55 protein-coding genes, 1 tRNA gene and 1 pseudogene (2 of these 57 cut by a window edge) are annotated in these 57,671 nt (G+C 51.0%); 15 read left to right on the top strand and 42 right to left on the bottom strand.

Annotated elements, in window-relative coordinates:
• The 3 genes in view from H6750_12850 to H6750_12840 are tightly spaced (at most 5 nt apart) and all read left to right on the top strand, a layout consistent with a single transcriptional unit that may run on beyond the window.
• Positions 1-482: the 3' portion of an ABC transporter permease subunit gene (locus H6750_12850; GenBank protein MCB9775192.1), read on the top strand. The gene continues 289 nt to the left of window position 1, outside the view; the window shows 482 of its 771 coding nt (coding positions 290-771); its start codon lies beyond the left edge, outside the window; its stop codon occupies positions 480-482.
• A 5-nt stretch (positions 483-487) separates the two neighbouring features.
• Positions 488-1,996, top strand: a complete 1,509-nt coding sequence (locus tag H6750_12845; GenBank protein MCB9775191.1) for a GldG family protein — start codon at positions 488-490, stop codon at positions 1,994-1,996.
• 1 nt (position 1,997) lies between these two features.
• The gene (locus H6750_12840; GenBank protein ID MCB9775190.1) at positions 1,998-3,371 is read left to right on the top strand and encodes a DUF4340 domain-containing protein; all 1,374 of its coding nucleotides are present in this window, start codon (positions 1,998-2,000) and stop codon (positions 3,369-3,371) included.
• A gap of 125 nt (positions 3,372-3,496) precedes the next feature.
• On the opposite strand, the gene H6750_12835 is transcribed toward H6750_12840, so the two are convergent.
• A complete protein-coding gene (locus H6750_12835) occupies positions 3,497-3,691 on the bottom strand; it encodes a hypothetical protein (protein MCB9775189.1) in 195 nt (64 codons plus the stop codon).
• A gap of 181 nt (positions 3,692-3,872) precedes the next feature.
• Between H6750_12835 and H6750_12830 the strand changes: the two genes are divergently transcribed.
• Positions 3,873-4,646, top strand: coding sequence for a transketolase (locus H6750_12830; GenBank protein MCB9775188.1), 774 nt, complete (start codon positions 3,873-3,875; stop codon positions 4,644-4,646).
• A 132-nt stretch (positions 4,647-4,778) separates the two neighbouring features.
• On the opposite strand, the pseudogene H6750_12825 reads toward H6750_12830, so the two are convergent.
• A pseudogene (locus H6750_12825) lies at positions 4,779-5,684 on the bottom strand (IS30 family transposase).
• Positions 5,685-5,927: 243 nt separating this feature from the next.
• Here H6750_12825 and nirK point away from each other — a divergent pair.
• Positions 5,928-6,920 (top strand): nitrite reductase, copper-containing, encoded by a 993-nt coding sequence (nirK, locus tag H6750_12820; protein ID MCB9775187.1) that lies wholly within the window; start codon positions 5,928-5,930, stop codon positions 6,918-6,920.
• A gap of 107 nt (positions 6,921-7,027) precedes the next feature.
• Here nirK and H6750_12815 read toward each other — a convergent pair whose 3' ends face one another.
• On the bottom strand, positions 7,028-7,348 hold the full coding sequence (locus H6750_12815) for a cupin domain-containing protein (protein MCB9775186.1): 321 nt from the start codon (positions 7,346-7,348) through the stop codon (positions 7,028-7,030).
• Between the two features lie 272 nt (positions 7,349-7,620).
• Between H6750_12815 and H6750_12810 the strand changes: the two genes are divergently transcribed.
• From H6750_12810 to H6750_12800, 3 genes are all read left to right on the top strand, one after another.
• Positions 7,621-8,256 carry a thioredoxin domain-containing protein gene (locus H6750_12810; protein ID MCB9775185.1) on the top strand — a complete coding sequence of 212 codons (636 nt, stop codon included), beginning with the start codon at positions 7,621-7,623 and terminating at the stop codon, positions 8,254-8,256.
• A gap of 54 nt (positions 8,257-8,310) precedes the next feature.
• A complete protein-coding gene (locus H6750_12805; protein MCB9775184.1) occupies positions 8,311-8,526 on the top strand; it encodes a hypothetical protein in 216 nt (71 codons plus the stop codon).
• Between the two features lie 137 nt (positions 8,527-8,663).
• Entirely contained in the window at positions 8,664-8,993 is a 330-nt protein-coding gene (locus H6750_12800; protein ID MCB9775183.1) for a hypothetical protein, read from the top strand.
• On the opposite strand, the gene H6750_12795 is transcribed toward H6750_12800, so the two are convergent.
• The 4 genes from H6750_12795 to H6750_12780 all read right to left on the bottom strand — a co-directional run bounded on the left by H6750_12795 (position 8,956) and on the right by H6750_12780 (position 11,494).
• Complete coding sequence (locus H6750_12795; GenBank protein ID MCB9775182.1) at positions 8,956-9,504, bottom strand: hypothetical protein; 549 nt, start codon at positions 9,502-9,504, stop codon at positions 8,956-8,958. The genes H6750_12800 and H6750_12795 overlap by 38 nt on opposite strands.
• A 111-nt stretch (positions 9,505-9,615) precedes the next feature.
• Positions 9,616-10,080 carry a hypothetical protein gene (locus H6750_12790; GenBank protein ID MCB9775181.1) on the bottom strand — a complete coding sequence of 155 codons (465 nt, stop codon included), beginning with the start codon at positions 10,078-10,080 and terminating at the stop codon, positions 9,616-9,618.
• Between the two features lie 20 nt (positions 10,081-10,100).
• The gene (locus H6750_12785; protein ID MCB9775180.1) at positions 10,101-11,186 is read right to left on the bottom strand and encodes an RHS domain-containing protein; all 1,086 of its coding nucleotides are present in this window, start codon (positions 11,184-11,186) and stop codon (positions 10,101-10,103) included.
• Complete coding sequence (locus H6750_12780; protein MCB9775179.1) at positions 11,147-11,494, bottom strand: hypothetical protein; 348 nt, start codon at positions 11,492-11,494, stop codon at positions 11,147-11,149. Before H6750_12780 ends, H6750_12785 begins: the two co-directional genes overlap by 40 nt.
• A gap of 52 nt (positions 11,495-11,546) precedes the next feature.
• Here H6750_12780 and H6750_12775 point away from each other — a divergent pair, with 52 nt between their 5' ends.
• The 3 genes from H6750_12775 to H6750_12765 all read left to right on the top strand — a co-directional run bounded on the left by H6750_12775 (position 11,547) and on the right by H6750_12765 (position 13,088).
• Positions 11,547-11,777 (top strand): hypothetical protein, encoded by a 231-nt coding sequence (locus tag H6750_12775; GenBank protein MCB9775178.1) that lies wholly within the window; start codon positions 11,547-11,549, stop codon positions 11,775-11,777.
• Between the two features lie 27 nt (positions 11,778-11,804).
• Positions 11,805-11,895 (top strand) — tRNA-Ser (locus tag H6750_12770).
• Positions 11,896-12,026: 131 nt separating this feature from the next.
• Complete coding sequence (locus H6750_12765; protein ID MCB9775177.1) at positions 12,027-13,088, top strand: hypothetical protein; 1,062 nt, start codon at positions 12,027-12,029, stop codon at positions 13,086-13,088.
• A gap of 263 nt (positions 13,089-13,351) precedes the next feature.
• Here the strand turns inward: H6750_12765 and waaF (H6750_12760) are convergent, their stop codons facing one another.
• The 22 genes from waaF (H6750_12760) to bamA form a co-directional block, all read right to left on the bottom strand.
• On the bottom strand, positions 13,352-14,362 hold the full coding sequence (gene waaF, locus H6750_12760) for a lipopolysaccharide heptosyltransferase II (GenBank protein ID MCB9775176.1): 1,011 nt from the start codon (positions 14,360-14,362) through the stop codon (positions 13,352-13,354).
• Positions 14,363-14,388: 26 nt separating this feature from the next.
• Positions 14,389-15,048, bottom strand: coding sequence for a hypothetical protein (locus tag H6750_12755; GenBank protein ID MCB9775175.1), 660 nt, complete (start codon positions 15,046-15,048; stop codon positions 14,389-14,391).
• Between the two features lie 110 nt (positions 15,049-15,158).
• Positions 15,159-15,491, bottom strand: a complete 333-nt coding sequence (locus tag H6750_12750; GenBank protein ID MCB9775174.1) for a hypothetical protein — start codon at positions 15,489-15,491, stop codon at positions 15,159-15,161.
• Between the two features lie 13 nt (positions 15,492-15,504).
• The gene (locus tag H6750_12745) at positions 15,505-16,608 is read right to left on the bottom strand and encodes a glycosyltransferase family 4 protein (GenBank protein ID MCB9775173.1); all 1,104 of its coding nucleotides are present in this window, start codon (positions 16,606-16,608) and stop codon (positions 15,505-15,507) included.
• A gap of 78 nt (positions 16,609-16,686) precedes the next feature.
• Positions 16,687-17,517 carry a glycosyltransferase family 2 protein gene (locus H6750_12740; GenBank protein MCB9775172.1) on the bottom strand — a complete coding sequence of 277 codons (831 nt, stop codon included), beginning with the start codon at positions 17,515-17,517 and terminating at the stop codon, positions 16,687-16,689.
• Between the two features lie 165 nt (positions 17,518-17,682).
• On the bottom strand, positions 17,683-18,453 hold the full coding sequence (locus tag H6750_12735) for a polysaccharide deacetylase family protein (protein ID MCB9775171.1): 771 nt from the start codon (positions 18,451-18,453) through the stop codon (positions 17,683-17,685).
• A 56-nt stretch (positions 18,454-18,509) separates the two neighbouring features.
• Positions 18,510-19,634 (bottom strand): glycosyltransferase family 4 protein, encoded by a 1,125-nt coding sequence (locus tag H6750_12730; GenBank protein ID MCB9775170.1) that lies wholly within the window; start codon positions 19,632-19,634, stop codon positions 18,510-18,512.
• Positions 19,635-19,719: 85 nt separating this feature from the next.
• Entirely contained in the window at positions 19,720-20,487 is a 768-nt protein-coding gene (locus tag H6750_12725) for a glycosyltransferase family 2 protein (protein MCB9775169.1), read from the bottom strand.
• A gap of 30 nt (positions 20,488-20,517) precedes the next feature.
• Positions 20,518-21,618: a glycosyltransferase family 9 protein gene (locus H6750_12720; GenBank protein ID MCB9775168.1), complete on the bottom strand. Its 1,101-nt coding sequence runs from the start codon at positions 21,616-21,618 to the stop codon at positions 20,518-20,520.
• 75 nt (positions 21,619-21,693) lie between these two features.
• Entirely contained in the window at positions 21,694-22,296 is a 603-nt protein-coding gene (locus H6750_12715) for an HAD family hydrolase (protein ID MCB9775167.1), read from the bottom strand.
• Positions 22,293-23,381 (bottom strand): lipopolysaccharide heptosyltransferase II, encoded by a 1,089-nt coding sequence (waaF, locus tag H6750_12710; protein MCB9775166.1) that lies wholly within the window; start codon positions 23,379-23,381, stop codon positions 22,293-22,295. The genes H6750_12715 and waaF (H6750_12710) overlap by 4 nt, the downstream gene beginning before the upstream one ends.
• Before the next feature lie 67 nt (positions 23,382-23,448).
• Entirely contained in the window at positions 23,449-24,549 is a 1,101-nt protein-coding gene (gene lpxK / locus H6750_12705; protein ID MCB9775165.1) for a tetraacyldisaccharide 4'-kinase, read from the bottom strand.
• A gap of 55 nt (positions 24,550-24,604) precedes the next feature.
• Positions 24,605-25,966: a 3-deoxy-D-manno-octulosonic acid transferase gene (locus H6750_12700; GenBank protein MCB9775164.1), complete on the bottom strand. Its 1,362-nt coding sequence runs from the start codon at positions 25,964-25,966 to the stop codon at positions 24,605-24,607.
• A 183-nt stretch (positions 25,967-26,149) separates the two neighbouring features.
• Positions 26,150-26,698: a lysophospholipid acyltransferase family protein gene (locus H6750_12695; protein ID MCB9775163.1), complete on the bottom strand. Its 549-nt coding sequence runs from the start codon at positions 26,696-26,698 to the stop codon at positions 26,150-26,152.
• A gap of 19 nt (positions 26,699-26,717) precedes the next feature.
• Positions 26,718-28,472, bottom strand: coding sequence for a lipid A export permease/ATP-binding protein MsbA (msbA, locus tag H6750_12690; GenBank protein ID MCB9775162.1), 1,755 nt, complete (start codon positions 28,470-28,472; stop codon positions 26,718-26,720).
• Complete coding sequence (gene lpxB / locus H6750_12685; GenBank protein ID MCB9775161.1) at positions 28,469-29,599, bottom strand: lipid-A-disaccharide synthase; 1,131 nt, start codon at positions 29,597-29,599, stop codon at positions 28,469-28,471. The genes msbA and lpxB overlap by 4 nt, the downstream gene beginning before the upstream one ends.
• A gap of 48 nt (positions 29,600-29,647) precedes the next feature.
• Complete coding sequence (locus tag H6750_12680; GenBank protein ID MCB9775160.1) at positions 29,648-30,673, bottom strand: Gfo/Idh/MocA family oxidoreductase; 1,026 nt, start codon at positions 30,671-30,673, stop codon at positions 29,648-29,650.
• Between the two features lie 18 nt (positions 30,674-30,691).
• Positions 30,692-31,561, bottom strand: a complete 870-nt coding sequence (gene lpxI / locus H6750_12675; protein MCB9775159.1) for a UDP-2,3-diacylglucosamine diphosphatase LpxI — start codon at positions 31,559-31,561, stop codon at positions 30,692-30,694.
• Between the two features lie 27 nt (positions 31,562-31,588).
• The gene (gene lpxA, locus H6750_12670; protein ID MCB9775158.1) at positions 31,589-32,398 is read right to left on the bottom strand and encodes an acyl-ACP--UDP-N-acetylglucosamine O-acyltransferase; all 810 of its coding nucleotides are present in this window, start codon (positions 32,396-32,398) and stop codon (positions 31,589-31,591) included.
• Between the two features lie 72 nt (positions 32,399-32,470).
• Complete coding sequence (gene fabZ, locus H6750_12665) at positions 32,471-32,926, bottom strand: 3-hydroxyacyl-ACP dehydratase FabZ (GenBank protein MCB9775157.1); 456 nt, start codon at positions 32,924-32,926, stop codon at positions 32,471-32,473.
• A gap of 41 nt (positions 32,927-32,967) precedes the next feature.
• A complete protein-coding gene (locus H6750_12660) occupies positions 32,968-33,540 on the bottom strand; it encodes an OmpH family outer membrane protein (GenBank protein MCB9775156.1) in 573 nt (190 codons plus the stop codon).
• Between the two features lie 53 nt (positions 33,541-33,593).
• On the bottom strand, positions 33,594-35,888 hold the full coding sequence (gene bamA / locus H6750_12655) for an outer membrane protein assembly factor BamA (GenBank protein ID MCB9775155.1): 2,295 nt from the start codon (positions 35,886-35,888) through the stop codon (positions 33,594-33,596).
• Positions 35,889-36,493: 605 nt separating this feature from the next.
• On the opposite strand from bamA, the gene lon reads away from it, so the two are divergent.
• The 4 genes from lon to H6750_12635 all read left to right on the top strand — a co-directional run bounded on the left by lon (position 36,494) and on the right by H6750_12635 (position 42,032).
• Positions 36,494-38,968, top strand: a complete 2,475-nt coding sequence (lon, locus tag H6750_12650) for an endopeptidase La (protein ID MCB9775154.1) — start codon at positions 36,494-36,496, stop codon at positions 38,966-38,968.
• Between the two features lie 9 nt (positions 38,969-38,977).
• Positions 38,978-40,021, top strand: a complete 1,044-nt coding sequence (thiL, locus tag H6750_12645; GenBank protein ID MCB9775153.1) for a thiamine-phosphate kinase — start codon at positions 38,978-38,980, stop codon at positions 40,019-40,021.
• A gap of 21 nt (positions 40,022-40,042) precedes the next feature.
• Positions 40,043-40,492 (top strand): DUF2062 domain-containing protein, encoded by a 450-nt coding sequence (locus tag H6750_12640; GenBank protein ID MCB9775152.1) that lies wholly within the window; start codon positions 40,043-40,045, stop codon positions 40,490-40,492.
• 124 nt (positions 40,493-40,616) lie between these two features.
• Positions 40,617-42,032: an HD domain-containing protein gene (locus H6750_12635; GenBank protein ID MCB9775151.1), complete on the top strand. Its 1,416-nt coding sequence runs from the start codon at positions 40,617-40,619 to the stop codon at positions 42,030-42,032.
• A 71-nt stretch (positions 42,033-42,103) separates the two neighbouring features.
• On the opposite strand, the gene H6750_12630 is transcribed toward H6750_12635, so the two are convergent.
• The 13 genes from H6750_12630 to H6750_12570 form a co-directional block, all read right to left on the bottom strand.
• The gene (locus tag H6750_12630; GenBank protein ID MCB9775150.1) at positions 42,104-43,609 is read right to left on the bottom strand and encodes a hypothetical protein; all 1,506 of its coding nucleotides are present in this window, start codon (positions 43,607-43,609) and stop codon (positions 42,104-42,106) included.
• A gap of 166 nt (positions 43,610-43,775) precedes the next feature.
• On the bottom strand, positions 43,776-44,381 hold the full coding sequence (locus H6750_12625; GenBank protein MCB9775149.1) for a PilZ domain-containing protein: 606 nt from the start codon (positions 44,379-44,381) through the stop codon (positions 43,776-43,778).
• Positions 44,382-44,466: 85 nt separating this feature from the next.
• Positions 44,467-44,715, bottom strand: a complete 249-nt coding sequence (locus H6750_12620) for a hypothetical protein (protein ID MCB9775148.1) — start codon at positions 44,713-44,715, stop codon at positions 44,467-44,469.
• A gap of 320 nt (positions 44,716-45,035) precedes the next feature.
• Positions 45,036-45,350 (bottom strand): hypothetical protein, encoded by a 315-nt coding sequence (locus H6750_12615; GenBank protein MCB9775147.1) that lies wholly within the window; start codon positions 45,348-45,350, stop codon positions 45,036-45,038.
• A gap of 13 nt (positions 45,351-45,363) precedes the next feature.
• Positions 45,364-45,756: a flagellar export chaperone FliS gene (fliS, locus tag H6750_12610; GenBank protein ID MCB9775146.1), complete on the bottom strand. Its 393-nt coding sequence runs from the start codon at positions 45,754-45,756 to the stop codon at positions 45,364-45,366.
• A gap of 14 nt (positions 45,757-45,770) precedes the next feature.
• Complete coding sequence (gene fliD / locus H6750_12605; GenBank protein MCB9775145.1) at positions 45,771-47,183, bottom strand: flagellar filament capping protein FliD; 1,413 nt, start codon at positions 47,181-47,183, stop codon at positions 45,771-45,773.
• A gap of 129 nt (positions 47,184-47,312) precedes the next feature.
• The gene (locus H6750_12600) at positions 47,313-47,648 is read right to left on the bottom strand and encodes a flagellar protein FlaG (protein MCB9775144.1); all 336 of its coding nucleotides are present in this window, start codon (positions 47,646-47,648) and stop codon (positions 47,313-47,315) included.
• A gap of 130 nt (positions 47,649-47,778) precedes the next feature.
• Positions 47,779-48,606, bottom strand: a complete 828-nt coding sequence (locus tag H6750_12595; GenBank protein MCB9775143.1) for a flagellin FliC — start codon at positions 48,604-48,606, stop codon at positions 47,779-47,781.
• A 304-nt stretch (positions 48,607-48,910) separates the two neighbouring features.
• Positions 48,911-49,459 carry a hypothetical protein gene (locus H6750_12590; GenBank protein MCB9775142.1) on the bottom strand — a complete coding sequence of 183 codons (549 nt, stop codon included), beginning with the start codon at positions 49,457-49,459 and terminating at the stop codon, positions 48,911-48,913.
• Positions 49,440-51,095: a glycosyltransferase family 9 protein gene (locus H6750_12585; GenBank protein ID MCB9775141.1), complete on the bottom strand. Its 1,656-nt coding sequence runs from the start codon at positions 51,093-51,095 to the stop codon at positions 49,440-49,442. The genes H6750_12590 and H6750_12585 overlap by 20 nt, the downstream gene beginning before the upstream one ends.
• A gap of 39 nt (positions 51,096-51,134) precedes the next feature.
• Positions 51,135-52,952 carry a glycosyltransferase gene (locus H6750_12580; GenBank protein MCB9775140.1) on the bottom strand — a complete coding sequence of 606 codons (1,818 nt, stop codon included), beginning with the start codon at positions 52,950-52,952 and terminating at the stop codon, positions 51,135-51,137.
• A 49-nt stretch (positions 52,953-53,001) separates the two neighbouring features.
• Entirely contained in the window at positions 53,002-54,255 is a 1,254-nt protein-coding gene (locus H6750_12575) for a glycosyltransferase family 9 protein (protein MCB9775139.1), read from the bottom strand.
• A gap of 33 nt (positions 54,256-54,288) precedes the next feature.
• On the bottom strand, positions 54,289-57,671 hold the 3' portion of the coding sequence (locus H6750_12570; GenBank protein MCB9775138.1) for a glycosyltransferase. Its footprint extends 1,819 nt past the window's final position; the window shows 3,383 of its 5,202 coding nt (coding positions 1,820-5,202); its start codon lies off the right edge, out of view — the gene reads right to left on this strand; the stop codon is at positions 54,289-54,291.

Here is a 57,671-nt window from a genome sequence, read left to right as displayed (position 1 = left end):
GAACCTTCGAACTCCTTCTGACGTCTCCCATTGGCGTGAATGAAATCGTGTCTGGAAAATTCATGAGCGTAATTATCGTCTATAGCGGCCTGTTATCAATGACAAGTCTCATCCCGATCACCCTTTCCGCCTATGCAACCTTTGATTGGCGACCAATATATCTTGGGTATGTCGCCCTGTTCCTGCAAGGAGCCCTTCTGATATCTATTGGTCTGTTTGCCTCGGCATTGACGGAAAATCAAATTATTGCGGCTTTTTTGAGCTTTGGTTGCATCTTAGGTCTCTGGATGCTCGGGGCGTTAGGAGGCATCATTGGGGACACAACAATCGGACACATTCTGTCCTATCTCTCTTTTAGCGAACATTATGAACGATTGATTCGTGGGCTATTCAACCTCAAAGATATTCTTTATTACGTCTCCGGCATAGCTTTTATGTGGTTTGCCGCCCACCAAGCCGTTGACGCCTACCGATGGAAGTAATGCGTGTGCCTTCAATTCTCGGCATAGCCGGAACAATAATAGCCCTGGTAGGACTGGGGCTTCCATTGGTCTATCCTGCTGGAGGGAGCCTCTCCTCCATCCTGCTCGGCCTGGGAACACTCTGCCTTCTGGGCTATTTTGCCTTCCATTTTCGGAGCCTCACCGCACTAGCTCGGACCCGGTCTACCCGACTCGGCGCACACAGCCTCTTTTCGATCCTGCTTGCCGGCGTCGTCGTGGGCTTACTCAATTTCCTCGCAGCCAAGCATGCGCCGGAATGGGACTTCTCGGAGACGCAAAATTTCACCTTAAGCCGACAGACCTATCAAGTCCTTCGAACTCTTCCAAGAGAAGTGAAAATGACGGTTTTCACCCATGAAGGGAGTCCGGGCTATGGCGGCTACCAGGATTTATTGACGACCTACGCAAAGGAGAGTCCTCTCATCACGCTGGCATTCATTGATCCCGAACGACAACCCGACAAGGCAAAAGAGTATCAAGTGACTCGAATCGATACCGTCGTCGTGGAAAGTGGTCCCCAAAAGGTCTATCTCCAACGGTCTTCTGAAGCCGACATGACCAATGCGCTGCTCCGTGTCACACAAGACAAGAAAAAGCGCATTGCCTTTGTCACGGGCCATGGTGAAAAAAGTCTATCCGATACCGAATCGTCAGGATTATCTCGTGCCGGCGATGCCCTGACCAAGCAAGGCTATGAGGTCGGGACAGTGGATTGGGAAGACACAGCTTCTCACGAAGCGGCAGTCCTTATCGTGGCCTCCTCCACAGAAGCCGTAACCTCTGATGACCAAAAACGGATAAGTCAATTTCTGGAAAAAGGAGGACGGGTACTGGTCATGGATGATCCAGCCAGCGGCACGTCATTGGATCCCCTCTTCACGCCGTGGGGCATTCATGTGGGAACCGGCATCCTGGCTGATGAACAAGACCGCTTGGGACGTGGCAGCCCCACCGCCTTGCTCGTTCGGACCTTTACCACACATGACATCACTGAAGACTTCACCACTCCAATCCTGTTTCCCGTATCCCGCTCAGTGACCTTCGACACGGCACAAGGAAAAACCTGGGATTACATCGCCTTAGCGCAAACCTCTCCGGAAAGTTGGGAAGAAACGGACCTGAACAGTCTTCAACCGGAATTCACTGCGGGGCAAGACCCCAAGGGTCCCTTTACCGTCGCAGGCCTCTTGATCCGCAAAACGCTCGACCAGTCTCCAACAGCTCAATCTGCCGTCCTCATTGTGGGCAATGCCGCATTTGCGACCAATGGGTATCTGACCTATCCGGGAAACACGGATTTTTTCTTAAAAGCGATTGCCTGGCTTGCTCAGGAGGATGCATTAGTTTCCCTGACACCAAAAGACCCGGCCTTTCATCCATTCATACCTAATCCCTCACAGGAACAAGCACTCGTATTTTTTCAGGTCCTGTTCATTCCACTCCTTACCTTATTTATCGGTCTATCTGTTTGGAAAAGGCGGCGAAGTCTGTAACATGATCAATCCCGTTCGAGTAACGCTCATCCTGGCTCTGGTCGTTCTGGGTTTGGGAGGCTATATCCTCCTCGTTGATATTCCACAATCCCGGCAACTGGAAAAACAGGAGACCCAGGAACGACAGATCCTGCCGTTTGATGACCGGGCTATCACGCAGATCACCTGGGCCACCCCCACGTATACTATCCATCTCGAACGGGATGACCAATGGCGGTGGATGATGACCGAACCCATGCGATCCCCCGCGGATTCGCGTGAAATTCGGCGGATACTACGAGCCTTGACGATAGGAAAAATCAAACGACATATCGAGGATGGGCCAAGCAATTTGTCCGCATACGGATTAGAGCCCCCGTATTTGACCCTCACCCTAACCACTCCCACCGAGACGCAGGAAATGGCTCTAGGGGATGCCGGTCCCTTTGCTCCGTCCTTGTACGTCCAGACGAAACCTGACAATCAGGTCGTGCTGACGACCTTGGATGTGATGACCTTCGCCCAAAAGTCCCTCACGAACTTCCGGCTCAAAGACCTCTTGTTTTTCGAGCGGGATCGAGTCCTGGAGCTTCACATTCGGCTCGGATCAACCACCATGGTCATGACACGAGTGGCAGGAGCCCATAGCTTGACGCCGAATTGGATGTTCCAAAGTCCCGTGAAAGGCCCCGCAGATAAAACCGCCGTGGGCACTCTCCTCATGGATTTAGGAGGCCTGGCCGCCACTGGATTCATTGACACCGAGGAAGAAAAGAAACGGATTCTGGGCCAACCGGCGCGTATTCATGCGACGATACAAGTGGTAGAAGGCGCACGCACGCATCATCTGGAACTCTATCAATTTGATGATCCGGAAAAGGCCTATGCCATCACGTCCGGCTCCGGTCCACTCTATGAGGTCCCACCGGGTATCCTAAAACCCATCACCCAAGGGATGTTTTATTTTCGAGACAAACGTCTCTTTGGTATGGAAGTCGCTGATATCGCAATGCTGACCGTCCACACGCCAGAGGATCATTATGTTCTCATTAATCAACACGATGAGTGGGTCTTAGAGGACAACCCTTCAGCAGAGGTGAACCAGGAAGTGGTGAAACTTTTTGTCAGCCGGATCGTGGACGTACCCGCGGAAATATTCCACCCCGATTCCACTTCCCCCTCAACAGACGATGGGATGGCTTCACCCAACGCCACGATTTCTGGCATGAATCGCAAGGGACAGGACATCGGACAATTAATTTTGGGAAAGAGAGAACGAGGCCTAGTCTTCGCAAAGGGATCAAGCTTGCCAGGTTTATACCAGGTCCGATCGACGATCCTGGATCAAATACCCTCCAAAGCCCAGTTGATACGACAGGCGGGCTCAATCGAATAGACTTCCTGCTCACTCCTGCATCGCTGCTTCATGCCTTCAATGGCATACTTGCTTCTTTTACGCAAGCAGAAGAGCAACAGATAGTCACAATCATACAGAAACCCCATGCTTCCCCAAGCTCTCTCTTAACGTGCGGGAGCTTGTTGGCCTTCTTCCTGTCCCATCTTTTTGAAGAACCGATCGGAATCCTGCTGAATGTCTTTTTTTGACGGGTCCGATTGAGGTTCTGGTGTGGAAGAACACCCCACCATCATCGCTCCCATCAAAAAAACAGAACACAAGACGGTAGTCACCTGAGTTGTGGCATTACTCCAATTCATAATCGTTCGCCTCCAGCATCACATGTGATAGGTTTTCTTAGGAACAGTAAAGCCATCATACCCTACATCGGAGTGGGAGGATCGATCAACATACAGGCCGGAATTGACTGAATTATAGGTGTCGGATACCGTCCTGGCATCTTCAAATCTCACGATCACACCCTTGAGTGAGGAGCCACCTGTGACCACCCATGCTTCATCACAGCTTTCCGAAGTCCTGCGTCAAAAGGCAGATCAACTTCGCATCCATAGCATTCGGGCCACCACCAAAGCAGGAAGCGGACATCCGACCAGTTGCTGTTCCGCTGCGGATATTATGGCGACCTTGTTTTTCTCGGTCATGCGATTTGATCCAAAAAGTCCTCGCAACCCGGACAACGATTGTTTTATCTTATCCAAGGGTCATGCCGCCCCGTTGCTCTATGCGGCCTGGGCGGAAGCCGGGTTACTCGATCCCCAACAAGTACTCAAACTCCGCACACTCGAATCGGACCTTGAAGGCCATCCCACTCCTCGCCTATCGTTTGTGGACATGGCCACCGGATCTCTTGGGCAGGGACTGTCAGTGGGTGTCGGTATTGCCTTAAATAATAAATACCTGGACAAGTCTTCAGCTCGAATCTTTGTGCTATTAGGCGATGGGGAATCGGTCGAAGGGTCAGTGTGGGAGGCCGCTGATATTGACCGAAATTCTCAACTAGATAATATGTGCGGCATCGTGGACATTAATTGGCTGGGACAATCGGATCCCACCATGCTGGAATATAATCTGACCAAGTACCAGGCCAGATGGGAGGGATTTGGCTGGCATACCATCTGCGTCGATGGGCACAACCACTCAGAACTCCTCAAAGCCTTTGAAGAAGCCGCTCGGACCCGCACGAAGCCAACCATGATTCTGGCCAAAACTTTAAAAGGAAAAGGCATTTCTTTCGCCGAGGATCATCCTAACTGACACGGAAAGCCTCTCAATGCGCAACAAGTAGAGAAGCGATGACCGCATTGAATCAGACGTTACCGTCTTCCTCTCCCCAACTTTCCATAGCACCGCCCGTCACGGTTCAACGGGCCAAAAGCACCCTTGGATTCAACTCGTAAGTGCAACAGTTAATGATCTGGTGGCGTCAATGAATACCTCATGGGGAGTGCGAAAGCCGAGGGTGGTCTTTTTTGGTCGATGATTCAGGCTGTTCATGACGGTGTTTTCGTTCACTCCCCGTTACCAGGAAGCATACGGATGAGCAAAGTAGATCGTGGCGTCAAGAGCCCGAGCCATCTCGGCGTGCTCACTAAATTCTCGGCCATTGTCATACGTGATCGTATGCACAGAAGCCTTGTGTGGCCTAAGACCTTGGGTCACCGCCGCCCGGACCGCGGCAGCGGTCTTGTGCGGAACGCTTTGGAGCACCGTATACTTCGAGCGGCGTTCGACCAAGGTCACGAGAGCTCCTCGATGGCCATGCCCGATCACGGTATCACCCTCCCAGTCACCAATTCGCTGGCGATTGGCCACTACCGCCGAACGCTCGTCAATGGAGACTTGGTTCGCCATCTGCCCGCGGCGACTGTACATGCCATAGCGCTTCCGCCGCGCTTTCTGACAGCGCAGCCAGCAGTAAAGCGTTCCCCCAGCTTGTTTATCCCTAGAGATGTACTGATAAATCCACTCATGACTAATGGTCCGACCGTGTTCGCTCTTCAAGCGACCGCGGATCTGTTCAGGGCTCCAGGCTTGCTGCACTAACGTTTCCACCTACTGCCAGGCGGCCTGGCAGAGGCGAGCACGTCGTTGAGTCGCCTGCCGGGCTTGCCCAAACTGATGGGCCTGGTGGGGCCGATACCCGCGGAGGCCTTGGTTCCGCCGGAGTTCCCGACTGATCGTGGTTTTATGCACGCCCAGTACTGAAGCCATCTGGGTTTGGTTTTGTCCGGTTTTCATCAGGGCCTGAATTTGATACCGTTGTTCCCGGGTTAGCTATGTGTAGCCTCTCATGTGTGCTCCTCTTACTTTGGCCGGTGAGGTGAAGCCATGATGCTACCGCAGCTGCCCCACTTAACCAAGAATGCGAGTTGCACTTATAAGTTGAATTCAAGTTCTAAGATAAAAACGAATACACAGGAAAAGTACCGAGCGTGTTTATCGTTTGCCCATTACTTTTAGAAGGAGGAGGCATCTGTGACTCACTTAGCGTTCATACACTCAAGTCGTCCGGCACGGCTCATCTCTCTGGCCACCATGGTTGGTGCTCTGGTCATGGGAACCGTTTCATCTATACACGCCAAAGACATCCCAATCGTCCAGGCTCAATTGACGACGTTGCCACACGTGCCCGCCCCCATTACCCGAAAGGAGCCTGCACGAGTTCTGGTCAATGTCGAAGCGAAAGAGTACGTAGGAAATTTGACAGATGAAATTCAATACAAATTTTGGAGTTTTAATGGCACCGTCCCAGGACCCATGATCCGGGTCCAAGCCGGCGATACCGTGGAGATCCACCTTAAAAACCATGCGGATAGCCAATTTCCACATAACATGGATTTTCATGCCGTCAATGGACCCGGCGGGGGAGCGGGATCGACTTTGGCCGCACCTGGCAATGAGGGTGTATTTTCCTTTAAAGCCCTGGCTCCCGGTTTATATATCTACCATTGTGCATCCCCGGTCCCGAATATTCCGGCTCACATTGCCAACGGCATGTACGGGTTGATTCTCGTGGATCCGATCGGCGGCCTCACGCCTGTCAATCATGAATATGCCGTGTTTCAAAGCGAGTTTTTCACCATGCCGAGTGGGGAACCTGGCGTCATGGAATTATCGATGGAAAAAGGGTTAGCGGAACACCCTGACCATGTGGTGTTTAACGGAAAAGCCGGGGCCTTAATGGATCTCATGGGGGATGGGCAACTGAAAGCCAAGGTCGGGGAGACGATTCGGCTATTTGTCGGAAACATCGGACCCAATAGCGCTTCGTCGTTCCACATCATTGGCGAAATTTTTGACAAGGTCTATGTGGAAGGGGCCATTGGCGGAACCATCAATGAGCACGTGCAAACCACCCTGATTCCTTCAGCCGGTTCGGTCATTGTGGAATTCAAAGTAGATGTCCCCGGGGCTTACCTGTTAGTAGATCACAGCATCTTCCGGGTCGCCAAAGGAGCAATAGGTATTTTATCCGTAGAAGGGAAGGAGAATCTCACGATCTTTAATCCCATGAATCCAGTCTACTAGCAGCCACCTGGGACTCTATCTTTCTAGCAAACGGGCCTGGGTGCATACCGTACCAGGCCCGCTCTCTTCTCAAAACACCTCACACAGACTCTTCAATCTCTCAGTCACTAGCCGGGATTGGGAGCCATAAAGACCAGCACTCGAAGCCGGTTGGTCGTATGATTCATCACGCCATGCTCCTCACCAGCGGGAGCCATCGTCCCCTGCCCTTCGCCGAGGATCCGGCTTTCACTTCCGACCCGAAACGTGCCCTCCCCTTCTAAGACCAGATAGACTTTGTCCTGGTCGGCGTGCACATGGCCTTTTTGCTCCTGACCAGGCTCAAATCCATACACATCACAAAAAAATCTGGATGATTGAAATACATTCTGCTTCTTCATCTTTTCCTTCGAAAACTGGCCGTAGTCTTTAACATTCACCACATTCACTTCAGTGCCCTCCTTTATTGAACAATGCCGATACCGTCTCCACCATTCTCCCAATTATCTTCAAAAAATCTCCTACTCCGAATAAGCCCTCACATTCCGTTCCTCCCCCGGGCGAATTCATTTTTTAGAAACCTTGAAGGACCATAGGTTCAGTCTGATATGATGGGCTAACGTGAGAGTGTCTCTCAAGGCTTACCATGTTACCCGAACAGACTTCGGCGATTCGAGAGAAAAAGGCCAGAAATACGATCGAAATCAAGAAAGGATCACGCATGAAATCAGGACAGACGCAAATTTCCCGCATTATTGGAGGAATACTCCTGATCAGCCTGCTCGGATGGGCCAATGTGGCCTTGAGCAAAATACAGGGCGAATACGAGCTGATGGAGGGGGAGCCTTCTCAACATGAAGCCGGCAAGGTCATTCTGTTCGAATTCGCTGACTTTTACTGCTCACATTGCCACATGTTCGAACGGGTGGTCGGAACGAAACTGAAAAAGGAATTCGGCGACAAGTTAGAGATTAGAATGGTGGGATTTCCCGTCATACCCGGCAAACTTCCGACCGCCTTTGAAATGTACAATCAGGCCGTCACCATGGGCAAAGGGCCGGAAATGAAGCAACTCCTCTTTCAGTCCATTCACGAAAAAGATATTCAAGTCTTCGATAAGACCATGCGTGCCCTCCTTCTGAAAGAGATCGGGCTCGATCCGACGGAATTTGAAGCAGGGCTCGCCAGTGGAAAGCCTTTCAAAACGTTAGCGAAAGGCCGGACGTGGGGGGAACGAATCAAAGTCACTCATACGCCAACCGTGCTCTTGGATGGAAACATTCGCGTGGCAAACTTAACGGCGGAAAACCTCAAAACGGTGATCGAAAGCATTCTCAACCAGGACAGCAAATCTTAATGTAAACCATGAACTTATCAATCCGTTTCGAATCGACAGCAAAGGAAAGACACCATGGGACGAAAAAAATCGGATGACGAGCTTTTCCCTGAAATGGCCGCAATGCTCGAAGGGATGCAGGAACTGATGTGCGATGAAAATGGCAAACCGCTCTCTCCCGATCACCCGCAATATCAAAAACTGACGGGGCTTATGGAAAACATTGCCACCCGGGCCCGGAAACGAAACCAGCAAGATCCTTCGACCTCCGGCCAACACGGAACCGCGTAATGCCGAATATTGGCTCATAAGACCTACGCCTTGGAACGACACCTTCGATTCATTCCTTGCAGGCCTGCCGTCGAATCGGTAAATCTAACACTGGAGGTGGAACAGTTGAACCTTCATTCGAGAGGGGAAAGATAGTAATGGGGACAGACCCTGCCAGCCTACAACGATTAAAAACATTCATGGACCTTATTCGACGAGCGAAGCAAGTAGGTGCCGAACCGACCTTTATCAGTACCCCGACTGAGCATGGCGATAATATTAACGTGGTCGCCACCATCGACGGGAAACAGGCCACTGCAGGGATATTATTTTGGGATGTCAGCTTATTACAAAATAACGGGTTGGCCGATACCTTAGACGAAGAAGATCTCGCTCTCGGACTCAACATCACGGACGGCCTGATCGAGGATGCCGAAAAAATCCTCACATTCATCGACACCGAACTGGCGAAATTGGCTTCCACATAATTTCTCGACCTCTATGTAGCTTGTCAGCACCACACTCGCAAAGAACCATAAGACTCCAAGGTTCACTGCCTGCAGTTGCCGGGAAATAAAAAGGGGAGAATACTCGGTGGGGCAGGTGCTTTCGATTCAACCACGAAAAGCCTGGTTGAGATTTCGGACCACCCGCATGCTGAACGATGTGGGTCTCGCCCTGCGCGCGCGTCGCACTTTCCGTCCATTTGGCATAGATGTCCACCGTTCCTGACGTGGTCAACGTCGGGGTATAGGTGACATGGTCGGTGCTCACGCCACTGGCCACCACCATCACAGCATCGGCTACCACCCGGCCATTGGGCTGATCGGACAATTCCACTTTTTGGGCTAAGGCAGGGTTCAGGGTAAAGGTGCCGAGGAGATTCCATTGCCCGCCGTTCTGCGTTTGATTTATTGGCACAATGGTCGCGCCGCCCGCAGAGTGCACCGTATAGGTGGCCAGAGGAAACCCAGTCCGAGAAAAGGTTTCAGATGCCATTTTCTGTGCGAGGCAGTTTTTCTCGGAATCGAAACCCAGGGGTGACACCCGATACGCCAAGTTAAGGAAATGATTCTTAATTCTCGGATTTTTCCAACCAACCGCGCCAGGTCAGTCAGATGGCCTTTTCTCAAAATTGCTGTGAGAGGCAGCTCCAGATAGAACTGCTCGAGTGGCTTCCTGACGTAATGCGGAATCTGTCATTTTGGCTAATTCTTGTTGTAACAGAGGCACATATTTGGGGTCATTCTTCCATTCATAGTGCCGGAGGTCTATTTCCAATAAACAATATAAGATGGCACCAAGTTGATGCTCATCCTCTACAATAGGAAGACGGTGAAGGAGAGTGGGTAATACAACTTCGCCATTTTTGGCCACTTCAGCAACTAAGCCATTTTGTGGAGGTTCCTGCTGCATACCAAGAATCATCAAACTTATTTGCTCATCAAGAGGATAATGATGAATTTCGGACGCTTGAACATCCGGAGGCTTTTCAAAAAATTGTTGGTGGGGAGATGTATAGGAATCACATCCCCCAAAAAATATTCCCACTACAATAAAAAATACACTCCTCATAACATTTCCTTTTTATTCCTCTATTTTTTCTTAGAACAAGGATCTTTTTCGCAAGGTGGATGACCTCCTGACGCATTCAATAGACCTTCAATCACTACTTCATAGCCCCAGGCCTCCTGTTCATATGGATTATCCTTATACCCGTATGAAAATAAATCACGCAGATAATCATAAGCGAAATTTGAATCACTTTGCCATTGAGCAGTGTGAGCTACTTCATGAGCGATGTCTCCCGTTCCACCAACCGAATAGGGACTATAATATCCAGGATCAAAATAAATATCATTACCAAGAGATACACCATGAATGCCTGGGATTAAGTTAAAGGGAAATGGTACTCCTTCATCATAAACTTCGATTTGATCCAGATCGAGATTGGGGAAAAACGGTTGCAGAAAGTCCTTCGTACACTCAAGAAGTGGGCGAAGACCATAGAAATCAAACCGCGAGATCGGATTGCCAAAGGCATAGGCATACCGATTATAGCCACCAACCAACCCAATCGGATCACTCTGCACATACCGTCCCGTCGTGGGGTCATAGTCACGGAAGTAATTGTACGAATAACCTGTCTCGGCATCGGCGTATTGGCCGGGAAACCGCTGATTATTTGTCGCCGTGCCGGTGATCGAGTGCACTTGCCCAAACGGCGTGTACACCGCATCCCAAACGATTGCCTTGGTCGCATCGGTCATCTTCTGCGGTGATCCTAAATGATCGGCATGCACATACTGAATGCCTGGTGCTGAGGTCCCTGCCGACACAAACCGGATCGCATCCGCGACCGTCACACCCTCCAAGGCCCCTGACACTTCCACATGATGATTTTGTCCAGGCGCCATGGAGAAAGCCCCTAACCGAAACCACCCCGCACTGGGTTGTTGCTGATTCACCATTATCTCAGTTGCTCCACCGGCATGCTGAACGGTGTAGGTCACCGCTTGCGCTCGCGTGGCATTTTCCGTCCATTTCGCATAGATGTCTACCGTTCCTGAGGTGGTCAACGTCGGCGTATAGGTCACATGATCGGTGATGACCCCGCTGGGCACCACCAGCACCGCATTGGCTACCACCCGCCCATTGGCTTGATCGGACAATTCCACCATGGGTTTGACGCGGGATTCAACGTAAAGGTGCCCAGCAGATTCCACTGCCCGCCGTTCTGCGTCTGATTCATCGGCACCGCCGTCGTGCCCCCCGAATAGTGCACGGTATAGGAGGCGTTGGTGGCGTTGGCGGCATCGGCCGCCCACCGGGCATAGACGTCATACGTCCCGGTCGTCGGCACCGACAGACCCCACATGGCCCTACGCGGCGTGCCCGACCCCGCGGCAGTAAACTTGATGACATCGGCCACGATCGTGCCCCCCACTTGATTGGCTAAGACCACGCGATGCTGCTGTCCCGGCATCATGACGTAGGTCCCCAGCACATGCCATTACCCGATGGTTTATAGGAGGATAACCGTGACCCGACGGCATATCCCTGCGCCTCATATCATCCTACAAAAAGCTTGTGGAAAATATATCCAAAAACGGTTTGGGCATGGTAGGATCACAATTCCAGTGAATCGGGATATGTATGTGAGGGGAATCATTGGCTCATGCTTTGGTGATTGGATTTTCCAACAAGCGGTTCACCTGCAATCCGGATGCAATCTGCTCTTGAAGTTACCCATGCTGTTACTCTATAAGTAGTCACAATCAATTGACATACACTTGCGCGGAGAGGTGGCCGAGTGGCCGAAGGCAACGGTTTGCTAAACCGTCGTAGGTCAAAAGCCTACCGCGGGTTCAAATCCCGCCCTCTCCGCCATATTTTTTCTCAAATTTTCCGGATCTGCCTTCGTTCCTTAACCTTCACCCCTTCCTCCGGCCACCTCTATCCGGTATCGTCGGAACCGAATGATCCACCTGCCCCGCATTTCGCTTTGCTGAATATGACCCATGCGTGAACATCGTTGGGAAACCCAGGCGACGCTCTCCTTCGACGACATTTTATCGGTGGCGGGCAAATTAAGGCAGTTAGGCCTGACCTCTATCCATGAGGACAAGGAGATGATCGGCTATATCGAAGAATGGGAGGTGGACCATCCACAGCGCATCCAGGCCCTCGCGCTCTGGCCCACCGAGGATGTCACCTTATTACATCTTCTTGACAACTGGCAGGGCGACTTTTTTCTTTTGGCAGGCCACTATCACTCCATCTTTCAAACGCATCAGTCGGTGAACACATACTGTTCGATCGCGCATCCCTGGCGTATAACCCAGCCGCTGACAACACTCCTGCCGGAGGCCTGGCTGTGGCTCGGATTTCGACATACCCATGGATTCATTCGGATCAGGGTTCATACCACCGACGTGATCACGCCTGGGGAAACACTTGCCAAACCACGGGACCGGTTCTGGCTCACGGACCGGGGAAACGCCTTTCGGACGGCCATTCAGATCCTGGATCTTCCGATTGAGGTGACGCAAAAAGGCGCACGAGTGCTGCTGCAGACGGACCGAACGGATACCCCGCTCTTTTGCTCATGGCCGGATGCGTTTGGACCCTGCCAATTCGAACTCAACTCGCCGGATCCTTTTGAGTTTTTGGTTCCCGCGAGTCAACTGGCTGCAACCTACCAGGGTAAACCTGCGCATGTGCGTGTGTATCTCACGGGATTTCCCGAACCCGCCCTCCTGGATTTCACTGGCATCGCACCCAATCCCCGGTTCATGTATCGCTGTAGTATTCACTGCACCCTGTCCGATATGCCTGAGTTGCTTCATCTCCTCGAGCCGCAAGGGCGTGTGTATGGCAGCCTGGCAGAATTCCAGACCGACTATCTCCTTCCTGAAGGGGAGGACGTGGCGGCCATCGTGGGATTGGTGGGGACAAATGGTGACTTTCGTCTGGAGATTCGCCTCAACCAACGACCTCTTCCTCATCAGGCCACGGAACAATGGCTGGAGGAATTGGTTGGTCATCCTCTCGTTTATGCACCCCTACCCGCCTTCCCGTAAGGGAATGTTGAAAAAGGCTGCCAGCGGCGTTCACGCCGCTTGGCCGTGCTCACGTACTCCCTCGTACGCTCCGCTCGCCCAAGCAGCTGCGGCCTTCCCTTCGAGCGGCCTCAGGACAGGACTGGACAAGCCTTTTTGAACATTCCCTCCTTGTCTTCAGGTTGATTTCTGTGACGCATATGCCCATGGGAAAATGCAACATACTTGAAATATTCACCAACTCCCGTCACAAAAGTTTCGAGTTCCTGGGTGACCACGAACACTCAACCCAGGAACAGGCGTGCGGCCCGGCAGACTTCCTCGACTGATATTTGCCGCATACAACCTTCTTCCCCACGGGAACACGCGTCATGACAACATTTTTCGCAGTCCAGGCCTTTGTAAATCACGGAAACTTTTTCTCCCCTCGGACCCCACACATAAGGATCAGAGGGACCGAATAAGCCCAGAACAGGACAACCGACGGCTGCCGCCATATGCATCGGGCCCCCATCGTTTCCAATAAATAAGGCGCTTCGCTTCATCACTGCCGCCAGTTGACGCAACCCGGTTTGTCCCATCACATTACGCGGTTTGGACCTGGTCAGATTGACAATCCGGTGTCCTATCAGCATCTCTGACTCGTGCCCGATCAAGGCCACGACCGCTCCATGATCGGCCAGCCAATCGGCCAGGGCCGCAAATCGCTCAAGAGGCCAGGCTTTATTGGCATATCGCGCTGGAGGATGAAGGAGCACAAATGGCGACTGCCCGATCTGGAATGAGGCCATCAATTGATCGCCTTGCTCATGGTCCTCGGGTCGCAGATACCATTCCGGATTGCCCACGGGATCACTGATACCTAAGGCGGCCAACGCCTGGGCATGGTAGTCCACCATGTGCATTGACCCATAGGCTGATGGCAGCACATGCGTATACAGTTTTCCACGCCACCGATTCTCCCGATTAAACCCCAGCCTGACCCCGGCACCGGTCCAATAGGTCAGCAATGCCGAGCGATCCCCGTCCGTTAAATCCACGACCCCATCGAAACGAGCCTGACGCAACGATTGGTAACACGCAAATTGTGGGCCCCATCCTTCACGAGGCAACACCATGGTTGTCTCCAGATAGGGATTCCCGAACAACACACTCTCCGTTCCAGGATTCACCAGAAAGGTGAGTGACGCATCGGGAAATCGCTTGTGCAGAATGGGAAGCAGAGGGGTGGATAACACGACATCCCCGATATACCGAAGCTTAATAAGTAGAAGACGTTTCACGTGAATCGTCACTTCGAGATTATCCTGAAAAAATAATCCTACAGGGGAACCGTTCGGGATACACTCCGAGGGGGCTTCATTTCAGGATCCGTCCGATGGAAGGGAAGGGTTGCTTGCCAGTAAGGCCATAAAACCGACACGGTATAAATCCCCAATACATATTCTCCAAATTCCTCCAGCCCCATGAAGACGAGCTGTGCGTCTTCCAACCCAAGAAATGGAAGATAATAGCCATGCACTTTATCCACCACCACACAGAAACTTAGCAGCATGCCTCCCAGGGTCAATTGGCCAATCCAGGGAGCCCGACTATTCCAGGCTGCCGCCAGTCGTGACCAGATTCGAAAACAGAGGACTATTCCAATAACCATGACGGGAATAATCATACCCCCAATCACCAACAGTCGTTCCCAAATCGGAAATCCCGGATTCCAATAATTCGCAACCTTATCTAAATTCCATCCGGTCGACCAGACATGCGCATCTAATTCCCGCAGCCCAAAAAGAAGACAGAGAGCCGTGAGCCCCAACCACTCAATGCGATGGTGAGAATGACTGAGGCCCGCCGTCAGGCACCACACCGTGGCAACAAACCATACGCCCGCACTCATCATCTCAACCGGCCCGTTTTCTGAGGCAATGACATCTCCCCACCCCGGCAAATTGGTAGACCATTTTGCCCAAAGCGTCATCGTCAAACAAAAAAAGAGCGCCTCCGCAAGGTTCCTCCAACACAGGCGGGGCTGGCTTCGATGTGTATCCGGAAGGAGTGAAGGCTTGTCCGGAGGCATTTGAGGAAATCCCGGTCTCATGTAACTCGGATTGACATCTCTAACAATGTCAAATAGAACCAGTGACAGCCCCCGGCAAGAATCAAGGCCACGCCTCCCAAGAGTACCGCATGGAGCCTTCTGCTCAGGAACCACCCTGCCCTCACACATCCCATAACAAGGAAATAGAGTCCAAGAATGAGAAACCCGACCCCAATGTACCAAGCCACTAAGGCCATGCCCCCGAGGGCATAGATATAGGGAAGACCCTCCTGATAATACGGAACGCGAGGAAGCCCTACTGTTACACCTACCGAAATCAATGCCATCCAAACCGGCCAAGAGGTTATCCAATCCGTGGCATATTTCATGACGCACCTTTGGTTAGCCACACACGTCCCTATAGAGATTCAGCGTGTCCTGTGCCGCCCGCTCCCATGTAAATTGCTTCACCCGCTCAAACCCCTTATTGCGTAATTGCGTTTGTAATTCGCGATCACCCACCAGCCGTTCAATTTCCACTCCCAGTTGCTCCGGATCCAGAGGGTCGACATAGAGAGCGGCATCCCCTGCAACTTCCGGCAAAGCACTCCCCGTCCCGGTAATGATCGGAGCACCACAGGCCATCGCATCAAGAAGGGGAATCCCGAACCCTTCATAGAAGGAGGGAAACACGAAAGCTTCCGCATGGGAATACAGCAGCCGTAAATCTTCGCTGGACACATATCCGGGACAACAGACCGAATCCATAATCCCCAACTCCCCGGCCGTCACCATCAGGCTGGCACCCCGTGATGCTAACTCACCGATGGCCACAAGAGCGCACCCTGAGGCCAGTCGTGGAGATCGGGCAAACGCCTTAAAAACTGCGGTATGGTTTTTCCGGGGTTCAGCTCCCCCCACAAACAGCACAAACGGACGGGCAGGAATGTGCAATCGAGTCCGAACCTCCTGAAGCTTCTGCTTATCACGATCAGGAACCATGTCGGGAGATGGCCCGTGGTGGATCACCGTAATACGGTCGGACGGGAGATGAAGCACCTCTTGAATTTCTCGGGAAGAAAATTTGGAGACCGCCACCACACGAGAGACCTGTCTGGCACGCAGGCCTAACTTCCAGGAGGAAAGTGCTTGGCCAAAGAATTTTTTCGAATACTCCGGATAACGTGCCAACCAGACATCATGGATCGTGAGGATAGTGTGACGTTGGCCATAATCCGGAGCCTTGAAGTTGGTCCCATGAAAAATATCGAGCGGGGGGCGATCTTTCTCCCTTCGGCCAAACCCCCAAGAGGGCTTGGAGCATTTCAGGGAAACATGCGACGGAAAATGAAGCGGGAAGGCTTGGGAAGAACCACTCGATGAGGCATAGGCTTCCCATTCAATATCTTGAGAAAATGAATACATGGCCGGGAAGAGGCATCGCACATACTGTCCAATCCCGCTATAGGCGGACCGCATGGGCCCGGCATCAAATCCGACACGCATCAGGTGTCTGCACCGTTCTGAATCATGGGACAATATCTTATCGCCATGGACTGTCATTCTGGCCAGGGTCATCGCTCGCTACATTATTTCCTGAGAAGATTCCTGGACTTCGAGCTGTCTCATATGCCAGAGCTTGGCATATTTCACAAAGGTATACATACTGGACAGAGCGCTGACTAAAAACCCCGCCATGCCATCGCGATAAGCCTTTCGAGCGAAATAATATTTTGAAAATGTAAAGATCGGGCGAAAAAAGAGGTCTGTGCCACGCACATGGCGTTTGGTTCTAGCCCGGTCTTGAGCGGCCAAGGTCGTAAAATTTGGAAATTTTTCAAAATAATTGTGAAGCGTGGGCCTGGTGAGGTGCACCAATGGACACGAGAGATGGGCCGACTCTCCCAAAAAGATGAATTTATTGTGTGGCTCGGCGTCATCCAAATGGCCGATTCCCCGGCGGAACAGACGCAATTGATAATCAGGATAACACCCGGCGTTCAACACCAGGGAGCCAAAATAATAATTATGACGGGGAACATAATAGGCCACAGGTCCATCCTTGGAACCGGCAGACAGCACCGCTTCTATCTCAGCCTGAAGTTCGGCAGGAATGCGCTCGTCGGAATCCAAAATAAAAACCCAATCCGTAGTCGCTTGATCCATCGCATAATTTTTCTGATCCCCAAACCCTCGCCAGGGGCGTTGAAAAATCTTGTCCGTAAACGTTCTGGCAATATCCATGGTGTGATCCGTACTGAATGAATCCACCACGACGATTTCATCCATCCACGTTGCACTTTCCAGACAGGCCTGAAGGTTTTTCTCTTCGTTGAATGCCACCACGGCACAAGAAACGGTTTCCCGCTTGACGGAACTGACATTCTTTTGGGCTAGACTATTCTGGTTCTTCATAAGATAATTGATCCTTTATCGATAACCGTTAGGGGTAGGAAGGAAAGCTATACCTGCACGGATTCCCGGGTTTGGCATCATCGTCAATTGGTCGATTCCTGCGCATCAGGTATTCCACCCCACCACTCCTCAACCGGCATCCTTCATTTTCCCACCTCGTTTCCTTCACTGTACTTCTGAGAGCCAAACCGTCCCATACGGCTGGATATATCGACAAAGCTCCTCAAACACCACCATGCCATCGGCAACCTCCATGCACATCGGATGGGCAAGAACCGTCGCTGTTCCTCCTTGCTCGCATATACTCCGTATGCTCGACTTCACCTGATCGGCCCAATCCGTGATAGGCATTCGGTGGGTAAGGCGCTCCGGCCTGGTTTTCCCATGTTGATATTTTCCATGTAAGACATGTTCGTGATCCGGAAGAACATTCATCGGAACCGAACGATAGCCGGGACGCACCCATTCGGCGGATATCTTCAAATCGGAGACCTCATCGGACACCACATGGATTCCACAGGATTCTAACAGGTGATCCGTATCAACGGTTCGTATATAACTATGGTTTCGCCATATCTGAATTCGTTGGCCCGTCACCTGTTGAATGCTGGCAATGGTCCTCTGAATATCCCGAAGTTGATGCGCTGTGGTTCCCCATGGCGTTCCATACACTTTTTTGAATATTCGCGATAACGGATCTCGAAAAGCCGCAAAGGTATGGCCCCCAGTTTCACAATGAGGCAGAGCCGATAGGATTTTCACTGTCTCCGGTTCCTCCTGGCAGGCTTTTCCGGTAAAAAACAGCGTGACTTTCACTCCGTATTTCCCGGCAATATCACAATATTTCCCGGCTAATGCGACTTCTGTTTGAGAGCTAAATGGCGTATCGGTTCCCCGATACGAGCGCTGGTGGACATCCCCTGTCAGACAAACCATGCTTAGAATCCTTTGCAGCTCAACTAAATAATTTCGCCGACGTGCGCCACACCCGCTCAAGACCTCTTTACGACAAAAGGAGAGTGTGTTTGCATCAATTGCCGATACACCAACTCCGTTTGAGTCAGCATGTGTTCCATGGAAAATCGTTCGTGGATGACCTCTCGCCCGATCTTCCCCATTCGGCTCGCGGCAATGGGATCAGACAGAAGACAGGCAATTTTTTCGGCTAAGATCTCGGGGTTTCGTGGAGGGACCAACAGTCCGCTCAAGCCATCCTGCACCACCTCGGGCACTCCTCCGACCGCAGAAGCGACCACAGGACGTTCCATGGCTAAGGCTTGAGTGAGAGATTGAGGAATACCTTCTTCAAAAGAAGGAATAACGACCACATCAAGGATCGCCAGCAAAGCCGGCACATCCTGCCGAAACCCGATAAGATGCACACAGTGCTCCAAGCCAAGCTCTCGAATCCGATCCACCAGTGCCGCTTGTTGTCCGCCTTCTCCAATGATAACGCACTCGACGGTGGAAAAGCGTTCCCTGAGCCATCGGACCGCCTCGATTAAGACCGCCATGCCCTTTTCCGGGCGCAGAAAGGTGACAGCTCCAACCAGAGGCCCTTGGCTTGCAAGCCCCAAACTCTTTCGTAAAGACGCATCCGGGGGTTGGGGATGAAATCGCTCCAAATCAACGCCCGTGGGTATCGAAATGACCCGCGAGGGGCTCAGCCGGATCCGTGTCATCAATCCCTGCCTGACTGCCTCACCCGTGGTGGTGATGACATGGGGCAATTTTCCATAGAGGAGTCGATGCCGCCACGTCCGTGAGACCGGCGTGCTTTTGTGGCGGGTCCGGACAATGATGGGGCGGCGAGATGAGATTCGTCCGGCAATCGATGCAGTCCAACTATCTAGTGACCCGTGCGTATTGACCACATCAATCTCATAGTGTTTCAAAATTCGCAAATAAGAGGGGACGAGCGTGATCCACCCTCGCTTGCCGGAAGTGATTATTTGGACCCGGAGCCCTCGCTGCTCCGCCAGGGCAGCCAAACGACTCCCATGCGGGGCAGCCACGACCACCGTATGGCCACGCTTCTCCATGCCTTGCGCTTCCTCCAATATGCGGTATTCCTGCCCTCCCATCCCTGATGAAGATTCCGTGTGAAGAATGCGCATGGGTCCTTGATAACGAGAGAGAGTTGGGCTTACCTTTGGCCTAGCCATTGGAGGATCAACGGGATCGCAGATGAGGTCCATAGAGTCAACGTTTTTGCATTTCCCACAACTTGGCGTATTTCACAAAGGTGTAATAGGCATACAACATGGATAAAATCAGTCCAGGTTTGCGGTCCAACATCCCCCCCCGAAACACGTACATTTTCAGAAAAGTAAATAAGGGACGAAGCACCAACTGATGGGGGCGGAATGTCCGGCCTTCACGATGCATGTCCTCCGCCCGCAAGCTGGAATACCGATCCATTTTCCGAAAGTAGTGATCGATATCCCGAAAGGGAATCTGCTCCAGACTGGCATGAAGATATCCAAGTTTCCCCGTCAGCTCATAGCCCTCATGAACCAGCTCCTCGCGATATCGCATATGTCCCTTATGAAAAAACTGGGGTTGCCGGTAATCAGGATACCATCCACAATGTTTGATCCACCGCCCTAGGAAAAAATTTCTTCTGGGAATCTTATATGCCTGCGCCGAAGGCCCAGCCAGAAGCAACCGTTCGATTTCTTCCTGCACCATTGGCGTCACCCGTTCATCCGTATCCAGGCTCAACACCCAATCATGCGCGGCATGGGTCAGAGCGTGATTTCGAAGCACCCCAAACCCCTGGAAGGGATAATGGAAAATCTTGGAGGTAAATTCACGGCAAATATCAGTCGTTCCATCCGTACTATGAGAATCGATCACCACCAGCTCATCCACCCAATGAAGACTCTCTAAACATTTGCGCATATTCGGTGCATCATTATAGGCAATCACCACAGCGGAAACTTTTTCTCTCGTGCGTTGTTCCATCATACGGATTTTTCCTTCGACCTTCTCACAGATTTACGGGTTCGCCGAGGATGGGGTTGCCGGCATGCGATCATTCCTTCGATGGGAGAAGCTTCCGACGATGCCTTTGACCTCACGAAAAAGATCCTCGAGCGAGATCAATTCCAGGCATTCCAGATAGTGGGGATTTCTGCACCTTCGTGCTCCACAGGGACTGCAGGGCAATTCCCTGCGCAGAATAACATGGTTGCCCAAGGGATAAGGACCTGTCGCTTTGGGATGCGTGGGGCCAAAGACCGCGAGCACGGGAATTCCCACTCCCGCTGCAAGGTGAATGAGGGCCGAATCGTTTCCAATAAGCAGATGCATTCTTCGCAAAAGTGAGGGCAATTGGGGAAGAGACAGTCGTCCGACCAGATTGATCAGACCCTGTGGCACGAGACAATCAAATTCCCCGGCAGCAGGGATCTCTGACGCTCCACCCAACAGCACAACACGAACATCGGGCCACTGCACCAATTCACTGGCCAGATCCACAAACCGTTTAAACGGCCAGGACTTCATGGCAGACCGTGTCCAAGGTGCTAAAGCAATCAGGTGTTCATGGTCCTGAACGTGTGCATCCTGAAGCATCGTTTCAGTGGCAAGACGATCGGTAGAGGATTGAGGCAGATGGAACACCGGAGTAGATGAGCGTCCGCCCAGAAATGTGGTGATCGCGACATTCCGGTCAACGGCATGGATCTCCAACAAACGCCAGGGGGAAGGCTTCGTCTCCGGGAGAGGCACCCGGTGAGTATAAAACCAGGTCGCTCCTTCCCTGGCTCTCGCAAACCCCACACGGGTTTGGGCTCCGGTCATCACGCCAAAGATCCCTGAACGGAACAGCCCTTGAAAATCCACAACCAGATCAAACTGTCCTCTTCGGAGTGTCCGAAAGATATGCGGCCAATTCTGCCAAGACACATTCACAGCCAAAAGGTCATCAATATCGGGATTCCCTTCCAGAATCGGCGCCCAGATCTCTTTAACCATCCAGGTCAGTCGGGCGTGCGGAAACCGCTGACGCAACCCAGCCACGGCTGGAAGGGCATGAACAATATCGCCCAGCGAACTTAATTTGATGACCAGGATGCGCTGAGGAGTGATGTCCATACGTACCCGAGGGAACCCTTTAGTCCATCGACACCATACGCTATCTCACTATCGCGTATGAACGGATTAGCGGCTTCATCGGTTTTGCCTGATCCGGTTGTTTCGGTTCATGATCTGCTGTTCTATCCAGTCGACGGCATGAACAAAGGTGTCGGCGACATAGTCAACCGGCACCTGTCCCGCGTCTCTCGCGCTCACCACATCCGCACTATACGAACTCGTCATGACCAGGACACCGGGTACCGAGGCGGTGCGAGCCGCCTCTAAATCACTGCGTTTGTCCCCGACCAGATAGCACTGCGACACATCGAGAGCAAAGCGCGCGGCAGCTTGATGAATTAACCCCGCTTTGGGCTTTCGACATCCACACCCGTCCTGAGGATGATGAGGGCAGAAGAAAATACCATCAATCCTGGCTCCAGACGGACGAATCAACTCCGCCAGCCTCTCATGGATCGACTCCAACCCTTCGATGGTCATCATCCCCCGACCAATCGCCGATTGATTGGTGACTAGAAGCACCATAGCCCCTAAGCGGTTTAATCGGGCGATGGCTTCAGGGACTCCGGGGAACAACACCAATTGTTCGGGAGAAGTGACATACCCCGTATCGTGGTTCAAGGTGCCATCCCGATCCAAAAACACGGCCGTACCCCGTGCGGCGGACTCATTTTTCATCCAACATGCCCTCTGATCTGCCCCTCGTTCGGGTAGCCTGCTGACATCAGCCTGAGTTGAGACAACGCGACGTCCACAACCTGCTCAACGGACACCTGGCTCATGCAACGATGATCAATCGGACAGGCGCGCAATAAGCACGGTGCACAACGGACCGATGCCGTCACCACGCCACTGAATTGCCCATAAGGACCTGTCGTGGAGGGATCCGTTGAACCAAAAATCGCCGCGACCGGTACCCCAAGAGCCTGGGCCACATGCATGGGTCCCGTGTCGTTGGTAACCAAGATGGAGCAGCGTGTCAACACTCCCATCAATTCCTGTATGGTGGTTTGTCCTGAGAGGACAATCGGCTCATACCGCATCCGTCTGGCAATGTCCTGCGCAAGCTCTTCTTCCCCTTTGCCTCCAATCAGGACACAGCGGACAAACGGAGCCCCGGGAAATTCTTTTGTTAGACGCTCAACCAGGCAATCACCCACCTCCGCGAAACGTTCCGGTATCCATCGCTTGGCCGATCCATACACCGAACCGGGATTAATCCCTATGACCAGACCATCTGATGGAAGAAATATCTCAGGAAATTGTCTGGCACATGCATGCTTCACCTCAGGAGATAGAAATAGTTGAGGGCTATGATGTTTTCCTGGAGAGTGAGTGATGGCCTTCACAATGTCCCGATAATACGCCGTATGATGCAGCTTCGCCCGATCCGGACTGGGCACATGCTCGGACAGAAGCCAACGCCGTCCGTCCGTCGCATACCCGATGCGGGATGGGATACCAGCCACCCAGGCAATGAGGGCGGCTTCAAAGGCATTTTGAAATAACACCGCACGATCAAACTGTTTTCTCTTCACAAGTTGAATGAGGCGCCAGAGCCCGAAAAGGCCCTGATGCTCCCCTTGATGGAAATACATCATGACCTCATCCACGCCCGGATGTCCTGCCAACAATTCTCCGATGATCGGCCTGGCCAACACCGTGACTTTGGCATCCGGATGATGATTCCGTAAATCCATGAGCGCCGGTAGGCACATCACGGCATCGCCGATCCAGTTGGGAACGCGCACGAGAATATTCATCGAAAAACGTCAGGCCCCCTCACATAACCGATCTGCTTGACCCTATCTGATCAACCATATCTGAGTCCTATGGACAAATGGCATGGAGCTGTTTACGTAACTGGTGTTCCCCTTGAGTCATCCGGACGTGCACCTCCAGCGCCCATAGAGGATCATCATGTTTCAGATACTCTCTAATTTTCAGAGCATCTTTCTCTGTTGTGATCGCGAGATCAAGCCCTACACGTCGCATCTTCAAACGAATGCCTTCAACATCTTTTTCCGAATAGGCAAAATGGTCGGGGTACCGAACCTCCTCACCCACCGTCAACCCACAGGACGCCACACTCCTCCGAAAGGAGGCGGGATTGCCTATCCCGCTAAAAAGCAAACAAGCTGTCCTCTTAAAGTTCACGGCCTGTTGGGATTTCCCTGTCGCAATATGCGTGAACATTCCAGGTTCGGTTTCCAGACGTATGGGGACAATGGAGGTTCCCACGCTCTGTTCAATTCGATTCTGGAGTGATGCGACCGATACAACTTGTTCCGTTCGACTGAAAACGATCGTCGAGGCCCATTTTGCTGCGGACAGCGGTTCACGCATTCGGCCGGCTGGCACGACACCGCTTAGGCCCTCAACATCAGTCGCATCAAATAAGAGCACATCCAGATCGCGATAGAGAGAAAGATGTTGGAAGCCATCATCAAGAAGAAAGCAATCGCATGAGGCCTGCTCTAACACCCACTGTCCCAGACGATAACGATTGGGCCCCACAGCCACAATTGCCCATGGGCACTTTTCGGCCATTAATATGGCCTCATCCCCTACCGACCGCCAATCTCCCTTCAGCGAAACCCCATCAGAGACCAGCTTATTTACTGCCGAACAGTGCCTTCCATACCCACGGCTTAAAATCGCCACCCGCTTGCCCCGCTCATGAAGCCTGGCGGCCAACCACATCACCAATGGAGTCTTCCCGGTTCCCCCCACGGTCATATTACCCACACTGATCACCGGTTTGGGCAATCGATGTCGAGGAAACCAGCCACATTGATAGGCCGCCCTCCGAAACTGGCCGACTGCGCCATAGGGAACAGCACACCACCGGAGAATCCATGGGCAACGCCGGTCCAACCAACGCCAGAGCCGTTCCGGGTTTACACCAAGCGAAGGAGAGGTCGTATTCACGAAGGACACATGGCGGAGATCATATTCTCCCCTTATACAGGGCTCTAACGGAAGCTTATCGGAGCACTTCTTGAGATTTACGTGCAGAAGACCCTTTCGCCGACAAAGAGAAAAAGGCCGAATGGTCCTTGTCCAAGAATTGATCAATCCATTGCAGATTCCTTGTGACGACGCCCCGATGGGTCCGGACCATTTCCAAAGCCCGTTGGCCCATCTCCTCGGCTGCTGAAGGATGCGCGATCAGACGAATCAACTGAAAAGCCAAATTCTCCTGATTCTGAATTTGTAGGCCTCCTCCTGCTCCCAAAAGCCGTCCGGCAATGTCCCGGCAATGATCAACATGGGGGCCAAATAGAACGGGGCGACCCCATTGTGCAGGTTCCAACAAATTATGTCCTCCAACCGGAACCAGAGTCCCCCCCACAAATGTGACCCAGGCCTCCCGGTAGACAAAGGCCAACTCCCCCCTGGTGTCTAATACGATGACGCGGGGCCCCTTCTGAAAAGTCTGATCTCCGGCATTTTGCCCCAACCGGCTGCGACGGACACACGCGAATCCATGCTGTTGTATAACCTGTTCAAGGGCAGCCGCACGCTCGATATGCCGTGGAGCCATCACCAGTACCGCCTGAGGGTGTTGGGCAATCACCATCCGGTACGCGTCCAATATATACTCTTCTTCCTGCGGGTGCGTACTCCCAGCCACAATGAGTACCTCAGCACCCTGGCACGCAAAGAGGGCCCTGAAAGAAACATGGGCATCGGCAGCCTGTCCTTGCTCAAGCCCTTGATCAAACTTCATATTCCCGGTGACATGAATAGCAGTTAGCTCGGCCCCTAACCGGCCGATGCGCTCAGCATCGCGTTCGGATTGCATCAAGGCCAGATCAAGACAACTCAACACCTGCTTCATTATGCCTCTAGCCCAGCGATATCTGGCAAAGGATCGTGAAGAAATTCTCCCGTTGACAAGACAGACCGGTACCCGATGCCGTTGAAGATTTTTCAGCAGATTGGGCCAGAATTCTGATTCGACCAAGATAAAGAGGCGGGGCTGAAGTATGCGGATATACCGGTTAACCGCCCACCAAAAATCAACGGGAGCATAACAATGGACAGCCACACCCGCCAAACGCTTGATCACGACTTCCCGACCGGTCTCCGTCACCGTGGACACGACCAACGGCCACTGAGGATACCGCTGTTTCATCGCCTGGAGGAGCGGAACAATCGTCGCTACCTCCCCCAGAGAAACCGCATGGATCCAGATGACCGGTTTTTGCAGATTCCGCAATTCGACAGGCACCGCCCCAAGCCGGCACCAAAGGCCGCGTTGACTGCGTTTTTTTGTCAGCAGGAGTCCGATGATAATGGGAAAGGACAATACCAGCAGCACATTGTACATCACATAATACATGAGTCGGTTACCCGTCGAGGGTCTCATTTATATCGATCGGATTCTGGGAAGACATTCGGCGAAGAAATGATTCAACCGGGTCGGAATCCTGAACAGCCAATTCCGCTTGAGCCGTGAGCCGGTTCAAGGAATTTTCCAGCTCCAACCCTGGACCGGATAGCTGCTCGTTGGAAAGATCCTGGCTTACCCAGATGGGTGGGCCCCACACAAACAACCCGACCCCACCGGGATAGGGAATCTGGAAACGATCCCAACTCGTAAAGACTTTTTTTTTGAGCAGGCAAAGGTGAGAGGGATTATGGGCAATCCTGTCGCCTTTGCCAGGTAAATCACTCCCGATTGTACCGTGCAGGCTGGTCCCTTCGGGCCATCGGGCGTCACAACCAGATCCCCGCCATTCCTTCCGGCCTTCAACAATTGCCTGGTAGCTCGAAGTCCCCCGCGTGTGCTCGACCCGCGAATGGACTGAAATCCAAAATATCCCATAATTCGCGCGATAATTTCCCCATCCCGATGCTGACTAATCAAAATTGAGGCCTGTCGCCCACGGTAGGCCAAGGGCATCATCAACTGACGGCCATGCCAAAAGGCAATAATGATCTGTCGGCCTTGGCGATACAACTCATCCACGGCTTCCCCACCGACGGTGGATAGACGCATCGTATGCCCCAAAAGGCGAATCAGATGTGCGGCCAATGGCGGAGCGACGGACAGTTTGATCCAATTCAACATAGGAACGGCGCTCTTCAATTCAGGAGGTCGTCGGTAACGGTTCGGGTTGAGCCAGTAAAAATTGCGTTTGATACAATCGGGTATAGAGGCCACCCTGTTGAAGCAAGGTGGCATGAGTGCCGATTTCTTCAATTTTCCCACGATTCATCACCACGATACGATCGGCATGTTGTACCGTGGACAATCGGTGGGCAATGATCAAGGTCGTTCTGGCTTTTACCAGATTTGCCAGAGCTTTCTGCACCAGCTTTTCGGATTCCGAATCCAGAGCGGACGTCGCCTCATCCAGAATCAGAATCGGGGGATCCCGCAAAATTGCCCTGGCAATCGCGAGTCGTTGACGCTGTCCACCTGATAATCGTAGTCCATTCTCACCAACCAGCGTATCCAGGCCCTGAGGGAGCCGCTCAATAAATTCCCATGCAAAGGCGGCGCGAGCTGCCTCAATGACCGCCTCCTCACTCGCATCCAGACGGCCATAGGCGATATTATTTCTGATCGTATCATCAAATAACACGGTTTCTTGAGACACGATGCCAATCTGCCGTCTCAGAGACGATCGATCAACCAGGCGAATATCTTCACCATCAATTTTCACGGCTCCTTCCGTCGGACGGTAGAACCGTGGGACCAAACTCACGAGCGTGGTTTTTCCACTACCACTGGCTCCGACAAAGGCCACCACCTCCCCCACATTGATCGTGAGATTGATCTCGTGCAAGGCCACCTCGTCAGAGCCCTCATACCTGAAGTTGACACCGGAAAATTCCAAATTTTTCGCCATGGGTGGCAGAATTTTCTTACCTTCGTCTTTCGCTAATTCACTTTCCAGGTCAAGGACCTGAAACACTCGCTGAGCGCCCGCAAGCGCGCGCTGAACGGACTCATTGGCTCCGGACATTTTCCGGAGGGGGGCATACGCCATGAACATAGCAGCCAGAAAGGAAAAGAACTCTCCCGGCTTCATCTCTCCGGCAATGACTAATCCTCCCCCATACCAGATAATAAAGGCCACACCGCAGACGCCAATGACTTCAAGAAGCGGAGAGGCCATGGCTGAGGTTTGAGATGACTTCACTTTTGCGGTCCGAAAGGCTTGATTGGTCAGCGAGAATCGGTCGGCCTCCTTTTCTTCCTGACCGTAAGCCTTCACGATCTTGATACCAGAAAAGGCTTCTTTTAAGACGGAAGCCATTTTCCCAATGGATTCCTGGCCACGCTTGGAAAGCTTACGAATCCGTCGGCCGACCCGGACCAACACCAATGAGGAGAAGGGTAATACAACCAGCACAATTGTCGCGAGTTTCCAATTTTGATAAAAGACCACGGACAGCATTGCCACAAACGTCAGCCCCTGTTGAAAGATATCCTTCAACACACTGGGAATGGCATTCGCCATTTCGTTGACATCGCTAATTACCCTGGCCATCAACCGTCCTGACGTATTCGCATCGTGAAAACGAATAGGCAGGCGCACGATATGAATAAACAATTGTTGGCGAATATCGGACACCAGCCAATGGCCCACATAACTCATGAGATACCCCTGTCCATAGGCAAAGGAGGCTTTTAGAATCGCAACACCCAGAACAGCCAATGGAAGAATGAGCAACATCTCTTGATTGCGTTCAATAAAAATTCCATCCAGAACCGGTTGGACAAGCCACGCATAGACCGCTGATAATCCTGCCACTCCGGCAGAACAGACAAACGCGCCAAGCAACCGCAGGCGGTACCCCTTCAGATATGACACGATTCGCCAGAAGGTCTTCATACGGTCGCCTCGGCGAGAATAAATTCTGCAGCCCGTTTCGACGCTCCCGCCCCCCCCAGAGCAGTCCGGATGGACTGGAAAGCCTGGATCATATCGTGTTGGCGGCGAACGTCTTGCAAGATATCCAAGGCCTCGTGGGCAATACGGTCCGGGGTCATACGGTCCTGAATCAGCTCCGGGACAATTTCTTGACCGGCTAAAATATTCACTAGACTAATATAGGGAATTTTAACCAGACGTTTGGCAATATGATAGGTCAAGGGGGATGTTCGATAGACCACGACCATCGGCGTTCCAATCAGTGCCGCTTGCAACGTCGCTGTTCCAGAGGTCACCAGTAAAAGATTTGAGGCCGCCATCACCTCATTGGACAGACCTTTGACCACCTTGACCTGTTGCTTAACCTGCCCAAGAAGCTCGTTCACCATCGAATCGGAGAGGGAAGGCGCCTGGGCAAGAATGACCTGAATTTGAGGGTGTTGGGTCCGTATCTGTTCAACGGAACTCAAGAAGGCCGGCAACACCTCCCGGACTTCCCGGACACGACTCCCGGGCAGCAGACCGATCACCAGGTCCTCTCTCTTTAATCCTAATTCCTGACGCTCACGCACAATATCGTAGGCAGGCTTTAGTTCATCCAATAATGGATGGCCAACATAGGTGCAGGAAATGCCGGCTTTTTGGAAATAGGCCTCTTCGAATGGAAGAATCGCTAATACATGACTGATCACTCTTCGAATGAGTGTTAAACGACGGCTTCCCCACGCCCACACCTGAGGGGCAATGTAATAGATCATTTTGCGTGACCGGTCTGCGAGAGCCTTGGCCAGTCGAAGATTCAATCCCGGACTGTCGATGAGAATGATGGCATCAAAGCGTTCATGTTGGAGGTAAGCGGTTAGCGTTCGTAGGGTCTTCCATCCCTGTATGAGCTGCCGGATCCCGGGAACGCCCATAGCATCGACCCGTTTGACATGCGGAAGAAGTGTGACCCCGGCTGCCAACATCCGACTGCCACCCACACCGATTAATTCCACAGCGGGATTCAGTTCCCGAAGCGCCAGGGCTAAATGCGCTCCATGAATATCGCCAGATGTTTCACCGGTCACTAAGAAAATTTTTGGCATCGGGACTCTAACAGACCGCTCATGGCAAATAGCCCGCCCTGATGCGGATTACCGTGGCGAGTGCCCGGCATGTTGTTGAATGAGCGAGACCACTTGGCTTGCGACTCGCAGGGCTTCCACCCCTTCGTCTCCTGAGACACCTCGGGCGGACGGATTCCCCAGAATGGATTGAATGAAGCAGCCCAATTCACGAGTCAGGGCATCCCCTTCATCACCCTTGATATGTTGTGATTCCACTTCAAAGGTTCCACCTTCCAAGCTTCTCCTGGTGTTCATCACAGCCTCTTTTCCACCAAAATCAACCGAGAGATAGCGATCCCGTTGATAGACTCTGATCTTTCGCAGGCGTCCCGTCGAGATGCGGCTTGCAGTCAAATTCGCCAAACACCCGCTTTCAAAGAGAATTCGCACATTGGCAATATCGGGCAGATCGGTAAAAACCGGCATCCCTCTCGCTTCCACCTGCAGGATAGGGCCCAGACCTAGGGATAACAACAGATCCAAATCATGAATCATAAGATCCCGGACCACATCGACATCAGTCCCTCGAGGCTGAAAAGGACTTAGACGGTGACATTCAATAAAGCCAGGCTGATTCACGAGAGGGCGCATCACCTCTACGATCGGATTGAACCGTTCAATATGGCCAACCTGCAGTATGGTTCCCCCGACTTTCGCCAGTTCGACTAACTGCTCACCTTCCCATACATGGCTGGCAATTGGCTTTTCAACGAGAACATGGCACCCGCGCTGCAAACAGGTCGTGACCACAACCCCATGCGCCGAGGTCGGGACCGCCACACTCACCGCATCGACCAATGACAGCAGTTCATCCAAATCCTGGAAATATGATACTCCACATTCATCCGCCACCAGATGCCCCCGTGAGGGATCGGTATCAGAGACCCCCACTAGGATCACGGAAGGCAGGGTTTTATAAATGCGAGCATGATGTCGGCCCAAATGACCAACACCAATCACCCCAACTCGTAAGGATTGCGTCATGTAGGGATCGGTCGTCGTTGAATGGGAGAACGGAGACAGCGGTTCCAGTGACACCACACAAAGCACCACGATGGGGAACCCGTCCCCTTATTGTGGTGGAGCATCAGAAGACGCGGCATGCTGGAGAAGGCCTGTTGGAGCGATTCCAACGATCGCGATTCCTGCTGATCTGGCGTTCGCACACATTTCTTCACGATCAAGAACAACGGTGCGCCCGGCTTCAATCGCGAGAACTGAAGCCTTAACCGCGACCATGGATTGAATGGTTTGGGGACCAACAGCCGGCAAATCAAACCGAAGATCCTGGTGCGGTTTCGTGCGTTTGACCACCACCGTTCCCTTGCCACCAAGCGTCCCCCCACGAGTAATGGTCCCATCCGTTCCCTCAACGGCTTCAACGGCGACAATCACCCGATTTTTCACCACGACACATTGCCCGATATCTAACTTTCCCAGGGTTTCCAGGGTATCCCAACCAAATTGAATATCGTCCCACTCTTTGCTCGTTGGTTTCCTGTAGGCGAGATTGCCCTCTTTCGCCAGAATACCTTCAAGGCCAAACGTGGACTCTCGAATCTGAATCCCTTCCCGCTCCAATTCTCCAGCCACTGCTCTGAGGATCGCATCGTCCTTCCAGTGTTTCAAACGGCTAAAAATCGCCAAGGCTCTGAGGTCCGGCCGAAGTGCCGTAAAGACATGCGTTTTGTGGATGCCACCCAACATGACAGCCTGGCGGATACCATCACCCTTTAATGCCGCCAAGGCCTTACTAAACTGCCCGACCTTGAGCCAATGAATGCGATCAACATGGGATTCAAGTTCCGGAAGAGTTTCACCCACGTGCGCGATGGCGGAAACCGAAAACCCTAACCGGCGGACATTATCCGCAAAAATAATCGGAAAACGACCGTTACCCGCAATCAGCCCGATCCGCTCATCTTGTTCAGGAGAAATCATACCCTGCGCGCCGCATCAACCGCAGCCTTACTCCTCTTCATCATCCAACTCCCGAGAAGACACTTGGCAGATCCCACGACTGGTACTTTCCAAAAAGGTGAGTAACGTCATAACGTCTGTGCTTTCACCGTACTCGTTACGAGCCAGCTTAATGGCTTCTTGCAGACGATGTCCCTGTCGGAATAAGAGTTCAAATGCAGCCTTCAAGGTATTCATGCGTGCTCCGGAAAACCCATGGCGTCGCAAGGCGATCGTATTCAGCCCAAACATTTGTGCACGATAGCCTCCTGCCGCACGAACAAACGGCGGGACATCCCGACCTAGGGCGGAACACCCTCCCACCATCGCATATTCACCAATCCGTACATATTGGTGGACCCCGACCAAGCCTCCGATCACGACAGAATTTCCCACTGAGACATGGCCGGCTAAGTTTGCCGCATTAGCCATCACAATATAATTACCCAGTTCACAATCATGAGCCACATGTGTATAGGCCATAAAAAAATTATGGTGCCCGATTCTGGTCACTCCGCTACCAAAAGCTGTCCCTCGATTAATCGTTACATTCTCACGAATAATATTATGATCCCCGATACAGACTCTGGTGGGCTCATCTTTATATTGCAAATGTTGCGGAGGGGTACCAATTGACACAAACGGAAAAAACCGGCAACGCCGGCCGATGTCCGTATGCCCCTCAATACATACATGAGCGACTAATTCGGTTTGATCTCCAATCGTGACATGCTCACCCACGACGCAATAGGGCCCGATTATGACATCTTCACCTATCGTAGCTTTGGGATGGACAATTGCTGTGGGATGAATATTCATCAAATTCTCACTTTTTTTGCGTTGAATATGAATTCAAAACCAGACTTCGCGCAACACCCCTGTTACCTGCAGCTAGGCTTCACTTCCTTCGACTTTGACCATGGCGGTCATTTCGGCTTCGCAGACTAAAGAGGATTCGACCAGGATCTTCCCGGCCATCTTCCAAAATGGATCTTTTCTCCGGATCACCTCGACCTCAACCCGCAATTGATCGCCGGGAACGACCGGTCGACGAAACTTGGCTTTTTCAATTCCGGTGAGAAAAACGGTCGGGCGCCCCGTTCCTAACGCCGTTTTTCTGGCCAATACTCCCCCCACTTGTGCCATGACCTCTAGAAGTAACACACCAGGCATAATAGGGTACCCTGGAAAATGCCCTTGAAAAAACGGTTCATTGGTCGTGACATTTTTAATGCCCACAATCCGCGTCGCATCATGGCATTCAAGAATCCGATCCACTAATAAGAAGGGATACCTGTGCGGAAGTAATGCCTGAATCTGGAGAATATCTAACTCGCTTTCAGCCATACTGACCCCTTTCTCTCAATGTTTCTCTGCCACCCTTTGGACTAGGGGGTATGAATTTCCCCGCTCTCCCGATCCAGGGCCTGAATAACCTCAGTAGAAATATCCAGCCCGGCTTGATAAAACAACGTGCCTGAATTCACTCCGAATTCTAAGACCAGGCCCAGGCCACGTTGACCGGCAACTTCCGCTACCACCTTTTGCACGTGGAGACGAAACTCGTTTTGCAATTCTCGTTGTTTTTCTTGAACTTCTCTGTTTAAATCGGCTACTTTTTGTTGATACCCGGCCATTTTTTCCCTGAACTGTTCTTCCTTCCGGTCTCTGGCCTCCTGACTCAACACCGTACTTTGGGCCATCAATTCACTTTCCAACTTACGTAATTCCTTTTGCTCCAGTTCCACAAGTGTCTGCCGATCCTTCATGAAAGCATTCAGCACATCCGACAGCCGTTTTCCCTTGACCGTTTCAGCCAATATCCGCTGAGGATCAACGACACCGACCGGAAGATCCGATGGATGGTTTGGCCCTATAGCCGTGCAGCCCCAGGCAAAACTCAGGACCAGACTTCCCAAAGTCATCCACGCGCCAATACCCCCAACTCCTGTCTTCCTCATTATATGTTCTCGCCTCCCCATCGCCATCACGGGGGTCTTCTTGCAATTCCCATCTAAAAAACCGACCCCACGGAAAACTCAAATACCCACTTTCTATCATCCTTTGGTCCGTCTATAGGACGGCCATACGCCGCCCGAAGAGGCCCAAAGGGGGAAATCCACCTCACTTCCATGCCTGCAGCCATTCGAAGATCAAGACTTAAATTTTTATCCTGGGAAAACCCCTTTCCATAGTCGAAAAAAAGGACGCCGTTCAACTTGGCATCTGGTAACAGTGGAAAAATTAAATCATTATTAATAATGATTTGTTTGTTGCCCCCTTCAGGATCGTTACTAGAGGTCACGGGACCGGCACGACCATATTTAAATCCCCGCACAGTGTTAATGCCTCCCACGTAAAAGAACTCCGGAATGGGAAATTCCGACCCATTAAATCCGTCTCCGTATCCGAACCGTCCACGAATGGAATGCCGAAAATCCCAAAACGGCAAGGGGGTAAATTTCAGGGCATCCAACGACACACTATAAAAATTATTTGTCCCCCCAAGGGCATCCGTTCCAAAACTCGTGATGACACCGACTCGGGTTCCACGCCGGGGGTCTAAATAATAATCACGCGAATCCCTGAATAAGGAGGCACGGAACCCGGTCGTAGATTGGGTGCCTTCCTGATTTTGAATGAGAGTGTTGGCATTGGAATCCACATCAGTAATTCTGATTTTTTCAGCTACAAGGGTAAAGGTTCCGGTCAGGAATTCAGAAAAACCCCGACCAAACGTCAAGTTCGCACCCTGCTTTTTTTCAAGATAGGTCAGATAATTGGTTCGCGAGCTGAACAAATCTGCCTGGCCGGAGGTTAAGGTATCAAAAATAGCCGGATTTCGAAAGGTAATAGTTCCCAGAGTACGCCGTCCTCCTACCTGACCGCGAATCCTGGCCAAATATCCTCGACCGAATAAATTTCCTTCGGTAATGTCTGCAATTAACGTAAATTGGTCCAACGTACTGAACCCCCCGCCAATGCTGAAGGAGCCAGTCGGTTTTTCCTTGACTTTGACATCTAAATCGACCTCACCCGGAGCAATTTGTTTGGGAAGAATCTCCACGGTTTCAAAAAAATTCAAGTTATTAAGACGTTCGAAACTTCGTTTTATGGCCGGGGAATCGATCATATCCCGTTCATCCACCCTTAATTCACGCCGAATCACATTGTCTCGCGTCTTATTATTCCCGGTAATCCGGATATCTCGAATCCTGACCATTTCTCCTTCCTCAATGGAAAAGCCAATACGAGTGCTCCGCGAGGGCGGATCAGGCTCTACCGAAGGATTGGCCTCGGCAAACGCATAACCACGACTGCCATATAAATCCGTCAACCGGGTAATCTCATCCCGGATTTTTGCACGCTGAAACACTTCTCCAGGTTCAATGATCAGTCCTTCCCGCAATTCAGCATCAGAAAAGAGTGTGTTTCCGGTATACTCGATTTGGCTCACCACATACGGCTCTCCCTCGACAATCGGGAATACCAGGGTAAACCATTCCTTCTTCTCATCCAAATCCATTCGAGGCATCCCGACCTGGACATCTAGATAGCCTTTATTGAGATACACCTCCTTAATCCGTTCGACATCATTCGGAAGCTCATCCCGATGGAGAATGCCGGCATCCGAAAAAATTGACCAGGGCCAGGAATACTCCCGATTGGCCATAAAGGAGATCAATTCCTTCTTCTGAACGACATTACGGCCCTCAAACACGATCGTGCGAATATGGGCCTGGCTCCCCTCTTCGATATAAAAAGTCAATCGTACTTGATTGTTCTCGACCATATCCGTGATAGGAATAATTTGCGCATGATAAAAGCCCTTGTCGTGATATAACGATCGAAAATTTTCTACTGAAACCTTTACCTGTTCTTTATCCAAAAAGACCTGGTTTTTAATGGTATTTTTTTCGTTTAGCTTGTCGTCTGACAACTCGTCATTTCCATCAAACACTACTTCGATCGTAAACGGCTTTTCCTTCACACGAAAAACCACGAGGACTCCATTGGCCCTGACTTCGGTTGAGACTTCAACTTCTTCAAAAAACCCCATCCCATATATGAGCTGAATTTGTTCCCGAATGGACTCTTGGGTAAATGAATCTCCTGGTTTAATGGATAATTTCCCTAAAATGGCCAGGTCTTCGATATGCTGGTTTCCTTCAATTTCAATGGCCTCAATGTGGGATTGGGAAGATTGGGCCCACACCGGCCTGTCAAACGAAAGGGTTCCTAATACAAGAAGGCCGACAAGGAGAAACAGGCTGCCTGATGGAAAGGGAGAAATTCCGAAACGCTTCATCTTTTGCCCAAGACCCAGCGACCCAGGCAACACTAGATCCATGGGGCATCTCTAAAACGATGGAAGAAACAAGAAGGGTGTATCACAGAAAGTTTGTACAGTCAGCGGGACAGCAGAATTGCCCCTTCAATTTGGTCCCCAACGGTTAAACCTTAGAGATGCTGGTGATAATGGGGGGAAGCCTGAGAAATGAGGAGACAATCATCATGTTGGGATCAAGGTGCCCGATTATATTCATGATAGGATTCCTTGTAAAGGCAACATCTTACGCATGCGCTATTTTCAGAGACATCCGAAGAAGGGAGCAAGCATAAACCTTGACAACATTTTTCACCTTCTCCTAGTATCAAAATCAATAAAAATCATGTCGGTTTGCTTAAACAACGATTAATGGACTTTCATTCAGAGACCCATTCCTAACCCCAGACAATCTTCGGCATCAGTGGTACCAGCCGGGACCATCGTACTGTTCACCATGGGTCCGAAGATATCCCTGCTCTGTCTGGTAACGTCCCCTTACCGATGAAGAGATTTAGAGAAACACTGTTCACCATTTTGGCCAAATCTTTGATGAATCCATTGGTTGATCGTTAGAAATGAAACTGATGACTGAAGACTACCCGGAGATTCCCACACCGTCTATTGAACAGATCCCAGAGGAATTACCCCTCCTGCCAGTGCGGGACATTGTCGTCTTTCCCTATATGGTGCTTCCCCTCTTTGTTGGGCGTGACATGTCCATTAAGGCCATTGAAACGGCCCTCTCCTCCAACCGCTTAATCTTTTTAACCACTCAAAAAAATCAAGATGTGGAAGTGCCGGAGACCCAAGACCTCTATCAAATAGGCACAGTCGGCGTCATCATGCGCATGCTGAAACTTCCGGATGCCCGTATCAAAATACTCGTCCAGGGCCTCACAAAGGCCCGGGTTCAAGAATTTACCCAAACCAATCCATTTTTCTCCGTCCGCATCAAAACTTTGACCGAATCACCTAAAGCGCTTCCTTCCTTGGAGAAAGAAGCCATCGTTCGCTCTACCCGAGAGTCCTTGGAAAAAATTGTCGGCTTAGGAAAAGTGCTGATGCCGGATGTGCTGACCGTCATTGAAAATCTTGACGACCCTGGACGGCTGGCAGACATTATCGCTTCCAATCTTGGGCTCAATATTGAGACCACTCAGGGAGTTCTCGAAATTGACGATCCTCTTCTTCGCCTCAGGCGAGTGAATGAAATCCTGGGCAATGAGCAGGACGTGTTGTCCATGCAACAGAAAATCCAAGCTGAAGCCAAGGGGGAAATGGATAAGACGCAACGAGAATACTTCCTTCGCGAACAACTCAAAGCGATCCAGAAAGAGTTGGGAGAACTCGATGACCGATCTGAAGAAGTGGCCGAATTTCGTCGAAAAATTCAAGAAGCCAGCATGCCGGACAAGGTCCTGAAAGAAGCGGAGAAACAACTGAAACGTTTGGAAAAAACCCACCAGGATACGGCCGAGGCCGGGACGATCCGTACCTACTTGGAATGGATGGTGGAACTACCTTGGAACCGTCATTCTGAGGATACCCTCGACATTCCCCAGGCAAAACATGTTCTGCAGGAGGATCACTACGATCTGGAACGGGTCAAGGAACGAATTCTGGAATATCTCGCCGTGCGCAAACTTAAAGCTAAAATGAAAGGTCCCATCTTGTGTTTTGTGGGTCCTCCCGGAGTCGGCAAAACTTCTTTGGGTAAATCGATCGCCCGTGCCATGGGACGGGAATTCGTTCGCATGAGTTTAGGTGGAACACGAGACGAAGCCGAAATTCGAGGACATCGCCGGACCTATGTTGGAGCATTGCCGGGAAGGATTGTCCAGGGGATTAAACAGGCAGGGACCAATAACCCCGTGTTCATGTTAGATGAAGTCGATAAGATTGGAACCGATTTCCGTGGAGATCCCTCGGCCGCCTTGCTGGAGGTGCTTGATCCGGAACAGAATCATGCGTTCGTCGATCACTATCTCGGAGTCCCCGTCGACCTCAGTGAAGTCATGTTTATTACGACCGCAAATTTGACGGATCCCATCCTTTCCGCACTCCGGGATCGAATGGAGATCATTGAAATCCCAGGGTATTCGGAAGAGGAAAAGCTTGGCATTGCTCAACGCTACCTGATCCCGCGTCAGTTAGAAGAACACGGAATCACGGAGGAACACTTACTCCTCACCGATCCATGTCTGGCGCGCATCATTTCTCAATATACCAAGGAGGCCGGAGTTCGCAATCTGGAACGCGAACTCGCCAATATCATGCGGAAAGTGGCGAAACGCATTGCCGAAGGAAAGATCAAACGTTATCAGGTCACGCCCCGAAACCTCCATCACTACCTCGGCGTTCCCAAGTATGTGCCGGATCAGGAACAGGAAAAAGATGAAGTCGGCGTCTCAACAGGACTCGCATGGACGGAAACGGGGGGGGATGTCTTATACATCGAAGCTTCGGCCATCAAGGGAAAAGGCCTCTTGACCTTAACAGGTCATCTCGGCGACGTCATGAAAGAATCTGCTCATGCCGCACTTACCTATATTCGCTCCCAGGCCAAGTCTTTGGGAATTAATCCTGATCTTTTCACTAAACAGGACATTCACGTTCACGTTCCGGCCGGGGCCATCCCCAAGGACGGACCGTCCGCAGGTATTACAATGGCGACGGCCCTTGCATCCTGTCTCAGCAATCAACCTGTCAGACGAGACTTGGCAATGACAGGAGAAGTCACGCTTCGCGGCAGAATACTAGCCATTGGCGGTTTAAAGGAAAAAGTGTTAGCCGCTAAACGGGCTCATATCAAAACCATTGTGATCCCTAAAAGAAATCAGAAAGACCTCGATGATATTCCCAAACATCTCCTACGGGGCCTTGAATTTATTTATGTGGAGAATATGTCCGAAGTTCTCAAAGTCGCCCTGCGCAGGAAAAATCGTCACGACTTGAACTCGTCAATGACTCATGGACATAGTTCTTCCGGCCGTCGAAAAAAAGTTGCATCCCCGGTCACCCGTCGCCCTTTACGACAATCCATTACCAAGACACGCTGACTCTTTATCATGTCCCCTTCCCGCCGCCAGGCGCTCGTTTCAACAATAGGGGAATTCCAACTTATTCGCGCTCTGAATGGTGGATTTTCCCTGCCCGGCCCACGTACCCTCATTGGCATGGGAGACGATGCGGCGGTTCTGGCCCACCCCTCATCAGCCCACCTCGTCATATCCACCGACCTCCTCATTGAAAACATTCATTTCTCTAAAAATACCTCTTCATTTTTTGACCTTGGCTACAAGGCCGCCGTAGCCAATCTCAGCGACATGGCCGCGATGGGAGCCATTCCCTCGTATATCCTGGTGGCTGTAGCCCTTCCCTCTCATGTGAGATATGGAGACTGGAAGGACCTATATCGTGGGCTTTCCGTTCCTTGCAAAGCCCATGGGGTTCAACTTGTGGGTGGGGATACTTCAGCATCACGTTCCTCATTGTTTCTGGCAATCACCATACTCGGACAGGTTAAACCCGGCCAGGCGTTAACACGGAGTGGGGCTCAGAAGGGAGATATCATCTATGTCAGTGGGTCCTTAGGTAACTCAGCTGCAGGATTGGACTATCTGACCCATCACCCTTCGCGCGGAAAGATTTCAAAATTGCGCCAACCCATGAAGTTTTTAGTTAAGCGCCATCTCCAGCCCACCCCTCGTATTGCCTTAGGACGGTTGCTGTCTTCGCGCCGTTTGGCTTCGGCGGCCTTAGACCTATCTGATGGCCTCTCAGGAGATATCGAACATTTATGCCAACAAAGCCGAGTGGGTGCCCTCATTCAGGAAGCCAGCCTTCCCATGTCACCTCATCTCATCGCCTATGCTTCAAAGATGAGGGTAGATCCTCTATCCTGGGCTCTCCACGGAGGAGAAGAATATGAATTACTATTTACCGTGTCTCCCCAGAAACAACACCGCATGGAATTGGCCGTCAAACAACTCCGGATTCCTGTCACTGCCATTGGTGTCATTACCCCTCGTCGTTTAGGAGTGCAAATAGCGCATCAAGACGGCAGAACTCAAAAATTGGTATCGCACAGTTATGTCCATTTTCAGGAGTAAGAGAATGCCAGGAAGCTGTCCATGGTAACTCTTGAGGCTGTCCGCCAACAATTGACACATGTCTTACATCTTCGGGAAACTCCTCACCGCACAGCTTTGGCATTTGCTCTAGGTGTGTTTATCGCCTTTGCACCGCATTATTTGTTCCACACCGCCAGCGTAGTATTTTGTGCCTGGGCCTTCCGGCTGAATTTTTTAGCACTCTTTCTGGGGTCCCTGATCAACAATCCCTGGACACTTATTCCAATTTTGGCCGCCAGTCTCTATACCGGAATGCTATTGATGGGCGCATCCTCATCAGTCACAATTGAGTGGGGTCAGATGAGGGTGGACAATATATTTGACATGCTTTCCTCCTACCTCATTCCTTTTCTCGTTGGGGCCTGTACCCTGGCGTTTGCCGGATCCTTGATCGCCTACCCCGTCATGCGATGGGCCATCACACGATACCGCAGGGCCAAGAATTCCTAGCAAAAAAACAAAGATGGCGCACCAGCAAATCCTAACCGTGAATACTTTTTATGCCATGCATTTTCTGACAATTCAGCACACCCCGACGGGCGAAACCTTGGGGTCGGGGAGAGACACTTAGCCCATGTCCGTGCTAGAACCACTCTCATCACCGTTTGATGGCGTCTCGCTTCTTGCTGACCCTATTCACGGCTATATTTCCATCACCGTTCCCTATCAGGAACCGGATTCTACGGAACAGACCGAAAAGGATTTGATTGATTCTCCCTGGGTTCAACGTCTTCGGTATATCCTCCAACTTCAAAGTGCGCATTGGGTCTATCCGGGCGCCGAGCATACCCGCTTCCAGCACTCCCTCGGAACCATGCACCTGGCAGGTCGGTTTATGGCTCGCCTCTATCCGTCCCTTTGCCAAACCGTCTCCGAGGTACCATCCTGTCATTTTCTGGAAGAATTGATTCGTATAACAGCCCTGCTCCATGATATCGGACATGGCCCGTTTTGCCATTTTTTCGATCATCATTTCCTGCATCAATTTCATCTGACGCATGAAGTGATCGGCCAACACATTATCCGCGACCATTTGGGGCCAATTATCAAAAAGATCCGTCGGAGTCCATCCGGGCCATTTGCTCCAGGAGAGCAATTAGACCCGGAACATATCGCCTTCCTTATTCTCAAAGATCCTCATAAATCGACAAAGTATCTGCCGCCGTGGGTTATCGCCTTACAACCCCTTCTCGGGGGAATTTATACCCCGGACAATTGCGACTACGTCCTCAGGGATTCCTACATGTGCGGAGTAGCCATTGGCCCCGTAGATATTGAACGACTCCTTCATTACACCTTCTTTACATCACAGGGACTCACAATCCACCAATCAGGTCTTCCGGCATTGCAAATGTTTTTACACGCGCGACTCTATCTCTACGCCAACGTCTACTACCATCGCACCACACGGGCGATCGACATCCATCTTCAGGAAATTTTCCAACCCACCATGGAGATCCTGTGCAAAAAAAATCCTCTCCAGTCCTTACCGCATTACCTGCAGTTAACCGATTGGTACGTCATCGAAACGGTTCGTACATGGACGCACGCCCGTTCCATGCATAAACGACAATTGGGAATGGAGTGGAGTCAAATTATCGGAAGGCACGTGAAGTGGAAAACGGCATTCAGCACGCTGCTCCCCATCATTCAGCCGGCATCATCATCCTTTCAACCTCAGGTCTTTCTGAGCCGGATGCGTCGACTGTTACCTACTCAATATCGTCACCAGGATATTCGAATAGACTTTGCTCATAAGGACCCCCGCCCCATTAATTTGCTCAATATGGGAAACTTTCAAATATTCGTCTGGAACCCGGCCAAAGGCACGGTCGAAAAAGACATCCTTCAAAAATACCTCCAGTATCTTCCAGCCCGAATGATCACCCTGCGAGTATTCAGCCGGGATCATTCCATCGATGAGATCCTTGCTAAGGCTGCCGAGGAAACCCTACGCCGGCACTGGCCAAGTTTAATTCAACCGGCTTAAATACCAAGAGCAGGGATAGTCGCCCCGCACCCACACATAGATTCATCGGAATGAGAAGATTGCGTGTCAGGTTAATGGGAGGGACTGCCAAGATGGAGAGCGGAAATGTCTTTCACCAGAGTGAGTTGCAAGCGAAATGTTTTAACCGGATCGGAGAGATGGGCGATAGCCTGACCGGAATCCTGACACTCCGGACAGGCCCCCAATAACTTTTTTTGAAGATCTTGTAAGCTTTGCAGAAAAAAGGGGTCCTCCGGCCAATGCTGAAATTGGATGTCACGAATTTTTCTTTCTTGCACATGGACAACACCCACTGCCGTCCGCTTATTACCTGGGAGATACCCTTTCATGGGCAGTCCTTCGGTTATCGCAGGAGCCCAATTGGATTCGATCAGAGCTTCTAACCCCTGAAGAAAAATGTCTTCCGTATCAACCCGGCGTGAAATCTGGTTTTCCTCTTCTTTGAACTCTCCGATGGGCTCCAGCACAACAAGAGCATGCTCGTCCGGCACAGGAACAATCACGCTATCAAATGTCACATGCTGCCCTTCCCGCTCGACCCAAGCAACCGGGAATTTGACGAGCCCTGTGACAACCGGGTTCGGCCACATAGGCACGGATACCCCTTGAGTACCTCGCATTGAAAATGTTCGTTCGGTCCGCCACCCCCAATCAGAAAAAATCGCCAACACATCATGTTTTTCATTAAGAGCACGGATAAATACGCGCCGGGGCTTTTGAAAATGTTCAATAAATAATGACTGGGCTCCCGACCTCTCATCTAGGGTTGTAGTAAATCCCTCAGGATCTACATTTCCCCCCGAATCGGTTCCTGACTTCTGGGATTCCTCGAATATATTGGAAATCCGGTGTGGGGAGAAAAACAATGAAAGAGGAATAGCCATGACCGGCAGAGACCTCGTGGGATCCATCGAAAAGTGCCAAACCTGATACAGTGGTTGCCCCATTTCAACGACACATCCCTCATCCCAAATGGTTTCTGCTAACCGATACGCTTCCCTTCGCTGATACGTAAGCTTTTCCAATGATAGAAATGCATCAATTTGAGACACCATAGGCGAAGGATTTATTTCGGAGTCAATCACCTGTTCCCCTTTCTTATCAACTCCAGGATTCCTCCTAAAATGCGGCTGCGTGTCTTTGGAACTTTGATCGACCATCGACCGGTTAATTTCGTTGAGAGAAGGGTCAAACACACCAATGAGGTGCGTCACAAGGTCTTGTTCCAAACCAGGGATATCCGACTCTACCCCCTGGGCGCTGACTGATCCTACGACCACCCCAGTTTCTACGTCGACAATCTGCAAATTCACGGAAAGAATGTCCTGCTGGACATACATTCTACCTTGAATGAGATACCGTACTCCTTTTAACTTTCCAAGACCGACGGGATTCTCAACTGATGAAAATCCTCTTTGTTGAAGCCATTGCTCCCGTAAGACCGCACCCAGTGCATCTCGTGATATCACCTCAAGTTGTGGCCATTGCGCCAAATCACTGACCAGCATTTCTTGAAGTCCACGCCCCAGCCAATTTAGATGGGAATACCGGCTCATATTTTCCAAAGGAAGGATAGCAAGGCTATGCGGTCGACTGAGGGTACGGTGGGTTAGAGAAGGAATTGGCGATGATGAAGTCGAAGAAACGGGAATCTCCGTTGATCTCTGACATCCTGCCATTAGCGCGAGACCGGACACCAGACACCAGAAAATTACTGGCGCCCTAGTCAAGGAAAGAATCAACAGGTTGTTTGAGGCGAAGCCGTTGCATGGTGGCTTGAGACCGAAGCGTGTGTCGAATAATCGCTTCGCGATCGTCGGAAGAAATTTTAGTGAACTCCACTGCGATCTCAAATCCTTGTTCCTTGCCTTTAGATTTAGCATTAACCCTAACAATTTTCCCAACGGCCTGAATTGGAATAAATGGACGCAAAATGAGGCGCAGAACAAGCAAAGAATCAAGGGGATAGGAGTCTTCAGAATAAAATTTTATTCCCGAACCGCATAGGCTCACTTTTGTAAATTCTGGAATGGCCCCCTTAAGGTTTTTATCTTTTCCCAATGTCCGGAGAATGGATGTCAACATCCAGTCAATACGCGTGACCATCTGCAAAAGCAAGGGATCACGGATAGTAAGATCCTTTTCATCCACCATGGCCTTGACTAAATCCGGGGAGACCGCCAGCTCATCCCATTGCCACTGGCTGAATTCTGCCCCATCAAGATCAATCATTTCATAGGAAAAGGCAAGAGGAATCTCAACCCACAGACATACAGGCACATCTGCGCGACAATCTTGACGTCGATCCTCAGAAGCCACGATATCCATAAGCCACCTTTATAAGAATCGCCCAGCCATCACACATAATCCATGGAATAGCAACACCTGGGAGTCCTAAAACACTGCTTTCATACTAGGGATTCCCCGCGGCGTGAAGGCTGCGAATTTCCACAAGAAGATCCCTGGCTTGTTCGGCAGCCCCATGAATTTTCTCCAATTGTCGTTTCAGCTGATCATCTTCACACCGACGGAGCGCTAACTGGGAGAACACCACAATAGGCAGTAATTTATTGGAGAGCGAGTGTAACAATTTTCTGTTTTGTGTCGAAATATCCGTCATTACTGACAAAGAGTCTGCAGATGATGCCGCTTGTTGAGTCATCCTTTCGTCCCTTTCAATAGAGGCCTGAACAACCAGCCGTGGCATCCTCTAAAAATGAAGATCTCATCCTTGGTCGGTGCAATCTCGCAATTGTCATACCTGGACAGCCTGTCTTTTCTTTCGGCTGTTTTCCCACAGAAATGTAGGGCGGAAGAAAACATAGAAGATATTTCAACGACCGATTAGGAGTACCTTGACTCTTTTCGTCAAAATTGTGACGGGGAAATTCCGTCATGTCAGGCAAAATTTTTGGAGTTTGATCTTAGGCGAAAACTTCATGGGGCAGCCCATGAAAACCCTCTCAACATTCCCCTCCATAGTCAAATGGTCAGAAGATGTCGAACCGGGGTCGTCTGGTCTTCTCCCCACTGTCGTTTAAGAACACCTAACTTCCGGCGTTGCTCCTGAATATCATTCAGATGTTGGCTGATTGCCGCTTGCACTTCTTTAACCCTGGCAATGAGCCATTGATCAGATTCCATGAGGACTTGGATGGTATCTAAGGAAAGGGATTCCTGTGGACCTTGGGACAGGCGCTCATGGTAGAGAGCAATGACCTGATCCCATTGGCCATGTCGGGCCGCCTCTATAGCATGTTGGGTGAGTTGTTCAACAAGACAGTTAACTTTACCCATAGGACACGAAGCCCTAAATCCCGACCGCCTGCGGCTTGGTTCCTTGAACAGCCAAATCCACCCAGGCTTCCCGAATAAGCGAAAGGCACCGGATAGGGCCTTCTAAGCGACGGGGTTCATTTTTTATGTTGGCTTGAGTCAATTCAAATTGCATGTATTCATACAGGCGCCGTAAATCCTTTGCGATGACTCCGCCCTCCTCCAAATTCAGGGAGGCTGATAATTCCCCGATCACACGAAGGGCCCGATCGAGAAATCGTGACTTATCCTGATAATTGAGGGTGGCCATTCCCTCCTGTGCGAGTTTCATCGAAGAAATGGCCCCATCATACAACAATACAATTACTTGAACGTTGGATGCAGTTTGGATTTGCGTGTTTGCATAAGCCTGAGCACCAACCATCATAGACCATCCTCTCTTTACCCGTTAATCGACGGGAATGCGTTCTGTAATTGTTTCAATTGACTTTGCAACGTGGCCAACAACCCATCTAACCTCGCAAATTTCAATCGTTGCTGCTCTTCATAACGGGCTGAGGCGTCTTCTTTTGTAGAGATTTGTTGGGTAAGATTTTTTACCTGTTGCGTTAAGGCATTTTGGCGGCGCGTGAGAGAACCGGTATCGATATTATCTAAGCCATCAATGGCATCCACAGTCAAATCCGCAATTCCATTAGTGCCGGTGGTGGTATTTTTCACAAACAGGTCGCGCACCGCGGCAAAATTCGTACTCAAAGCCGAATCCAATGTCTCCTCATTCAATTTAATTGTCCCATCGGTTGGTTCCGTTTCAAATCCAATTTGGGAAACACCCGTATAGGTTGTCAAATTACTGATTTGGGAAAATACGGACTCCCTGATTCGATCCAGCACGTTGCGAGCCAGACTTTCACCAACGAAAATTCCTCGTTCCTTCGTTTCTGTATTGTAAAGGGTCCGTTCATTGATAAATGTCACGATCTCATTGTACCCTTTGACAAACTCTGAGATGGCTTCCTTAACCGCACCATTGTCCGGACTCACTGAAATTGTGACAGGATTGCTATCCACAGACTGAAGGTTAAGGCTGAGGCCAGCCACAACATCGGTAAGCGTATTAGTCGACCGGTTAATGGTAATGGCTGTCGTCCCGGCTTCAACGTCAGTCCTTCCTAATACGACCTCCGAATCTTGGGCGGCTTGAAAAGTATCCACTCCGGTAGTGACCGTATTTAAAGTGGTATCGTCAGCCACAATCGAAATAGCATGACCGATCCCTGTCTCGTTAGCCGATAGCACAAGACGGTATTGCGGAGAGGTTTCACTCCCTGTATTCAAAATCGAAGCGCTTACTCCGGCGCCAAGATCATTAATTGCGGCCCGCAAATCGTCCAATGTCCCTGTACTATCAAGATTCACCGTTTGAATCGGGCCAGTACCTGCCTGAAATTGGAATATGCCGGAGGCGCCGCCCACAATATCCGCATCGGTGGATGAAACTGCGGTGGAAGCCTTCGAAATAATTTGATGGGCAGAAGCCAACTGGTTCACAGTCACCTGATAGGTTCCAGGCGCCGCCGTAGATGAGGCACTGGCAGATAAAGGAGGTTGTGCACTTCCAGCAGCTACATTGACTTGATTTTTATTGAAACTGGCCTGGGTGCGAAGGCTACTTGCCAGACCTTGCAGACTCAGTAATTTCCCCCCCAACAAAGCCAAATCTGTTTGTTTTTGTGACGCCTGCAGTTTTTGTTGGGTTAAATTATCTATAGGAATACGTTGCGCTTTGACGAGAGCATCGACAACCGGTCCAAAATCAATACCGTTACCAAGGCCACCAAAACTAATGGTCATCGGATATTCCTTTCGTCATTCTCTATCATATGACGAAACGACAGACTCCTGTTCACCTGGACACAAATATTTGATTGTTCATGCCCACAGACACCGGGTTCCTGAACGGTCTTTGGATGGACGCGGAAATTATATATTCTCTTCCACCAAGAGTCCGGAATGTCCGGAAAATAACCGCGCGAGTTCTACCGCCTTCTCAGAGGGTATTTGTCGGATTAGCTCCCCCGATTCTTTATCTACAACACGAAAAATCACCTGATTAATATCCTTTTCCAGAGAGATCTCAATCCTTGGATCAACCTGCTTCAATGTTTCCTGGAGTCGAGCCACACTCGCCTGTACCTGATCCTTCGTTAATGGATCCTTGACTGTTGGATCCTTGCTAGATTTCGTGGCAAAAACTGGTGGGGGGAGTGCCGATATGCGCTGAACATCTCCCGTTATGGGCTTTTGTCCATCCCTCACCCGAATCTCATTTCCAACTGAGACCGTTATGAAAGAGGCGCTGTTAGAAAGTGTGGAAATCATTGTGGGTTCCCCCCTCGTTCCCCAAAGGAGAAACCGGGTCGAAGCCCCGGTTTCTCCTTATACCTGTTTACCGCAGTAAAGCTAGAGCCTGCTGAGGCAACGTATTGGCCTGCGCCAATATTGACGTACCCGCCTGAACTAATATTTGGTTCCTTACGAACTTCGCTGACTCAAAGGCAATATCAGCATCACGAATCCGTGATTCAGCGGCAGTGATATTTTCATTCGCCACTTGCAGATTCCCAACAGCAGCATCAATCCTGTTTTGCAAGGACCCGATATTGGCTCGAGCAGACGCCACAGCACTAATGGCACTATCGATATTGGACAGTGCGTCTAAGGCATTACCGGAAGTCGACACATTGGTCGAGGCGAGGTTTAAGGTATTCGTGTTCAAATCATTGAGTGACAGGGAAAGCGTATCATTTGCTGAACTTCTGAAACCAATTTGAATACTCAAGGAATCATTTCCGGTTCCACTTAACAGCTTCACCCCATTAAACTCGGTCACAGAAGAAATTCTATCGATTTCGGAACGGAGGGCTACAAATTCCTGATCGAGGAAAGACCGTTCATTCGAGCCGAGGATTCCACTCGCTGATTGCTCGGCTAGTTCCCGAAGACGGCCTAACAAATTGCCGATGCCTTCCGCACCGCCGTCCGCAATCTGCAGTAAGCTTATACCGTCGTTGGAATTTCGGACTGCTTGATTAATACTACGAATCTGAGCCCGCAAGGTTTCGGAAATTCCTAAACCTGCGGCATCATCTGCCGCTCGGGTGATTCGCAAACCCGAAGAAAGACGGGCGACGGACCCTTCCAATTGAGAACTGGACACGCCCAAATTCCGTTGGGCGTTGAGTGATGCGATGTTGTTGTTAACGACAAGTGCCATACTTTCCTCCTTGATGGCTGCACCTCAAAGGATCCGTCCCTTGAGGAAGACAATAAATGGGTTGAGCCGATTGGCCTCCTCTAAAATTGTGAAATGAACCAATTTTCACTTCTACCGGTATGTATCGACGACCAGGAAGAAAACTTGAGAGAAGCCCAATCAAACCCTTGTGCTCCCTGACAAAACCCCATTGAGAATCCACGCAGTAACCTGACCTGGTAAACAGAGACAACTTCACATTCCATATTCTCCGATGTTAATTCCGTAGGAAGCTACAGGAATGAAAGGACGAGAAAGCTTGGCGTTAAGGAAGAGGAGTACTATTTTGAGAAAGATAAGGAATCACTTCATACTCCAACATATCTGCAATTCGAACGGCATCTTCGTTTTCTCGAGCATTCAGTAATTCTTTGACCCAAAACGATAGGTTATGGATGGCCTCAGGCTTTTTAAGCCCCATAGATTCATGAACCTGTAGCCACTCAAGGTAATCGGCTATTTGCCCGAACCATTGGTCTAACTGGTGATATTTTCCATCCCCTTGTCGGAAAGCATCAACAAACTTCTGTCCTTGTTCACGTAGCTGTGCTCCGAATTTTTGGCCCGTTTTTTCAGAATATTGCACGATGGATTCCACATGTTTGCTCACGGCTGCGATGGATCCAAACGAGCTCGCCACTTGAGCCAGGGTGGGAGGCACTAGCTCCCGATCCGTCATCTTCCGATTACCAACTATTAATTCCGTCACCAAACACCCTTTGGCCTGAGCGCGGTCACTCAAATTGGCCAGAACTTCGCCTAGCTGAACACGATCACCCACTTCCCAGATTTCTTCATCCAATTGTACGTGCATACCGACCCCCCCTTGGATCATGAGAAAACATTCCTTCTAACCGCCGATAATTTTCTTCCCCTCGAGTGCGAAATACATGATACGCTTGAGCATGTTCCTCGGCCATGCCGCTAAGGGTCAACGACTCCAAGCTAAAGGTATCTCGAAAAAAGGCCATCGCTAAAGGGCCAAAGGCCAATGACGGCCTGGCGACCTGTTGCATCGTGAGTGTGTCAACTTTTAACTGGTACTGGCGCGCCTTTAATCTGTCAACCGGGATAGGCCTTTGACGACACATATCCCATACGGTGTCGGCTTGAATACACAACTGATCGAGCTGGGGAGCCAAACGACGCCATACCTGCGCGCAGTCTGAAAAATCCGGTGGAGGCGTTGGGGAAAAAGGGACCAGGCTAGGGTTCCCGGTAAAGGATTGATACCAGTATTGCCGCCAATACTCCGCATACCAGGATACGCGTGGCTCTTCAGTTCCCGCTCTTAACCTAAATGTCCCTAACTGATCTTCATTGACGCCGCCTTCATATACTCGAATTTTGGATGAAAACGACGGGAAGGAATGATTACCCAAGAGATGTAAGCATAGCTGGCCCACCTCTTGAGGAATGATCTGGTCTTTACAGGCATGGTGAGGGCAGACCTTATCGAATCCGCATGGGCCACACATGATCTCGGGCTGAACCACCCAATGCCCTGGTCCAAACGGTCCGGTTTCCCAAAAATTCACATGGCCCACCGACACGTTCAGGACCGGCGTGTTCACTCCCACAGCCATGTGCATCGGCCCCGTGTCATTGGTCACCATCAAGACGCAATGATTAAGCAAAGCCACCAGTTGCGGCACAGTGGTTTGGCCGACAGCTTCACATATGCTTCCTAATCCTCCCGCCTGCCGGTAACACCGAATGGCATCGCGAACATCCGCCTCTTCTTTCTTCGTGCCAATCAACACAAATCCGACCGGCCGATTTTGGCCGAGATACGCCATCATTTGTCCAAAGTATTCCGGTCGCCAGGCTTTCATCGGATCACTGGCGCCGACTTGAATGCCAATCCACTCATCGGCCGGCCCGGCTTGTCTCACATAGGTCCGTGCCCATTCTTTCATGTGCTGGGGCACAGATAAGCGAAGAGGAGAAAACGAACCCGGCCCGCTCCCGCCAAGCGAAAAAAGATCCACAATATTGAATCGATTCAATGGTCGATACACATGGAAATCCACGAAATATTTCATCCAAGGATTTTTCACCACGAAACTCCCATCCTGGGTCGTGGTCATTCCTCGCTCATCTGCACACCCGAAATATTTCACCAGAAACGCACTGCGGCGATTAAAGGTCAGGTTCACGACACGATCGTATCCCACCTGAAGTAACGGTTGAACCCAACCGGCAAGTTCCCGGTAGAGGGCGACCACGTCTCGCGCTCGCACCCGGCTTTCATCCATCAACAGCTGGAAGTCAAACATCAACACCTGGCGAATGCCAGGAATGAGGCTGGCGACATGAGCAAATTCTTTATCAACAATCAGATCAATGGCCACACCCGGCCATTCTTCCTCTAACCGTGAGAGAAGGGGAAGCATCTGAATTAAATCACCCATCCGGGTAATGTTAATAATGAGGACTTGTTTATTCATGAATAATCGGCGGGAGCGGGAAATTATCCCGTCAGAGCTTCAAAGAAAATCCCGTTTTTCCTGGCGGTATTCATCCATCATCAGAATCAGTAGTTCTTCACGATTCAGCCGGGCTTCAGGCCCTTTATTTCTAATACTTTTCGCCACATCCACTAACTCCACACGCTCAGTTTGAGGAAACTGCTTCAGCATTGGAATCAATTCCGGAGTCGTCCCGCTTCGCGCCACCAAAGATTCAGCGTGACGATCCCCCTGAAGGATAGCTCCGAGCCGGTCAGGGCTCGCCATGCCCACGGCGCCTAGGAAGGTCCTCATCCGATGGCTGTATGTATGCGCCTCTAATACCCGTTTCCGGGACAATGCAGCCATGGCCGCTCGCCTGGCTGGTTCGTGCAGATAGGTTTGGACAATTGGGATAAGCTGGTCCGGATTGTTAATTATTGCCATCATCGATTCATCAAAAAGGGCCGGAAGCAAGGTGCGGGTATCGACCACTTGAAACGCCCCGCAACTGGCGATTTCAAATGTCCTGGGATTCACCCCATCTCCCTCCGGATCGAATCCATCTCCCGTGTACGAATGCAAATTAATATTGACCGAGGTGGCATTAAAAATTTTCACACTGGTGAAAGTATCAATGCGTGCGCCCCCTCTCTGAAGAACCGGCGCTAACGCCCCAGGGTTGTCCCACTCATTCCCCCACAATTTAAATGTCCACCCATGGCCGACCAGGGATGGGAGGATATGTCGCCGATTTCTATACCCTGCCCCTAAAAAGGATACGTCGGCAACAAACTCTCGTCGCTCTTCCTCGGTGAAAACCATAGGTTGATGAATGGCCGGATCAGCGGCTAAGGGAAGATACGAGACCTGTTTGGCGCCGGCTTTTCTGAAAGCGTCCAAGCATGACCCTTGTTGCATCACAAACCAAAAGTCATACCCCGTCACCATCTGCTGCCAATAGGTTAAATGCCGAAAATTTTCCACAAACCACATCGCCGTTAACACCTTTTTTCGACGCATTTGCTCTAGAACGGCCATGGTTAATGGAGCCTGGGATAAGGCTAACACGAGATCAGGGGGATCTTCTGCCACATGAGCAAGACTTATCACCGCCAGCGTTTCACTCATCCGTTGTTGGACTGTGAGCCGCAACCGGTGATCACGGATCGTTTCCAAATTCTGATATCCCGCATAATGAGGACTATGATCCACCCAACTCACACGATGTCCAAGACCTTCCAATGCATTTACCACATATCGGGCGATCGGCAACGACCCGCCATAAATAGGGCCGACCACCATGATGTGAAGCGCCCCGCTTAATTGTTGAGCGAGATGCTCACGAAGCTGTAGACGAAAATGTTCATAGGCCTCACGATGAACCGTGGCCGCAGGTTCGTAACTCAAAACGCGGACCCGCTTGGCTTTCTGTGTCACTTGGACAGCTATATCAGCCATTGAACCCGCCAGCCACATCACCCCTTTCCCCCACCCTTCCAGCGTCCGAACCGAGACACAATCCGCAAATTCAGAAAGATCTGGCACGACGACCATGATGACCTGGTCATGGGGCAACACCTGACGCAAGGCTTGTACATGGTAGAGTAGTCCCACACCAAGGAGGACAATAGCTTCCCCTCCTTGACAGTCTTTCGCGCGTTCTTCAGCCCAGCGCTCTGCCTCGCGAACCGGATCATACGCACTATGGAGATAGCGGGAGTTGACAAGCGCGGTGGGCATTCCAGATTTAGCTGGTTGGATCGAAAGGGTTCCTCCTGGTACCTGGAGGATCTGAGCCGCAAGAACCGGAGCCTGATCGCGAAGAATACCAATATTTTGTTTCAACAGGTCCATTTATCTGTTCCTGGTTGATTGCCCTAAAAACACAGCCCCGGCCTACAAACTACCGGAGCCTTCCCGACAACTTCGAGACTTCCATCCGAATACCTTGACTCGCCAGCTGAGACAGCTCCTCCCAGGTATCTTTTCGCCGGAGAACAGCCACGTCTGGAATGCCATCCCGGGTATAAAACACCCCCCACTCATCTCTATTGCCGGTCCAGAGATCCCACTCATCTGTTGTCGCATTCACCGGGTTTCCCCGTATTAAATGGACGGTTTCCATCACAGGCCAATAGGCAGAAAATGATCCTACAGCGCTTACGTCAGGGACATCCGGGCTCTCCCGAAGTTGCGCTCCCGCGCGTTGCCACACATAATGACCCACCCCATAGGGGCCCGTTTCATGGACTCTGGCCCGGGAGAAATACCAGCCGATCGCCCGAGCTCCACACATCGTTCCCAGATGCAATGGTCCCGTATCCGAGCCGACCACCCACTGACACCGATTCAGAAGAGCCACAAGCTGGGGCAACGAAGTCCGACCACACCCATTCACCACCCGATTGAGATATTTAATGGGAAGGCGATGCTCTAAGGCCAATGCCGCTTCCCGCTCTCCAGCACCACCGACCAAAAGCAGAAAGCACTGAGGAATTTGCTCAGCGCATGCAACAATCAGGTCTTGCCACACAGAAAGAGGAACTCGCCGGTCGGCATCTCCCGCACCAAGAACAATTCCGATGAGAGTAGAAGGTTCACCATTTACGGGCAGTTCCAGCTCGAAGGGCCATGCCTCCTTAGGGGCCTTCAAGTGGGGAACGTCCCGCGGCGGAAGAACCTGACACATCCCGCAAAACGCATCCGCTAAATGCACCCGGTTGCTTCCTCGATGCTGAGCAATGCGACGTAAATATCCCGCCCATGCCGGAGGCGTCTGATTCAATGGTCCATACTCGCCAGGCCCGACAACCAGACCACTCAATACATGGGCAGCAAGTATCCCTCGGGGATGGTTATTCAAATTATAGGCCAATGCATACGGAGGAAAGGCGTGGTCAGCCAGATAGCGTGTGGCTCGGGCCAATTGTTGGTCACAATCTGTCATCTTGGTCGTGGCCAATTCATGCCATTGTTCCCCATTCCAAGGGAAAACCCTGTCCACACAAGGAAAAACTTCTCCAAGCGCCACCAAAGGCGAAGGGCAAAGAAGATCAAGCGGTCGCTCAGGATAGGCAGATTGCAGGGCAGTCAGAACAGGAAGGGATTGGACCAGATCACCCAGCCGAGCTAATTGTATTAAAAGGGCTCGGGACATAGGCTAACTTGACTAGGCAAAAAGTTCTTCAATTTAATTTGCGAGGGCATGACGGCCAAGAGGTGCCGTCTGCAGGAGAACCTCTAAATCGTGCAATCCCTCATGGTCGGGCTTTAAGAGGCTCAACATCTCACATTGGTGCTTGGCCACATCGAATCGACTCGCACGAAATTCCACTCCGGCCAGCGCAAAGCGCATATCGCAGTCTGCGGGATTTCGTTCAACAAACCGTGCAAGCCGTTCCCCCAAGCCTTTCCATCGTTCCAGGGATGTTCCAGCCTGAATCAACCCATTCATGGCTTCGATATCATCAGGATAATCCGCCACAATCTGGTCGAAAACCCTCCAGGCTTCTTCGACATCTCCCATCCCCATACACGCCATTCCCAAACCGATACTGGTTTTTCGAGAATCTGCGCCACACTGAAGAGCGCGGCGGAATGACAGGGCCGCCTCACCACATTGCTGGGATTGCATTAACAGAATTCCCTTTAACCAGTGACCCGACCCATTGCTGGGGTCAGATTGAAGGAGCGCCTGGATATGGTCAGTCGCCTCAGGCAGATCCTTCCCGCCGAGAGCCAGCTTCGCGAGTCGTTCCCGTGCCGCGCGATCTTCTCCCATACTCAGTATCCGTTTCAAAAATGCCCGCTCCCCATCCAATAACTGTAACGACTGGCAAAGCTTGGCCGCCCATTTAAGCACTGCACCATCATCCGGCCAATCTCGATACTCGGAAAGGAGAGCGCGCAATTCACAGTCGTCCTGGCTATTCAAGCCCTGGCCTACGGCATGCCGCTGACGTAATTGAACCTCCTGAACACGTTGAACTCGTTTCCACTGCGTTATCTCCCTATCGCCCTGCAGTGCCTGGAGGGAGGGCTGAAGCCGGCCGTCACGCAGAGAATACCGGTTAGCATAGCCCGCCGAAACCGTATGGACATCCTCATCAACCACGATGGCGGAAGCCCACCGTTCCATGAGCACAATACCATTGTGCCGTTCGGCCTCATGATCCTTCCTTCCGGGCGTTTGATGTTCCAAATGATAGAGCACACTTTCCGGTTGATAGATGACTTTCTTGCCCCGTTTGCCCACTTTGAGGCACAGGTCCACATCCTCAAATCCGTTCTGATAGATCTCGTCAAATTGCCCGACCGCATGAAACTCCTCACGACGAATGAGCATACAAGCCGCAGTGACAACCTGAAACTCTCGACGAATATTGGCCGCTTGCAGGTCTCCCGGAGCACCACGAAATATATGGTAGGGCGTCAAACAATGTTTTGCGAAAACCACGCCGGCATGTTGGATGGTGTTATTCGGATAGAGCAGCTTACTCCCGACAATAGCAACATCCAAATGGCTCTCCACTTCATTCAATAAAGCCCGCAACCATCCTGGCTTCGGAATCGTATCGTTATTTAAAAAGACCAGAAAACGCCCCTTGGCAGAAGCGGCCCCTTGGTTGCAGGCTTTGGCAAACCCATAATTGGCCGGATTCGTGATGACCTGAATATCCCCACTTAAAGAAGCCAGAAATGCCGAGGTCTCATCGGTGGATGCATTATCGACGACAATGACTTCATACGAACAGCCATCTGTGACCTCCGACAAATGAGTCAAGCACTGACGGGTCAATTCCACTTTATTCCAAACTGGAATAATGATTGAACAATCAAAGGAATACTTGTCGTGGTTGATTGGGGAATAAGAGGGCCCTGGTGGACTCTGTATGTTCGACTGAGGCACCCTGTTGGAGGATTTTTCGTCACGGCCCAACCAGGCCTGTTCATACTGAGGAAGCACATGTTCCATAAGCCGATGGTTCAATACCCAGGCTCGCAGATGATCCCCCTCCCTTTCTAAGGCACCTAAATCATGAATTCGTTCGCGAATCGCCTTGATCCAGGCTTGTGGTTCATGCGGCAACCGTATGATGGGAGCATGTTGATGGGGAAAAATATCCGTGCCAATAACCGGATAGCCCAATATTCCATACTGTAAAATTCGGATATCACTTTTCGCTTCATTGAATGGGTTTGGCACCAATGGCGCCAATGCAAGATCAAGATTAAGACTCGCCAATTTTTTCGGATACTGCGCCACGTCTACCATGGAAAATGCTTCACTGAGCACCCCTGGGCTATTGACCATCGGTGGGGCGTCTCCCAAAAACACCCATTCCACCTCGTCCTTGAGAGCCTCCACAATCGTCTCAAAAATGGCGGTATCGCCTTTGTGCACATTCGCTTGACCTGCCCATCCCACTCGAGGACGGGAACCCGCTCGACGTCGAGGTTTGAAATCCTCCCATTCCTGACGCAACAAGCAATTCAGAAGAACAGTCGATTCGATTCCTCGTTGCTTCAAATCGGCTTGAATAGGTTCCGTAGACACCGTCACGCAATCCGCCGTATACATAAGGCCGAACATTCTTTGAAGATATTCAGGAGTAAAGTATCCATGATTCGGATTATCGACAGGAATTTTCCAGAGCAAATCGTCACAGTCGTAAACAATCCGGGTACCTTGGCTTTGGGCCTCCTTTAAAGTTTCTTCTGACAGCCTACAATTACGCTGAATAGCCCAAACCTGCCCCAACCCCATCGGGGGAAGTGTGGTGTCATTTAAATAAATGTTCGCATCGGCGACAATGGAGCCTTTTCCCCAAATCCCTTCGCCAGCCAGAAGTGGTTGAAGGAGTCGGATACGACCACAAATATAATCGGACGCAATGACAGAAACGGTTCGCCAAGTCTCATGAGAAGTATCTCGTGGAATATCAAGCATCACTTCCCTCGGCCTTTCGTCAGCCTGAACCCGTGGGCGAGAGGATAAGTCGGATCCTTCAGGTTGTTCTCGTTCTTTTTGGAATTCCCTCACGAAGGGAGTCGAACAATACAGTGTTTTCGTACCCGTTTGATAATCCTGCCAATTCTTTTTCGCGATGTCCTGAACATTTTTTCGCCGCCATTCATCTTTAAATGCCCGGTACTCAGCATGAGTCTCTTCTTCAATTCCATCAGTGGCCTTAAACGATTGTGCGTCGATGTGGGCTGCTCTTCCGGCAGGTAGATGCAATCCCACTTTCTCATCCTCCATATAAGCATTCTGCAACCCATGCAAATGGATTCTCAACCCATAATCTGCATCCTCTTCCCCGTACAATCCATAATCCTCACACCAGAATCCCAAGCTTTGATGCGTTCTTTTGGGGATAAGGGTACAAGCTCCGTTTAAATTTCCAATTTTCGGACGAACAGGCAAGCCCCGAATCTCACGGACGGGATAGCTCTCTCGTTCAAAGTTATAGGCAATGGCGCCCAATTCAGGGATACGGTCGATGACCTCAACCATTCTGGATAACCAGCCAGGCTTTTGGATCACGATGTCATTATCCAACTTGAGGTAAT

It is taken from the genome of Nitrospiraceae bacterium (genome assembly GCA_020632595.1).
In the GTDB taxonomy this organism is placed as follows: domain Bacteria; phylum Nitrospirota; class Nitrospiria; order Nitrospirales; family UBA8639; genus Nitrospira_E.
Note: the sequence above shows the minus strand (reverse complement) of the source record. Positions and strands in the feature narration are given on the sequence as shown.

Bases quoted from the DNA above. Each gene is read 5' to 3' on its own strand.
- H6750_12840 (MCB9775190.1), top strand. From the start codon at position 1,998: ATGATCAATCCCGTTCGAGTAACGCTCATCCTGGCTCTGGTCGTTCTG.
- H6750_12835 (MCB9775189.1), bottom strand. From the start codon at position 3,691: ATGAATTGGAGTAATGCCACAACTCAGGTGACTACCGTCTTGTGTTCT.
- nirK (MCB9775187.1), top strand. From the start codon at position 5,928: ATGGTTGGTGCTCTGGTCATGGGAACCGTTTCATCTATACACGCCAAA.
- H6750_12810 (MCB9775185.1), top strand. From the start codon at position 7,621: ATGAAATCAGGACAGACGCAAATTTCCCGCATTATTGGAGGAATACTC.
- H6750_12805 (MCB9775184.1), top strand. From the start codon at position 8,311: ATGGGACGAAAAAAATCGGATGACGAGCTTTTCCCTGAAATGGCCGCA.
- H6750_12800 (MCB9775183.1), top strand. From the start codon at position 8,664: ATGGGGACAGACCCTGCCAGCCTACAACGATTAAAAACATTCATGGAC.
- H6750_12795 (MCB9775182.1), bottom strand. From the start codon at position 9,504: ATGGCATCTGAAACCTTTTCTCGGACTGGGTTTCCTCTGGCCACCTAT.
- H6750_12790 (MCB9775181.1), bottom strand. From the start codon at position 10,080: ATGAGGAGTGTATTTTTTATTGTAGTGGGAATATTTTTTGGGGGATGT.
- H6750_12785 (MCB9775180.1), bottom strand. From the start codon at position 11,186: ATGGTGGAATTGTCCGATCAAGCCAATGGGCGGGTGGTAGCCAATGCG.
- H6750_12780 (MCB9775179.1), bottom strand. From the start codon at position 11,494: ATGATGCCGGGACAGCAGCATCGCGTGGTCTTAGCCAATCAAGTGGGG.
- H6750_12765 (MCB9775177.1), top strand. From the start codon at position 12,027: ATGCGTGAACATCGTTGGGAAACCCAGGCGACGCTCTCCTTCGACGAC.
- H6750_12750 (MCB9775174.1), bottom strand. From the start codon at position 15,491: ATGAAATATGCCACGGATTGGATAACCTCTTGGCCGGTTTGGATGGCA.
- H6750_12745 (MCB9775173.1), bottom strand. From the start codon at position 16,608: ATGCGTGTCGGATTTGATGCCGGGCCCATGCGGTCCGCCTATAGCGGG.
- H6750_12740 (MCB9775172.1), bottom strand. From the start codon at position 17,517: ATGAAGAACCAGAATAGTCTAGCCCAAAAGAATGTCAGTTCCGTCAAG.
- H6750_12735 (MCB9775171.1), bottom strand. From the start codon at position 18,453: ATGGTTTGTCTGACAGGGGATGTCCACCAGCGCTCGTATCGGGGAACC.
- H6750_12730 (MCB9775170.1), bottom strand. From the start codon at position 19,634: ATGCGCATTCTTCACACGGAATCTTCATCAGGGATGGGAGGGCAGGAA.
- H6750_12725 (MCB9775169.1), bottom strand. From the start codon at position 20,487: ATGATGGAACAACGCACGAGAGAAAAAGTTTCCGCTGTGGTGATTGCC.
- H6750_12720 (MCB9775168.1), bottom strand. From the start codon at position 21,618: ATGGACATCACTCCTCAGCGCATCCTGGTCATCAAATTAAGTTCGCTG.
- H6750_12715 (MCB9775167.1), bottom strand. From the start codon at position 22,296: ATGAAAAATGAGTCCGCCGCACGGGGTACGGCCGTGTTTTTGGATCGG.
- waaF (MCB9775166.1), bottom strand. From the start codon at position 23,381: ATGAATATTCTCGTGCGCGTTCCCAACTGGATCGGCGATGCCGTGATG.
- H6750_12700 (MCB9775164.1), bottom strand. From the start codon at position 25,966: ATGTATTATGTGATGTACAATGTGCTGCTGGTATTGTCCTTTCCCATT.
- H6750_12695 (MCB9775163.1), bottom strand. From the start codon at position 26,698: ATGTTGAATTGGATCAAACTGTCCGTCGCTCCGCCATTGGCCGCACAT.
- msbA (MCB9775162.1), bottom strand. From the start codon at position 28,472: ATGAAGACCTTCTGGCGAATCGTGTCATATCTGAAGGGGTACCGCCTG.
- lpxB (MCB9775161.1), bottom strand. From the start codon at position 29,599: ATGCCAAAAATTTTCTTAGTGACCGGTGAAACATCTGGCGATATTCAT.
- lpxI (MCB9775159.1), bottom strand. From the start codon at position 31,561: ATGATTTCTCCTGAACAAGATGAGCGGATCGGGCTGATTGCGGGTAAC.
- lpxA (MCB9775158.1), bottom strand. From the start codon at position 32,398: ATGAATATTCATCCCACAGCAATTGTCCATCCCAAAGCTACGATAGGT.
- fabZ (MCB9775157.1), bottom strand. From the start codon at position 32,926: ATGGCTGAAAGCGAGTTAGATATTCTCCAGATTCAGGCATTACTTCCG.
- H6750_12660 (MCB9775156.1), bottom strand. From the start codon at position 33,540: ATGAGGAAGACAGGAGTTGGGGGTATTGGCGCGTGGATGACTTTGGGA.
- bamA (MCB9775155.1), bottom strand. From the start codon at position 35,888: ATGAAGCGTTTCGGAATTTCTCCCTTTCCATCAGGCAGCCTGTTTCTC.
- lon (MCB9775154.1), top strand. From the start codon at position 36,494: ATGACTGAAGACTACCCGGAGATTCCCACACCGTCTATTGAACAGATC.
- thiL (MCB9775153.1), top strand. From the start codon at position 38,978: ATGTCCCCTTCCCGCCGCCAGGCGCTCGTTTCAACAATAGGGGAATTC.
- H6750_12640 (MCB9775152.1), top strand. From the start codon at position 40,043: ATGGTAACTCTTGAGGCTGTCCGCCAACAATTGACACATGTCTTACAT.
- H6750_12635 (MCB9775151.1), top strand. From the start codon at position 40,617: ATGTCCGTGCTAGAACCACTCTCATCACCGTTTGATGGCGTCTCGCTT.
- H6750_12630 (MCB9775150.1), bottom strand. From the start codon at position 43,609: ATGAGCCGGTATTCCCATCTAAATTGGCTGGGGCGTGGACTTCAAGAA.
- H6750_12625 (MCB9775149.1), bottom strand. From the start codon at position 44,381: ATGGATATCGTGGCTTCTGAGGATCGACGTCAAGATTGTCGCGCAGAT.
- H6750_12620 (MCB9775148.1), bottom strand. From the start codon at position 44,715: ATGACTCAACAAGCGGCATCATCTGCAGACTCTTTGTCAGTAATGACG.
- H6750_12615 (MCB9775147.1), bottom strand. From the start codon at position 45,350: ATGGGTAAAGTTAACTGTCTTGTTGAACAACTCACCCAACATGCTATA.
- fliS (MCB9775146.1), bottom strand. From the start codon at position 45,756: ATGATGGTTGGTGCTCAGGCTTATGCAAACACGCAAATCCAAACTGCA.
- fliD (MCB9775145.1), bottom strand. From the start codon at position 47,183: ATGACCATTAGTTTTGGTGGCCTTGGTAACGGTATTGATTTTGGACCG.
- H6750_12595 (MCB9775143.1), bottom strand. From the start codon at position 48,606: ATGGCACTTGTCGTTAACAACAACATCGCATCACTCAACGCCCAACGG.
- H6750_12590 (MCB9775142.1), bottom strand. From the start codon at position 49,459: ATGCACGTACAATTGGATGAAGAAATCTGGGAAGTGGGTGATCGTGTT.
- H6750_12585 (MCB9775141.1), bottom strand. From the start codon at position 51,095: ATGAATAAACAAGTCCTCATTATTAACATTACCCGGATGGGTGATTTA.
- H6750_12580 (MCB9775140.1), bottom strand. From the start codon at position 52,952: ATGGACCTGTTGAAACAAAATATTGGTATTCTTCGCGATCAGGCTCCG.
- H6750_12575 (MCB9775139.1), bottom strand. From the start codon at position 54,255: ATGTCCCGAGCCCTTTTAATACAATTAGCTCGGCTGGGTGATCTGGTC.